Source organism: Bacillus cereus group sp. MYBK139-1 (assembly GCF_051916915.1).
In the GTDB taxonomy this organism is placed as follows: Bacteria; Bacillota; Bacilli; order Bacillales; family Bacillaceae_G; genus Bacillus_A; species Bacillus_A pacificus.
Genome location: NZ_JBQAHO010000012.1, coordinates 1 through 48,598, shown reverse-complemented (window position 1 = coordinate 48,598; position 48,598 = coordinate 1). Strand labels below are relative to the sequence as shown.

Below are 48,598 nucleotides of genomic sequence, written 5' to 3'. Positions count from 1 at the left end.
GGCAGAGAGGTCACACCCGTTCCCATACCGAACACGGAAGTTAAGCTCTCTAGCGCCGATGGTAGTTGGGACCTTGTCCCTGTGAGAGTAGGACGTCGCCAAGCAACTAAAAACACAAGTCTTTTGACTTGTGTTTTTTTGTGTTTTCGAACAGTATGCAAAAAGAAGTAATGGTAATACAAACACGTTGCCCAAGGATGAATCATATTATATAAGAAATCGATGTATATTTTTTTGTAAATTGTTAAGGAATAGAAGTATAAAATATGTCCATTTAAATAGGGAGGGAAAGATATGAAATCACAAAACGAAGTTTGTATTGTTTGTGAGACAGAAAGAAAAGAAGGGATATATGTTTATAATAATTTAATATGTTATGAATGTGAAAAGGACATGGTGAATACAGAAACAAATGATCCGAAGTATATATATTATTTAAAACAGCTTCGGAAATTAGAAGTATCATATTTTTAAATAGGCATATGCCTATTATTTTTTTTGTTCTGTATAATAGATAAAGAATGAAATAATAAGGAAGAGATATAGATGAATCAAAATCGCATACCTTTATATGAAGCATTAATAGAGTTTAAAGAAAGAAGGCCGTTATCCTTTCATGTTCCAGGTCATAAAAATGGTTTAAACTTCCCTCAGGGGGCAGTAGAGGAGTTTAAAGATATACTATCTATCGATGTAACTGAGTTATCAGGGTTAGATGATTTACATAGTCCGTTTGAATGTATAGAGGAGGCACAACAATTATTAGCTGATGTATATGAAGTGGAAAAAAGTTATTTTTTAATTAATGGTTCAACAGTCGGGAACTTAGCAATGATTTTGTCTTGCTGTAGGGAACATGATATTGTTCTTGTACAAAGAAATTGTCATAAATCAATTATTAATGGTTTAAAATTAGCAGGAGCAAATCCAATTTTTTTAGATCCATGGATTGATGAAGCTTATAACGTACCCGTGGGAATTCATGATGAGATTATTAAGGAAGCAATTGAAAAATATCCAAATGCGAAAGCACTTATTTTAACACATCCTAATTATTATGGTATGGGGATGGATTTAGAGGAAAGCATTGCTTATGCACATGCACATAAAATTCCTGTGTTAGTAGATGAAGCGCATGGAGCTCATTTTTGTTTAGGCGGGGCATTTCCAAAGTCAGCTTTAGCATATGGTGCAGATATTGTAGTTCATTCCGCACATAAAACATTACCTGCGATGACGATGGGATCCTATTTACATATAAATAGCCGCTTAGTGAAAGAAGAAAGAGTTTCTACTTATTTAAGTATGCTACAATCTAGTAGTCCATCGTATCCAATTATGGCTTCTCTTGATATTGCACGCTTTACGATAGCGCGCATAAAAGAAAAGGGACATGATGAAATTGTCGAGTTTTTACGGGAGTTTAAAGAAGAATTGTCTTCTATCCCACAAATAGCTATTTTACAATATCCATTACAAGACGAGCTAAAAGTTACCGTACAGACGCGTTGTCAGTTATCAGGATACGAATTACAGTCTGTATTAGAAAAGGTTGGTATATATACCGAAATGGCAGATCCATATAATGTCTTATTTATTTTGCCTTTGCAAGTAAATAAGACGTATATGAAGGCTGTAGAGATGATCCGGGCGGCATTGCAATCTTATGAGGTGAAAGACAAGACGGAATCTATTCGTTATACTTATAAAGGAGAAATTTCTCCTTTACCGTATACATATAAACAACTGGAAGGATATGAAACAAAAGTAGTATCTGTAGAAGAAGCAGTTGGGATGATAGCGGCGGAAATGGTAATTCCATATCCACCTGGTATTCCATTGATTATGTATGGGGAAAGAATTACTTCAGAACATAAAGAGCAAATTATGCATTTAGAGAAAGCAGGCGCTCGTTTTCAAGGTAGCACGAAATATATGAAAGTGTATGATATAGAAAGTAGGTTTTAGGATGAAGGGATTATTTGTAACAATTGAGGGGCCAGAAGGTTCGGGTAAAACAACGTTAATTCAAGGTTTATTGCCATACTTTGAACAAAAGGAACAAAAGGTAATGGCGACGAGAGAACCAGGTGGTATTGCAATTTCTGAGGATATTAGAACGATTTTACATAAGCAAGAATATACGATGATGGAAGCACGTACAGAGGCACTTCTATATGCCGCTGCACGTAGACAACATTTAGTGGAAAAAGTTATGCCGGCACTTAATGAGGATTACCTTGTATTATGTGATCGTTTTATAGATAGCTCTTTAGCTTATCAAGGCTATGCAAGAGGGTTAGGTATGGATAAAGTATTTGAAATCAATCGTTTCGCAACAGAAGACTGCATGCCTAGTTTAACAATTTACCTAGACATTGAACCCGAGGTTGGTTTAGCTCGAATTGCAAAAGATGCAGGACGTGAAGTGAATCGGTTAGATATGGAAGATATCACTTTCCATAAACGTGTGCGTGAAGGGTATTTACAAGTTGTAGAACGTTTCTCGGATCGTATTGTATTAGTAAATGCTGATCAACCAATGGAAAAACTTATAGAAGAAGTTATTCAAGTTATAGAAGATAAATTGTTATAATAGAAGGAAAGAATGAAATAAGTGAGGTATGCATTATGACGAAGACGTGGGAGCAGCTTTCTGCTATACAACCCATCGGTGTAAAAATGTTGATGAATAGCATCGCAAAAGAGCGTATATCCCACGCTTACTTGTTAGAGGGAGGGAAAGGGACAGGAAAGTTTGCGACAGCAATTCAAATGGCAAAGAGTTTCCTCTGTTCTCAGCGGAATGGGGTAGAGCCTTGTCATGTATGTACAAATTGTAAGCGAATTGATTCAGGTAACCACCCAAACTTACATATTGTAAAACCAGACGGATTATCTATTAAGAAGCAGCAAATTCATGATTTACAAGAAGAGTTTTCAAAAACAGGATTAGAAGCAAATAAAAAAGTATATGTTATTGAGCACGCAGATCGTATGACAGCAAATGCGGCGAATACACTTTTGAAATTTTTAGAAGAACCAAGTAGTGATACAACAGCTATTTTACTTACTGAACAAAGTCATCAAATTTTAAATACGATTTTATCTCGCTGTCAAGTTGTTACATTTAGACCGTTACCTACGGAATCTTTAATTAGAAGATTACAGGATGAAGGTGTTACGACATCTTTATCGACACTTGCTGCACAACTCACAAATAGTTTTGATGAAGCTTTAGCTTTATGTAGTGATGAATGGTTTGCACAAGCACGAGCTTTAGTGATAAAATTATGTGAAGCGCTCGAAAAAGACAAAGCCTCTATTTTTTTTGTACAAGAAAAATGGGGAAAACACTTTGGAGAGAAAGAACAATTACAGCAAGGTTTAGATATGTTACTCCTTATTTATAAGGATTTATTATATGTTCAACTTGGAGAAGAAGATCGTCTTGTTTTTCATGAGCAGAAAGAGATGTTTGAATCTTTCTCCTACGCTCAGAAGCGCATTGTATCAGCTCTCTTTAATATATTAGAGGCAAAAAATAGAATCAACGCTAATGTAAATGCGCAGCTTGTGTTCGAACAGTTAGTGTTGCGGTTGCAGGAGGGATGACCGTTTTGTATGATGTAGTAGGTGTTCGCTTTAAGAAGGCCGGAAAGGTGTATTACTTTGATCCGAATCAGTTCGATATCTCTGAAAATGAGTTTGTAATTGTAGAAACGGTAAGAGGTATTGAATACGGAAAAGTAGTTATTACCAAAAAGCAAGTTGATGAAAACGACGTTGTATTACCGCTAAAAAAGGTTATTCGTATTGCAAATGAAAACGATCGTACCATTGTTGAAGAGAACAAACATGCTGCAAAAGAAGCATATCAAGTTTGTCAGCAAAAGGTAGTAGAACATAATCTTGATATGAAACTTGTAGATGTAGAGTATACGTTCGATCGCAATAAAATTATTTTCTACTTTACTGCGGATGGTCGGATTGATTTTCGCGAACTAGTGAAGGACTTAGCAGCAATTTTTAGGACAAGAATTGAACTAAGACAAATCGGTGTTCGTGATGAAGCGAAGATGCTTGGTGGTATTGGTCCATGTGGTCGTATGCTTTGTTGTTCTACTTTTTTAGGGGATTTTGAACCTGTATCCATTAAGATGGCAAAGGATCAAAATTTATCATTAAATCCTGCAAAAATCTCTGGTTTATGTGGTCGCTTAATGTGTTGCTTAAAATATGAGAACGATGAATATGAGGCAGCAAAGGAACAACTTCCTGATTTAGATCAACGTATACAAACCCCGCATGGTACTGGCCGTGTTATCGGATTAAATATTTTAGAAAGATTAATTCAAGTGGAACTAGTAGACAAGGAACGGATAGTAGAATATACGTTAGATGAGTTAGTGAATAAAGGGGTCGTTTCGAGTCAAACCACAGATTAATGAGGTGGGTGCTTGTGGAGAAAAAAGATATTTTTGCATCGGTTTCTAGTATGGAAGAGCAAATTGGACATTTATACAAACAGTTGGGAGAATTAAAACAACATCTTGCAGAGTTACTGGAAGAAAACCAACATATAAAAATGGAAAATGAAAATTTGCGACACCGCTTTGAAGAAGTGCAGATTAAAGAAAAACAAAAAACTCAAAAACGTAAAGAAGTAAAGCCGAAGACAGATATTGGTGAAGGCTATGATAATTTAGCAAGACTATATCAAGAAGGTTTTCATATTTGTAATCTGCATTATGGAAGTGTACGTAAAGAGGGAGATTGTTTATTCTGCCTGTCATTTTTAAATAAAAAGTGAAATTACCTTTCCAATGATAATTGGAAAGGTAATTTTTTATACATGAGAGTAGAATGAAATATGTTTTTTATCCCGCTTTAATGGGCAGTAAGACCCCCACCTCAAAATTCAGCGAAAGCAAAGAAGTTAGGTGGGGGTCGGGCTGATAATCAGTGGGAGATGAAGAAAACCCCCACTGATTAAAGTTTCACTTTATTAGTTGAAGATGAAATAGGGTAGGCTAAGTGTAAGAAAAGGAGTAACATATGAATTTATATGAAGATGAACGTTTAGATTACTTATTAGCGCAAGATTTGAAGATTATACAAAGTCCATCGGTATTTAATTTCTCGTTAGATGCGGTTTTACTTGCAGATTTTGCCTGGGTACCAATTCAAAAAGGTAATTTACTTGATTTGTGTACAGGTAATGCAGTTGTGCCCCTTCTATTAAGTACAAGAACGAAAGGGAATATTACTGGTGTAGAAATTCAAGAACGCTTATATGATATGGGAATAAGAAGTGTCCAATACAATAAGTTGGAAGAAAGAATTCACTTAATACACGGAGATTTGAAAGATATGCCGGAGAAACTTGGGCGTCATCAATATGATGTTGTCACATGTAATCCGCCTTATTTCCAAACACCTGCAACTTCTGAAAAAAATATGAATGAACATTTAGCGATAGCTCGTCATGAAATTATGTGTACACTAGAGGATGTTGTATCTACAAGTAGTCAGCTAGTAAAGCAAGGCGGGAAAGTAGCATTTGTACATCGTCCAGGTCGTTTATTAGATATTGTTACATTAATGCGTAAATACAAAATTGAACCGAAGCGTGTACGATTTGTGTATCCTAAGGCAGGGAAAGAAGCGAATACATTGTTAATTGAAGGAATTAAGGATGGAAATGCCGATTTGAAAATATTGCCACCTCTTTTTGTATATGAAGAAAATAATGAATATACAAAGGAGATTCGTTCTATTTTATATGGAGAAGAATAAGCATTGTTTTTATGTAGTAGAGTGCTCTGACGGCAGTTATTATGCTGGATATACAAATCATATAGAAAAGCGAATTGAGACCCATAATAGCGGAAAAGGGGCCAAGTATACGCGTGCTAGACTTCCTGTTGTTTTAAAATACGTAGAATTTCATGAAGATAAGCGTACAGCTATGCAAGCAGAGTATTATTTTAAGCAATTAAATAGAAAACAAAAAGAAGAATATATGCAAAAAGGAGAACGCTATGTGGCAACAAAAAAGCTTTCAACAAAATGAAAAGGGAGTTTTATATTTAGTACCAACTCCTATTGGAAATTTAGAAGATATGACATTTCGTGCAATCCGAATTTTAAAAGAAGCTGATTTAATTGCTGCTGAAGATACGAGACAAACGAAAAAACTTTGTAATTATTTTGAAATTGAGACGCCTGTGATGAGTTACCACGAGCATAATAAGGAAGTAAGTGGTAAGAAAATATTAGAGAAGCTAGACGAGGGGAAAACTGTAGCACTTGTTAGTGATGCTGGTATGCCATGTATTTCCGATCCAGGTTACGATATTGTTGTAGAGGCTGTAACAGAACAGTATCATGTAATCCCGCTTCCTGGGGCAAATGCAGCCCTTACAGCATTAATTGCATCAGGTCTTGAAACAAAACAGTTTTATTTCTATGGATTTTTACAAAGAAATAAAAAAGAAAGAAAAATGGAGTTAGAGAAGCTTCGTTATGTACAAACTACAATGATGTTTTATGAAGCGCCTCACCGCTTGGATGATACTTTAATCTCGATGCAAGAAGTATTGGGAAATAGAGAAATTGTATTATGTCGAGAGTTAACGAAAAAATTCGAGGAATTTATTCGTGGAACAGTTGAAGAAGCAATTGAGTGGACGAAACAAAATGAAGTTCGTGGTGAGTTTTGTATTTTAGTAGCTGGTTCAACGGAAGAACCTGCTCCAGAGGAACAATGGTGGGAATCTATTTCGGTATATGACCATATTGAACATTATATAAACGAAAAAGGTATGAATTCAAAAGAGGCGATAAAAACAGTTGCTAAAGATCGAGATTTGTCGAAACGCGATGTATATCAAATCTATCATGTTGATAAAAAATAAGCTTCTCATAATTGAGAAGCTTATTTTGCTGTTTCGATATAATCTTGAAGCTCGTTTAAGATTTGCTCAGCGCCTTCTTTGCTTAAGATAATTTTACCTTCAGCTAAAGATAGGTTACCATCAGATACTTCACCAGTTACTTGGCAAGTCATGTTTGGCTTATATTTTTTTAAGATGATTTTCTCGTCATCAACATAGATTTCAAGAGCATCCTTTTCTGCAATACCTAAAGTACGGCGTAATTCGATTGGAATTACTACACGACCTAATTCATCAACTTTACGAACGATACCAGTAGATTTCATAATTCTTTTCCTCCTAAAGAAATAGTTTATAAGTTTCGAGTCTATTTTTAGATTCGTCATTTTTCGACAAAATACCCTATGGACATATGATACCAATCATTTACATTTCCGTCAATTCTTTAATTCTATATTTTTTAAAAAGATTTATAGATTTCTTACTTCTTATATATAATAGAATGGGAGTAATTTCTACTATTATTTCACTTTATTTTCAGAAAAGTTTTTAAATTATAAGTAGAGATTGTATATTTTCTTGAAATATGAGTAATAGATGATAAATATACTAATCATTAACTCGTTTTTATCACGTATTAACAAGCAATAAGATTCTAAATTTAAAGTTCGTCCGGAGCAAAGAAGTTAAGTGGGAGTCGGGCTGCTCGTAAAGGCCCAATTGGTACGGGCTAATAATCCGCGGGAGGGAACAAAACCCCGACAGATTAAAGTTTCACTTTATATATAAGTTTTTGATATACTATTTATAAATACATATGAGGTTATCCGGGAGGTCCAAAACAATGACAGAGGAAAACAAATCCTTTTATATTACTACCCCAATTTATTATCCAAGTGGAAAATTACACATTGGACATGCTTATACAACGGTAGCAGGAGATGCGATGGCACGATATAAGCGTATGCAAGGATATAATGTTCATTATTTAACAGGAACTGATGAGCATGGACAGAAGATCCAAAAGAAAGCAGAAGAATTAAATGTTACACCACAAGCATATGTGGATAACATCGTTGCAGGAATTAAAGAACTTTGGAAGAAGATGGATATCTCTTATGATGATTTTATTCGTACAACGGAAGATCGTCATAAAGATGTTGTTGAAAAAATCTTCAAGCAACTAGTAGATCAAGGCGATATTTACCTTGATGAATATGAAGGTTGGTATTCTGTACAAGATGAGACTTTCTATACGGAGCACCAATTAGTAGATCCAATTATGGAAGGTGACAAAGTAGTTGGAGGAAAAAGTCCAGATAGTGGTCATGATGTAGAGCTTGTTCGTGAAGAATCTTATTTCTTTAGAATGGGTAAATACGTAGACAGACTATTAAAATTCTATGAAGAGAATCCACATTTCATTCAGCCAGAGTCTCGTAAGAATGAAATGATTAATAACTTCATTAAACCAGGCTTAGAAGATTTAGCAGTTTCTCGTACTTCATTTGACTGGGGAGTTCGTGTTCCAGGTAACCCGAAACACGTTATTTACGTATGGGTTGACGCGTTATCTAACTATATTACAGCATTAGGTTATGGAACAGAAAATGAAGAGATGTATAAGAAATTCTGGCCAGCAGATGTGCATTTAGTTGGAAAAGAAATCGTTCGTTTCCATACAATTTATTGGCCAATCATTTTAATGGCATTAGATTTACCTCTTCCGAAAAAAGTATTTGCTCACGGTTGGATTCTAATGAAGGATGGAAAGATGAGTAAGTCAAAAGGTAACGTAGTAGATCCAGTTACATTAATCGATCGTTACGGATTAGATGCATTACGTTATTACTTACTTCGTGAAGTTCCGTTCGGATCTGATGGCGTATTCACACCAGAAGGATTTGTGGAGCGTATTAATTTCGATTTAGCAAATGACTTAGGTAACTTATTAAATCGTACAGTAGCTATGATTGATAAATACTTTAACGGAGAAATCCCTGCATTTAAAGCAAATGTAACGGAATTTGATGGAACGTTAGTAACGTTTGCACAGGATACATTGAAAAAAGTAGAAGAAGCAATGGAGAATATGGAATTCTCTGTAGCTCTAAGCTCAATTTGGCAATTGGTTAGCCGTACGAATAAATATATTGATGAAACACAACCGTGGGTATTAGCAAAAGATGAGAATGATCGTGAAAAGTTAGCTTCTGTAATGGCTCATTTAGCAGAAGTACTTCGTCAAACAGGTATTATGCTTATGCCATTCTTAACAGTAGCACCAAGCAAGATGTTTGCTCAGCTTGGCCTTACTGAAGAAGCACATACATCTTGGGAAAGCCTGTCTACAATTGGATGCATTCCAGCTGGAACAAAAGTAGAAAAAGGAAACCCAATTTTCCCTCGTTTAGAAATGGAAGTAGAGGTAGAGTACATTAAAGAACAAATGAAAGCCTCTGCTCCTAAAGTAGAAGAGAAAAAAGAAGAAGAACCGAAGGCAGAAGAAATTACAATTGATGATTTCTTTAAAGTAGAACTACGCGTAGCTGAAGTACTATCTGCTGAACCTGTAAAAAAAGCAGACAAGTTGTTAAAAATTCAACTAGACTTAGGCACAGAAAAGCGTCAAGTTGTTTCTGGAATTGCAAAATTCTATTCGCCAGATGATCTAAAAGGTAAAAAGGTTATTTGTGTAACAAACTTAAAACCTGTAAAATTACGCGGTGAATTATCACAAGGTATGATTTTAGCGGGTGAAGAGAATGGCGTATTGTCATTAGCATCAATCGACCAAAATCTACCAAACGGTACAAAAATTAAGTAATTAAGACAAGAAAAGAGATGTTTCACGTGTAACATGTGTGAAGCGTCTTTTTTCTTTTTACACTCTCAATTTTTGCATTAAGATTGTAGTATTGTTATCGTTAAGTTATAAAAGAGCTTATTTGCGTAGAATAAATTTGATTTCAATATAAAAGGAGTTATGTATGATGTTGTTTGATACACATTCACATTTGAATGCAGAGCAATTTGAAGAAGACTTGCAAGAAGTAATTGCCCGAATGAAAGAAGCGGGGGTTACTTATACAGTTGTTGTTGGTTTTGATGAAGTAACGATAAAAAAGGCGATTGAATTAGCTGAAGCCTATGATTTTATTTATGCCGCGGTTGGATGGCACCCAGTTGATGCAATCGACATGACAGAAGAGCATTTAGCTTGGTTAGAAGAACTTGCTTCTCATCCTAAAGTCGTTGCACTTGGAGAAATGGGCTTAGATTATCACTGGGATAAGTCTCCAAAAGAAATACAGAAAGAAGTATTCCGTAAACAAATTGCATTAGCGAAAAAAGTAAAATTGCCGATTATTATACATAACCGCGATGCAACTCAAGATATTGTTGATATTTTAGAAGAAGAGAATGCAGCTGAAGTAGGAGGCATTATGCATTGCTTTAGCGGCAGCGTAGAGGTAGCAGAGCGATGTGTTGATATGAACTTTTTAATTTCGTTAGGTGGACCAGTTACATTTAAAAATGCTAAGAAACCGAAAGAAGTTGCTACGGAGATTCCATTAGAGAAATTATTAATAGAGACGGATTGTCCGTATTTAACACCACATCCATTTCGTGGAAAACGAAATGAACCAAGTTATGTAAAACTCGTAGCAGAAGAAATTGCGAACTTAAAAGGAATTTCTTATGAGGAAGTAGCAGAAATGACAACGAAAAATGCAAAAGCTTTATTTGGTGTTGAATAAAAGAGTGGGAGAACCCATTCTTTTTTTATTTTTGTGAAAAAATAGCAGGAGTGACAGAGAAGATAAGGACGAATGAGTAAGTGGTACAATAAGGAGAGAGAACAAAGTTTTGGACATTCTATTTTTTAAAATGTAAGAATGGGGAAAATAATAATGGAAAAGTCGTCATTTTTTTGTTTTACTAAGTAGAGACGAAACGAGTGTGGAGGCAAGCATGAAAATTAAAGAGATTATCGTTGTAGAAGGTAAAGATGATACAGTTGCGATTAAGCGTGCTGTTGATGCGGATACAATTGAAACGAACGGTTCAGCAATCGGTGATCATGTTATTGAACAAGTTAAATTGGCGCTGCAAAAACGAGGCGTTATTATTTTTACAGATCCGGATTATCCTGGAGAGCGTATTCGAAAAATTATTTCTGATAAGGTGCCGGGATGTAAACATGCGTTTTTACCGAAGGAAGAAGCACTTGCTAAGAGGAAAAAAGGTGTCGGAATTGAACATGCTTCTAATGAATCAATTCGCCGTGCTTTAGAGAATATACATGAAGAAATGGAAGCTTACACAAGTGAAATCAGTTGGAGCGATCTAGTCGATGCAGGTTTAGTGGGCGGAGAAATGGCAAAGAGTCGCAGAGAAAGAATGGGTAAGCTATTAAAGATTGGTTATACAAACGCAAAACAGTTACATAAACGTTTACAAATGTTTCAAGTTTCAAAAGAATCATTTGCAGAAGCTTATAAGCAAGTCATACAGGAGGAAAGAAAATGAAGGATATCGCAACGCCAAATCGTACGAAAGACATTGTTGAGAAGTATGGATTTTCATTCAAAAAAAGTTTAGGGCAAAATTTTTTAATTGATACGAATGTATTAAACCGTATCGTTGATCACGCTGAAATTGGTTCAGAAAGTGGTGCAATTGAAATTGGACCAGGTATCGGTGCATTAACAGAACAATTAGCGAAGCGTGCTAAAAAAGTAGTGGCTTTTGAAATTGATCAAAGGTTATTACCGATTTTAGATGAGACGTTAGCTCCATATGGAAACGTTACTGTTATCAATAAAGATGTACTAAAGGCAGATGTACATGAGGTGTTTAGTGAGCAATTTGAGGAAGGGCAAGATGTAATGGTAGTAGCTAACTTACCATACTATATTACGACGCCAATTTTATTTAAATTGCTGGAAGAGAAATTACCGGTTCGTGGATTCGTTGTTATGATGCAAAAAGAAGTTGGGGATCGTTTAGCGGCTAAACCTGGAACGAAAGAGTATGGTTCTTTATCCATTGCTATTCAGTATTATACAGAGGTAGAAACAGTTATGACTGTACCGCGTACAGTGTTTGTGCCACAACCAAATGTTGATTCTGCAATTATCCGCCTCCTAAAGCGTCCGAAACCAGTGGTAGAAGTAACAGATGAGACATTTTTCTTTGAAGTAGTACGAGCAAGTTTTGCACAGCGTCGTAAAACTTTAATGAATAATTTATCAAATAATTTAAATGGTTTCCCGAAAGATAAAGAGCTGTTGGATCGAATTTTAACAGAAGTAGGAATTGATCCGAAACGAAGAGGTGAGACGCTATCTATCGAGGAGTTTGCAACATTAAGTAATGCATTAGTTCTTCATAAGTTATCATAAGAGTACAAAAGGGACAGTTCAATTTGAACTGTCTCTTTTGTCACCTTTCCCCTCCTACATTCATATTTTAAAAACAGGTAAGATGGCCTAACGAGTTTGGAGGTAGGAGAATGGTTTTACATGTTGGAGAATTAGTGGAACGATATTCTCATAATAGGGATATCCTTTTTCGTATTATAGAAATAAAAGGCGAGATAGCTATATTGTTTGGAGAGGAAATTAGATTAGTGGCAGATGCGCCACTTGAAGATTTAATTAGTATAGATCAACGAGAACATAAAAAGAGAGCGAAGCGTGAGAAAGAAACAATGGAGCGCACGTATCGTTTGTTTCAACAAGATTACGTATTAATGAAACAAAGGCATGAACACACTTCAACTGGTGGATATACAAGTGAAGTGAATTATTTTCAAATGCCAGGGCGTGTCTTGCACATAGATGGAGACCCGTTATATTTGCGTAAGTGCCTAGATTTATACAATAAAATTGGTGTTCCTGTACAAGGTATTCATTGTAAAGAAACAGAGATGCATGAAAAGGTAGTAGATTTAATAGATCATTTTCGTCCGGACATTTTAGTTATTACAGGGCACGATGCGTATACAAAATCAAAAGGGGTAAAGGGAGATTTAGCAGCATATAGGCATTCAAGGCATTTTGTACAGGCTGTTCGAGAAGTGCGAAAAAAATATCCATCATTGGATCAACTCGTTATTTTTGCTGGGGCATGTCAATCACACTTTGAAGCATTAATTCGAGCAGGCGCTAATTTTGCTAGTTCCCCATCTAGAATTAATATTCATGCACTAGACCCTGTATATGTGGTTGGTAAAATTAGTTTTACGTCATTTATGGAAAGGGTTAATGTATGGGATGTTGTACGTAATACGATTACTGGTGAAAAGGGGCTTGGCGGGATTGAGACGAGAGGGATTTTACGAACTGGATTACCCTTTCAACATTACGAAGAATAAGCAAGGTACATATGTATCTTGCTTTTTTGTATGGAGAGGATTTAAATCAGTTTGGATAAAAAGAGACAAGAACGCACAGACTACATAATGATACTTTTACAATATAGTATTTCTTCTATCTATTCGAACGCATGATGCTTTTATAATGATATTGTCTGTGAGTTGCGGTTAATAATTGGGATAGATATATCGTGTTTTAAGTGTTCAATCTAAATTACAGCGAGGTGTAACGAAGTATATGTCAAAACGTTTAGATGAAATTAAAAGCGAATTAGATCACCATCTTGGACAGAGACTGATGTTAAAGGCGAACAGTGGGAGAAGAAAAACTGTAGAACAATCAGGTGTACTCGCAGAAACGTACCGTTCTGTTTTTGTTGTACAACTGGATCAACAAGAAGATGCGTTACAACGTGTATCGTATAGCTATGCGGATGTTTTAACAGAGACAGTAGAGTTAACATTTTATGGTGAACCTCATAATGAAGTGATTTTATAATTCATGTATCGTTACATATATTCCCACAAATGAAAAGCTATATTATTTTGCATACTAATTATACCGTAGCAAAATAAGGAGGGACTCTGCATTGAGTAGACGAAGAGGTGTCATGTCAAATCAATTTAAAGAAGAGCTTGCAAAAGAGCTAGGCTTTTATGATGTTGTTCAGAAAGAAGGATGGGGCGGAATTCGTGCGAAAGATGCTGGTAACATGGTGAAACGTGCTATAGAAATTGCAGAACAGCAATTAATGAAACAAAACCAGTAGTTGTAAGATACTTTCTATGCTACGGTAGCCGAGGAGTGATTCCTCGGCTTTTTGTACTATAAAAGGTGCCATCATTTTACATAAGTAGTTTCATTCTGAATGCTTTTCGTTATAATTAGGGAAGTGTCATCGTCTTACTATAAATTTATGGTAAAATAAACGATAAAAGATTGAGTACATAGAGTGGGTGAATAGATTGAAGCTACTAGTGAAAGCACCAGCAAAGATTAATCTGTCGTTAGATGTACTGGGAAAAAGACAAGACGGATATCATGAAGTGAAAATGATTATGACAACAATTGATTTAGCGGATCGTTTAGAACTAATGGAATTAGCAGAAGACCGTATTGAAATTTTATCCCATAATCGGTATGTCCCAGACGACCAAAGAAATCTGGCTTATCAAGCAGCGAAATTATTAAAAGAGAAGTTTAATGTGAAAAAAGGTGTATCTATTACTATTGAAAAAACGATTCCAGTAGCAGCTGGATTAGCGGGTGGAAGTAGTGATGCAGCAGCGACATTACGTGGTCTTAATAAATTATGGAATTTAGGGCTTACAATTGATCAATTAGCAGAGCTTGGCGCAGAAATTGGGTCAGACGTATCGTTTTGCGTATATGGTGGGACAGCAATTGCCACTGGAAGAGGAGAGCAGATTGAGCACATAAAAACTCCACCTTCTTGTTGGGTTATTTTAGCAAAACCCCATATTGGTGTATCTACTGCTGATGTGTATGGAAATTTAAAGTTAAATCGGGTTACACATCCAAATGTAGATAAAATGGTGGATGTCATAAATGCTGGTGACTACAAAGGGATTTGTGATACTGTTGGTAACGTTTTAGAAGATGTAACGTTTGCGATGCATCCTGAAGTTGCACGTATTAAGGCACAGATGAAGCGATTTGGAGCAGATGCCGTATTAATGAGTGGTAGTGGTCCAACTGTATTCGGTTTGGTGCACCATGATTCGCGAATGCATCGTATATATAACGGATTAAAAGGATTTTGTGAACAAGTATACGCAGTACGTTTATTAGGAGAGCGAGAAACGCTTGAATAAAGACGTATAATACGTTATGATTTGTTTAGAATATTCGTGATTTGAGGTGAGAGTATGAAAATTAGACGAAGTACAAGATTAGTCGATATGACTTATTACTTGTTACAAAACCCTCGTCAGCTAGTTTCTCTCACTTTTTTTGCTGAAAGGTATCAATCAGCTAAGTCTTCTATTAGTGAAGATTTAGTTATTATTAAGCAAACGTTTGAACAACAAGGGGTCGGCACATTGCAAACGATACCAGGAGCAGCAGGAGGAGTGAAATATATACCATATATAAGTGAAGAAGAGGCAGATCTAATTATTGGTGAGCTTTGTAGCTTATTCGAAAATCCAGATCGTATTTTGCCTGGTGGTTACTTATATATGACAGATCTTTTAAGTAATCCTCGTCATATTAATGGCGCAGGTCGTTTATTTGCTTCTGTTTTTGCTAGGCAACCAATTGATGCAGTTATGACGGTCGCAACGAAGGGTATTCCACTTGCATATGCAGTGGCGAACTACTTAGATGTACCGGTAGTGATTGCAAGAAAAGATAATAAGGTAACAGAAGGACCCACTGTTAGTATTAACTATGTATCAGGTTCTTCTAAGCGAATTCAAACAATGACGTTAGCAAAGCGTAGCCTTCCAGAAGGATCAAATGTTTTAATTATTGATGACTTTATGAAAGCTGGCGGGACAATTCAAGGTATGATGAGTATGTTAGAAGAGTTTAAGGCTAATGTTGTTGGTATTGGTGTATTAGTAGAATCCACGGATATTGAAGAAAGACTAATTAATAACTTTGTATCATTGATTCGTCTATCGGAAGTTGATGTGAAAGAAAAAGCGATTCAAGTGGAAAAGGGAAATTATTCACTGGCACCATTTGATGAAGGGCTTGTAGAGGCTGAGTAAAAAGGTAAAGCAAATAGCTTTATCTTTTTTTATTCTATTTATAAGTTATAAAATAGATGGACAAACTGCTTTTCGTGCACTATTTTTAAAGAGTAAAAATAAATAATAAAAGGGTGAAAAGTATGAAAGTTGTTCAAACAAAAAATGCACCACAAGCAATTGGACCATATTCACAAGGGATTATTGTAAATAATATGTTTTACAGTTCAGGACAAATTCCGTTAACTGCAAATGGAGAGCTTGTAGCAGGAGACGTAACAGTACAAACAGAGCAAGTATTTCAAAATTTACAAGCAGTATTAGAAGAAGCAGGTGCTTCATTTGATACGGTAGTAAAAACAACAGTATTCTTAAAAGATATGGATGATTTTAATGCTGTTAATGAAGTATATGGATCTTATTTCTCTGCTCATAAGCCAGCTCGTTCTTGTGTACAAGTAGCAAAATTACCGAAAGATGTTTCAGTTGAAATTGAAGTAATTGCCCTAGTTAAGTAATTCTTTGTAAGCGATAACCTCTACTAATCTCTATATTCAATTACATTAAAAATTTTTATCTTAAAAATTTTTAAAAAATTAAAGGGAAAATAGAAATTTTGTGGAATTTATACAAATATATCGCTTATTTAGAAAAGGGTGGTGAACACAAGATGGAAGTGACTGACGTAAGATTACGCCGCGTAAACACAGAAGGCCGCATGAGAGCAATTGCCTCTATTACTCTAGACCATGAATTTGTTGTTCATGATATTCGTGTAATTGATGGTAATAATGGATTATTTGTAGCAATGCCAAGTAAACGTACTCCAGATGGAGAATTCCGTGACATTGCACATCCAATTAATTCTGGTACACGCTCTAAAATTCAAGATGCGGTTTTAACAGAGTATCATCGTTTAGGCGAGTTAGAAGAGGTTGAGTTTGAAGAAGCGGGTGCTTCGTAAAATTCGAATGAAAAGGGCTTTTTAGAGAAGCCCTATAATTTTCCAACAAACTCCTGTAAGCATTTACAGGGGTTTGTTTTTTGTGTTTATACATATATCTTGTTCGGAAAATTATAAATTAATAAAAAGAAAGGGGGAACTTCTAATTTTTTCAAAATCATTTTAAATAGTATAGCTTATTTCTTAAAAAAGATACTAAAGAGTAAAACATCTTATAAGAATTATGGTAAAATTTAATAGTTAAAATGTGTTTCTTGAAATATATGATGATTTAGGATAATATCGTTAATGGATAAATAGGTTGCGATGGAGGGTCTATATGTCAAACAGATTTGCAGTGATTCTAGCGGCAGGTAAAGGCACACGTATGAAGTCTAAGCTATACAAAGTGCTTCATCCTGTATGTGGAAAACCTATGGTACAACATGTTGTCGATCAAGTATCTCAATTAGGATTGCAGAAACTTGTAACAGTCGTAGGACATGGTGCTGAAATGGTACAAGAACAGCTAGGAAACGTAAGTGAGTTTGCATTACAAGCAGAACAACTTGGTACAGCACATGCTGTAGATCAAGCTGCAAGTGTACTTGCAAACGAAGAAGGAACAACTTTAGTTATTTGTGGTGATACGCCGCTGATAACTGCTGAAACGATGGAAGCATTACTTCAGCAACATAAAGAAGCAGGGGCAATGGCAACGGTATTAACAGCTTACATAGAAGAACCTGCTGGATATGGTCGTATCGTTCGTAATGAGAATGGTCATGTTGAAAAGATTGTTGAGCATAAGGATGCAAATGAGAAAGAATTAGCTATTAAAGAAATCAATACAGGTACGTATTGTTTTGATAATAAAGCTTTATTCGCTTCACTTTCTAAAGTTTCAAATGATAACGTACAAGGTGAATATTACCTGCCAGATGTTATTGAAATTTTAAAAAATGAAGGTCATATTGTATCAGCTTATCAAACAGAGCACTTCGATGAAACGTTAGGTGTTAACGACAGAGTCGCTCTATCGCAAGCGGAAATTATTATGAAAAACCGTATCAACCGAAAGAACATGGTAAATGGTGTTACTATTATTGATCCAAGTAACACGTATATTTCTGCTGATGCAATTATCGGTAGTGATACAGTTCTTCATCCAGGAACAATTATTGAGGGGAACACTGTAATTGGTTCTGATTGTGAGATTGGACCGCATACAGTAATTCGCGATAGTGAAATTGGAGATCGTACGACAATTCGTCAATCTACTGTACATGATAGTAAGCTTGGTACAGAAGTATCGGTTGGCCCATTTGCACATATTCGCCCAGATTCAGTTATTGGAGATGAAGTACGCGTTGGAAACTTCGTGGAAATCAAAAAAACTGTTTTTGGTAATAGAAGTAAAGCTTCACACTTAAGTTATATCGGGGATGCACAAGTTGGAGAAGACGTGAATCTTGGTTGTGGTTCAATTACGGTGAACTATGACGGTAAGAATAAATTCAAAACTGTGATTGGTAACGGGGTATTTATTGGATGTAATTCAAACCTTGTTGCTCCTGTAACAGTTGAAGACGGTGCTTATGTGGCAGCAGGCTCTACAATTACAGAGAATGTTCCATCAAAAGCATTGTCTGTAGCACGTGCACGTCAAGTTAATAAAGAAGACTATGTTGATCAATTGCTGAATAAGAAAAAATCATAATGTGGAGGGTTAATCTAGATGTCGACTCAATATCTAAATTCTAATTTGAAAGTATTCTCTTTAAACTCTAATAAGGAACTTGCTGAGCAAATTGCAAAGCACATTGGAGTAGGACTAGGAAAATGTTCTGTTGATCGTTTTAGTGATGGAGAAGTTCAAATTAACATTGAAGAAAGTATCCGTGGTTGCGATGTATTCATTATTCAATCTACAAGCTTCCCAGTAAACGAACATATCATGGAATTACTTATTATGATCGATGCATTAAAGCGTGCATCTGCAAAAACAATTAATATTGTTATTCCTTACTATGGTTATGCGCGTCAAGACCGTAAAGCGCGTTCTCGTGAACCAATTACATCGAAACTTGTAGCAAACTTGCTTGAAACAGCAGGTGCAACTCGTGTAATCACTCTAGATTTACATGCTCCACAAATTCAAGGGTTCTTTGATATCCCAATCGACCACCTAATGGGTGTACCGATTCTTTCAGATTACTTTGAAACAAAAGGTCTTAAAGATATCGTAATCGTGTCACCTGACCACGGTGGAGTAACTCGTGCTAGAAAAATGGCAGATCGCCTAAAAGCACCAATCGCTATTATTGATAAGCGTCGTCCTCGTCCGAACGTATCTGAGGTAATGAACATTATCGGTAATATTGAAGGTAAAACAGCAATTTTAATTGATGACATCATTGATACAGCTGGTACAATTACATTAGCAGCAAACGCTCTTGTTGAGAACGGTGCTTCTGAAGTATATGCTTGCTGTACACACCCAGTATTATCTGGTCCAGCAATTGAGCGTATCCAAAACTCAAATATTAAAGAGTTAGTTGTAACGAACTCTATCGTATTACCAGAAGAGAAGAAAATCGACAAAGTACATGAACTTTCAGTTGCTCCACTAATCGGAGAAGCAATCATTCGTGTATACGAAGAAGAATCTGTAAGTGTATTATTCAATTAATTGGATAGAATGAGACGTAACCAAGATTGGTTACGTCTTTTCGTATCGAAAAAAGAAAGTAGTGGTACAAGAATGAAATTGATAGTAGGACTTGGGAACCCAGGTAGAGAATATGAATTAACAAGGCATAATATTGGATTTATGGCGATTGATGAACTTGCGAAGCGTTGGAATATTGCTTTGAACGAACAAAAGTTTAAAGGAGTATTTGGTGCAGGATTTGTTAATGGAGAAAAAGTAATCTTATTAAAGCCACTTACATATATGAATTTATCTGGGGAAAGCATTCGTCCGCTAATGGATTACTATAAAATTGATGTAGAGGACTTCGTTGTTCTGTACGATGATTTAGACATCCCTGTAGGTAAATTACGCCTTCGTATGAAAGGCAGTGCGGGTGGACATAATGGTGTGAAATCAACAATTTCACATTTAGGAACACAAGAGTTTCAACGTATCCGCATGGGAATCGATCGTCCGAAAAATGGAATGAAGGTAGTAGATTACGTATTAGGACGTTTTACATCAGAAGAGATTCCTGATGTAAATCATTCTATTGAAAAAGCAGCAGATGCATGTGAAGAGTGGTTAAATAAACCTTTTCTTCAAATTATGAATACTTTCAATAGTTAAGGGTACAATTGGGAATATTTTATTTTATTTTTACCCATACTAGCAGTAATTGAATTTTTAGGAGGCTAGTATGGAAGGTTATTATTATTGCAGACATTGCGGGAGTAATGTAGGCTCCGTTACCGCAGAAAAAGTATATAGCGACGTTTTATTTCAACTAACAGAGCAAGAAGTAGTGGAGATGATTCATTTTCATGAGAATGGAAATATATATATAAAAACGATTTGTGAATTGTGTCAAGAAACGCTCGCATCTTATCCTGAGTATTATGAATATGAAAAATTTCTGCAATAAAATGTTGTCGCTTTGGCATGTCCAAAGCATTTTTCTGTTTTCTTTTTCCGAAATATTTGCATAAAATATAGTGGCTTGCTCTTTTATGTTGAGAGGGGTTTTGAAAATGATAGGTTTATTAGAGCAATTTTATAAAAATGAAGAGATCCAATCGGTCATTAATGGATTAGAAGATGGGTTAAAAGAGCAACTTGTATCAGGTATGGCAACCTCTTCTCGTTCGTTATTAATGGCGGCCTTATATAAAAAAACAAAAAAATCACAACTTATTGTGACGCATAATTTATATCAAGCACAAAAAGTACATGAAGACTTAGTGGCGTTACTTGGTGAAAAGGATGTATGGCTATATCCAGTAAATGAATTGATAGCATCAGAACTTGGTGTTGCAAGCCCAGAATTGAAGGCGCAACGTATTGAAGTGTTAAATCGCTTAGCTGCAGGAGAGCATGGGATTATTGTAGCACCAGTTGCAGGACTACGCAGATTTTTACCAATGAAAGAGTTGTGGAAGCAAAGGCAAATCGAAATCAGTCTAGGGCAAGAGATTGATTTAGATACATTTTTGCATACTTTACATCATATTGGCTATGAGCGTAAGTCTATGGTAGAAGCTCCTGGAGAATTTAGTTTGCGTGGGGGAATATTAGATATATATCCACTAACTGAAGAGTTACCATTTCGTATTGAATTTTTCGATACAGAAGTCGATTCTATTCGATTATTTGATGTGGATGAACAGCGCTCTCAAGATAAAAAAGAAAGTGTTAGATTTGGTCCAGCAACAGAGTTTTTATTTTCGCAGGAAGAATTGAAATCAGGAATTAAGCATCTTGAAGAAGGTCTGACTAAGACGATGCAAAAACTTTCTGATGATAAGTTGAAGACTACAGTACTTGAGACGGTAAGTCATGAAATTGAGATGTTGAAAAACGGGCAAAGTATAGAACAGATGTTTAAATATTTATCTATTTTCTATAACGAACCTGCTAGTCTGATAGATTATTTACCAGAAGATGGTGTTGTGATTTTAGATGAGATTTCACGTATTCAAGAAACAGCATCACATCTTGAAACAGAAGAGGCGGAATGGTATATATCCCTTCTTGGTGAGGGAACAATCATTCAAGATTTATCTTTCTCTCATTCGTTTGAAGAATTTCTTCATCATAAAAAAAGAAGTTTTGTATATTTAACGTTATTCTTACGCCACATAGCACATACACATCCGCAAAACATTGTGAATGTGACATGTAAAACAATGCAAGATTTCCATGGGCAGATGCAGTTGTTGAAAACTGAAATTGATAGATGGAACGAAGGGCATTTTACGACTGTGGTGCTAGGTACAGATGATGAACGTGTGAAAAAACTACAACATATTTTAAGTGATTATGATATTGAGGCAGATATTGTAGAGGGTACAGATATATTATTGTCTGGAAGGTTACAAATTGCTGTAGGTGATTTACATGCAGGATTTGAAATGCCGATGCAAAAGCTTGTTGTCATTACTGAAAAAGAGCTTTTTCATAAGAAAGTTAAAAAATCACAACGTAAGCAAAAGTTATCGAATGCTGAACGTATTAAAAGTTATTCGGAATTAAAAGTTGGGGATTATGTAGTTCATGTAAATCATGGTATAGGTAAATTCTTAGGTATTGAGACATTAGAGATTAACGGTGTTCATAAAGATTATTTGAATATTAAATATCAAGGTAATGATAAGTTATACGTTCCAATTGAACAAATTGACCAAGTGCAAAAATATGTAGGATCTGAGGGTAAGGATCCGAAAGTTTATAAACTGGGCGGAAATGATTGGAAGAAGGTCAAAACGAAAGTTGAAAAATCTGTACAAGACATTGCGGATGACCTAATTAAACTATATGCTGAGCGCGAAGCTTCAAAGGGTTATGCATATACACCGGATACGGCAGAACAACAAGAATTCGAGTCCTCTTTCCCGTATCAAGAGACAGAGGATCAATTACGTTCTATTGAAGAGATTAAAAAGGATATGGAACGCGGACGTCCTATGGATAGGCTTCTTTGTGGTGATGTAGGATATGGAAAGACGGAAGTAGCTATTCGTGCGGCGTTTAAAGCAATTATGGATGAAAAACAAGTTGCAATTTTAGTGCCGACAACAATCCTTGCACAACAACACTATGAAACAATTCGAGAGCGTTTTCAAGATTATCCAATCAATATAGGATTATTAAGTAGATTCCGTACGAGAAAGCAGCAAAATGAAACAATTAAAGGTTTAAAAGATGGCACAGTAGATATTGTAATCGGAACGCATCGTATTTTATCTAAAGATGTTACTTATAAAGATTTGGGTCTTCTTATTATTGATGAAGAACAAAGATTTGGCGTAACGCATAAAGAAAAAATTAAACAATTAAAAGCAAATGTTGACGTATTAACATTAACGGCAACTCCGATTCCGCGTACGCTTCATATGTCTATGCTTGGTGTGCGTGATTTATCTGTTATTGAGACGCCGCCGGAAAATCGTTTCCCAGTTCAAACATATGTAGTAGAGTATAATCCAGCGTTAATGCGAGAAGCGATAGAACGCGAACTTGCAAGAGGTGGTCAAGTTTACTTCCTGTATAATCGTGTGGAGGATATCGAACGAAAAGCAGATGAAATTTCGATGTTAGTTCCAGATGCGCGTGTAACTTATGCACATGGGAAAATGAATGAGAGTGAATTAGAGTCTGTTATGCTATCGTTTTTAGAAGGACAGCATGATGTTCTTGTAAGTACAACGATTATTGAGACGGGTGTAGATATTCCAAATGTAAATACATTAATTGTATTTGATGCAGATCGTATGGGATTATCGCAGTTGTATCAGCTACGTGGGCGTGTTGGACGTTCTAATCGTGTTGCATATGCTTACTTTGCATACAAACGGGATAAAGTGTTATCAGAAGTTGCGGAGAAGCGTCTGCAAGCCATTAAGGAGTTCACAGAGCTTGGATCTGGTTTCAAAATTGCGATGCGAGATTTATCAATTCGTGGTGCTGGTAACTTGTTAGGAGCCGAACAACATGGATTTATTGATTCTGTCGGCTTTGATTTATATTCTCAAATGTTAAAAGATGCAATTGAACAGCGTAGAGGAACAGACGGAGTTGAAAATACAGTTAATGTTGAAATTGATTTAGAAGTAGATGCATATTTACCGGATGCTTATATTTCAGATAGTAAACAAAAAATCATGATGTATAAACAGTTTAGAGGTGTTTCTGCGATTGAGGATATCGAAGAGTTGCAGGAAGAGATGATAGATAGATTTGGTGATTACCCGCAAGAAGTTGGTTACTTATTACAAATCGCAAATATTAAAGTGTTGGCAATGAAAGAACAAATTGAGTTAATTAAACAAAATAAATTTGAAGTAACAATTCTGTTCTCAGAACAAGCGAGTCAAAACATTGATGGCGGAAAATTATTCATGCTCGGAAATAGTTTTGGACGTATGATTGGTTTAGGAATGGAAGGATCACAATTGAAAATCGTCATGAAAACAAATGGCTTAGAGACATCGAAGTGGTTAACAATTGCTGAAAATTTATTAAAAGGCTTGCCAGATGTAAAAAAAGAAGTCATAAATGCCTAATATTAGATAAAAAAATGCAATTCGACGTGCATAGAAGAACTAATGTGTAAAATACTATGTCTAACAGTTGGTGATTTTTACATGAACAGGTAAATTCACCACTTTGATCATCAGTAGAAAGTGAGGCAGCATTAGAATGAAAGCAACTGGAATCGTACGTCGAATTGATGATTTAGGTAGGGTAGTAATCCCGAAGGAAATTCGTAGAACTTTACGTATTCGAGAAGGGGACCCACTAGAAATATTTGTAGATCGCGATGGAGAAGTAATTTTAAAGAAATATTCTCCAATTAGCGAGCTAGGTGATTTTGCAAAAGAATATGCAGATGCTTTATATGATAGCTTAGGACATAATGTGCTTGTGTGTGATCGAGATTCTGTTATCGCAGTATCAGGTGTATCAAAAAAAGAATACTTAAATAAAAGCGTTGGCGATCTAATTGAAAAAACGATGGAAGAAAGAAAGTCTGTTATTATGACGGACGAAAGTGATATTTCCATTATTGATGGTGTAACAGAAAAGGTTCATTCTTATACAGTTGGACCGATTGTTGCAAATGGAGACCCAATTGGAGCTGTCATTATTTTTTCAAAAGAAGCGATTATAAGCGAAATAGAGCACAAGGCGGTCAATACTGCTGCCAGTTTCTTAGCGAAACAAATGGAACAGTAAAGGTGTATAATTTTAGAAGTAGCAATCTTTCCTAATTATGATATTTCTTTTTGAGAAATCAATTATTTGGAGATATATGTATATTGAATGAAGGTAGCGTTTTGCTACCTTTTTTCATTGAATATTTCTAGCGTTACACGAATGTATTGTTACTGGTGTAGGTAAGGAAGCTTGTCCTTTTCTTTATGATATAATACGAGGGGTGAGAATAGAAAAAGGAGTTTTCTTGCATGGAATCGAAGAAGTATCAAGCCTTTTGGCGTGGGGCTATTATATTAACAATCGCAAGTTTTGTTACAAAGGTATTAAGCGCCTTTTACCGTATTCCATATCAAAATATAGCGGGTGACGTTGGTTTTTATATTTACCAACAAATTTATCCGTTTTATGGATTTTGTTTAATTTTAGCTACTTATGGGTTCCCCATTATAATTTCAAAAATGGTTGCGGAACGATTAGAGCGAGGGAAAAAACAAGAAGCAGAAGAAATTATTTGTGTATCTTTTTGGTTTTTATTAGGGATTGGTTTCATAGGATTTTTTACATTGTTCTTTGGTGCCGAAGCAATTGCGATAGCTATGGGCGATATACACTTAGATAAGCTATTACGCGTTATTTCCTTTTCATTCATATTGATGCCGTTTTTATCTGTAGCAAGAGGATATTTCCAGGGGTTCAATAATATGATGCCAACAGCTGTTTCGCAAGTGATAGAACAAACGATTCGTGTTTCTATTATTGTATTTTTATCTCTATTCCTAATTGCTCACGAATTTGATTTATATACAGTTGGTGCAGGTGCTATGCTCGGTTCAATCGCAGGTGGATTGATTGGGATTATCGTACTTATACTTTATATGCGTCATGACTTTCGTTCTATATTCTTCAAAAGTGTAAAGAGGATTAAAGGGAAAAAGAAGATTATAAAAATCCTGTTTTGGCAGGGGTTAGCAATTTGTGTTAGTAACTTAGTGCTTATTTTTATACAGATGGCTGATTCTATTTCTTTCTATTCTTTACTTATTGGAGCAGGAGAGCCAGCTGAAAGTGCAAAGGTGTTAAAAGGTGTTTATGACAGAAGTATCCCGCTTATGCAATTAGGTACTGTCGTGACAACTTCCTTCTCGTTGTCGCTTATTCCAATTATTACAGCAGCGAAGGAAAGAGGAGATCTTACCTTTATTCGAGAAAAGGTAAGGCTAGCGATGAAAATAACATTTGTTATCGGATTTGCAGCAGCCATTGGATTAACTTGTATTATCCAGCCTACGAATATTATGTTGTTTGAAAATAGTGATGGGTCAGATGTTTTATCTATTTTATCTTTATCTATTTTATTTAGTTCATTGTCGATTACAACTGCTTCTATTTTGCAAGGGTTAGGACAAACATTAAAACCAGCAATATTCGTTATATTTGGCGGTTGTTTAAAGTTAGCTTTAAATTATATATTAATGCCGTATTTTAGTGTGAAGGGAGCTGCAATTGCAACGCTAGTTGCGTTAATTGTAATTTCTATACTAAATAGTGTATTACTTATGCGAGCTGTATCCGAATCGCTTATCGACAAACGGAATATGTTAGGTGTAGTTATTAGTGGTATCGGTATGGGATTTGTACTAATAATGTTTATGCGTGTATTGCAAATGTCTGGATTAGTAATGGATACAAGTCATAGAGGTGTTGCAACACTTGAGGCGTTGTTAGGTGTAGCCATCGGCGGATTGGCATATATGTTTTTAATTTTAAAATTACGTGTATTTACAAAAGCGGAAATAGGAACCGTTATGAAAAAAGAGAAAAAAGAAGGTTCATTGAAGAAGAGTGGATAGAGGTGGCAGGTTGTGAGTGGAATCATTACTATTTTAGGATTAGGTGCTGGTGAATTAGATCAGTTAACGATGGGTGTATATCGAAAAATAAAAGAAGCAGATCACATGTTTGTTAGGACGAAGGAACATCCCGTTATAGAAGAGTTGGAGAAAGAAGGTATACAATATACTGCCTTTGACAATGTATATGAAGCGCATGATACATTTGAAATTGTATATGAAACAATTGCGAATACATTGTTAGAACAAGCTGAAGGTACAGAAATCATCTATGCTGTTCCAGGGCATCCGCTTGTAGCGGAAAGAACGGTTCAACTACTGTTGGAAAAAGGCGAGATAGCGAATGTTGAAGTGCGAATTGAAGGTGGGCAAAGTTTCCTTGATCCTATGTTTGCAAGTCTTAAGATTGATCCGATTGAAGGGTTCCAATTAATTGACGCCACATCATTTGAAAGAGGACAATTAGAATTACGTCAACACTTAATCTTTTGCCAAGTATATGACGCATTCGTTGCATCAGATGTGAAATTAACATTAATGGAGATGCTGCCAGATGATTATGAAGTGTATATCGTAACAGCTGCAGGGACTTCATTTGAGCAAGTGAAAAAGGTGCCGTTGTACATGTTAGATCATGAAACGGAGTTGAATAACTTAACGAGTGTATATGTACCACCAGTTCAGGAACGTGAGTCCTTATATCAACAGTTTGATGTACTTCGAGAAATTATTGCAGACCTTCGTGGTCCAAATGGTTGCCCGTGGGATAAAAAGCAAACACATCAATCTTTAAAGAAGTATTTAATTGAGGAAGCGTATGAAGTGTTAGAAGCAATTGATGAAGAGGATGATGATCACTTAGTAGAAGAACTAGGTGATGTATTATTACAAGTTATGCTTCATGCCCAAATCGGAGAGGACGAAGGTTGGTTCTCTATAGATGATATTATTCGAACTTTATCTGAGAAAATGGTTCGTCGTCATCCGCATGTATTTGGGAATACGGATGTAAATAATGCCGATGAAGTAATTGCCAATTGGGAAGAAATTAAAAAACAAGAAAAAGGGTTTGTAAAAGAATCTGTTTTAAATGGAGTTCCAAAAAGTTTGCCGCAGTTACTACGCGCTTATGAAATCCAGAAAAAAGCTGGTAAGGTTGGTTTCGATTGGGTGGATGTACAGCCGATGATAGAGAAAGCCTTAGAAGAATGGCAAGAGTTCCAACAAGAAGTCGCAAATATGGATGAGGCGAAGATGTTAAGTGAATTTGGCGATTTACTATTTGCGTTTGTTAATATAGCTCGTCATTATAAAATAGATCCAGAAGAAGCGTTACGTTCAACAAATGAGAAATTCGTCAGTCGTTTTTTATACATGGAAGCAAAGGTAGCTGAAATGAATAAAGAGATGCAAGATTTATCATTAGAGCAGTTAGATGTTTTCTGGGAAGAGGCAAAACAAACAGAGCGTTAATAGGGGGATTTAATATGCGTCTAGATAAGTTTTTAAAAGTATCACGTTTAATTAAAAGAAGAACATTGGCGAAAGAAGTAGCTGATCAAGGAAGAATATCCATTAACGGTCAAGTGGCAAAAGCAAGTTCGGATGTGAAAGTAGCTGATGAATTAACAATTCGTTTTGGTCAAAAAATAGTAACTGTAAAAATAAATGAATTGAAAGAAACGACTAAAAAAGAAGATGCAGCAAATATGTATAGCTTAGTTCGTGAAGAAAAAGTAAAGGCCGAAGAAGGCTTGTTCTAAAATCGATTATCCCTTCATACATTACTATTAGCTAGTATAAATGTATGGGGGGATTTACGTGAATAATGGTTACTCACCTATGTCTTCTAATCAACAAAATGTTTCTGTAGAGCATGATATTATTATGCGTGGCAGACGTGTAATTGATATTACCGGTGTAAAGCAGGTAGAGAGTTTTGATAGCGAAGAGTTTTTACTTGAGACTGTAATGGGCTTTTTAACAATTCGTGGTCAAAATTTGCAAATGAAAAATTTAGATGTAGAAAAAGGTGTTGTATCGATTAAAGGGAAAGTTCATGAGATGCTGTATATTGATGAGAATCAAGGGGAGAAAACTAAAGGCTTCTTTAGTAAGTTGTTTAAATGAGTCTAACAATTCAGTTGTATACGATGCTCTCAATGATCGGAATGGGTGCTTGGATTGGAGCGTCTTTAGATACATACCAACGATTTTTAAAACGTCAAGAACGTAAGCGTTGGATTGTATTTATACATGATATACTATTTTGGATTGTCCAAGCATTATTCGTTTTTTACGTATTGCTTCTTGTAAATGAAGCTGAACTACGTATATATGTATTTTTAGCATTATTATGTGGTTTTGCGGCATATCAAAGCATGTTGAAAGCAATATACATGAGACTGTTAAATTTTCTCATCTATATTTTTGTGCAAACAACACACTTTTTTGTTCAAATTATACAGCTACTCATGATAAAACCTGTTATTATTATAGCGCAGCTATTTATTGCATTTATATTATTCTTATTTCGTATACTGCTTTCAATTGGACATGTGTTATGGAAAATGGTGATTTGGATATTACTTTTCATATGGAAAGTTTTTTTCTGGCCTGTTCGATTTATTGCTTCGCTCATATGGAAACTTCTCCCTAATCGTGTTAAACTTTTTATAATGAAGCATGTAGGGTTCCTGCAATATATAGCAAAATTGAAGGGACATATCTTCCAATTATGGGAGCGTATAAAAAAGAAGTTAGGGGGACCTCGGAAATGAGGGAACTGAGACAAAGAACAATCGAAAAACAGAGTCCAAATCCTGTTAAAGAGCATATAATACAAACGGATGAGAACAGGAAGCGACTTTATCGCCGTTTAGCGGTTTTTCTTGTCTTTGCTTTTACAATTATTGCGAGTATTAGTGTAACGTTTTATCAACAAAACAGTTCCATTAAAGCAAAAGAAGCAAAAGTTAAGGACATGAAAAAAGAACTGGATTCATTAACGAACAAAGAAAAGAGTCTAAAAGACGAAGTTCAAAAGTTAAATGATGAAGAGTACGTATTAAAGATTGCTAGAAGGGATTATTTCTTCTCTGGAAAAGGGGAGATAATTTTTCCTGTTTCTAAGTAGAGTATGTCTTATTGACACTATATTTTAGGATTATATATAATAAAGTAAAATTTGACTTTTTAACCACTAAGGAGGAGCATTTTTTTTATGTCAATCGAGGTAGGCAGCAAGTTACAGGGTAAAGTAACAGGTATTACAAATTTTGGGGCTTTTGTGGAGCTGCCAGAAGGCTTAACGGGTCTTGTTCATATTAGTGAAGTTGCTGATAATTATGTGAAAGATATTAACGATCACTTAAAAGTGGGCGACCAAGTAGAAGTAAAAGTTATTAACGTTGAAAAAGATGGTAAGATCGGTCTATCTATTAAAAAAGCGAAAGAGCGTGAAAAAACAGAAGGAGATCGTCCACGTGGTGAATACCAACGCGGTGGTGATCAACAACGTTCTGGACGTCCACAACGTAATCGTTCTTTCAACAGAGATAACCGTGGTGGCGGTAACGACCGTGCTCCAAAAGAAACATTCGAGCAAAAGATGGCACGTTTCTTAAAGGATAGCGAAGATCGTTTAACTTCTTTAAAGCGTAACACTGAATCTAAACGTGGTGGCCGTGGCGCACGTCGCGGATAATAAGAACGTTTAATTCTTAGAATATAGAGAGGTGCCCAGGGCGATTGCTCAGGGTGCTTTTTTATATGTGAAAATATATTTTTAAAAAAGTTTTCAAGATGTGTTGACTTTAAATTATATCTGAGGTAAGATACTAATTGTCCGTTAAATAAGACGACATGGCGGTGTAGCTCAGCTGGCTAGAGCGTACGGTTCATACCCGTGAGGTCGGGGGTTCGATCCCCTCCGCCGCTATATTTAATTTAACGGCCCGTTGGTCAAGTGGTTAAGACACCGCCCTTTCACGGCGGTAACACGGGTTCGAATCCCGTACGGGTCATCTAAAAAGATCATGCAAATGCGCATGATCTTTTTTTGTTAAATAAATTAAGACATACAACACTTCTACAAAATCACCCTATATTTTCTGAATGTTCGATTAAAATATTAAAAATAAAATACATACTGTGTATATATGTAGAGTTATTTCGAATAAAAAGTCGAACGATTATAAAAGTGAAAACTGTTGTTTTGACAAAAATCCCAATAATCATCTTTTATAATGACAGTAATTAAACTATGCAGGTGGTGTTAAAAATATGCCTAAAGCAGGAAGGAATACTATGAATACAAGTACATTGGCAATGAATGAAGGTCAGCTTGGAGGAGTAAAGTGGACGAGTAAGTTGCGAATGAAGTTTGAGCAAGTTTTCTTTAGATGGGGATTTATTATTGTTGTTATTGGTTTTCTTTTGGGACGAGCATATATATTAACAAACATTTTACCGTTTGCACTGCCGTTTTTTGCTGCTGTTTATGTTATGAAGCGGGATAAAATGCCGCTCGCGTTCTTGGCCCTAATGGGGGGCGCACTTTCAGTTTCGATAGATAATTTATTCTTTACCTTTGCATCTATTTTTACTTTCTTCATTTATAATATCTTCTTTAGTCGGTTTACACGTAAAACTGTTGGACTTGTACCATTCCAAGTATTTATCTCCGCATTAACTGCACATTTAGTTGTCGTATATTTTGCACAACAAACTGTTACCATGTACGATTTACTCGTTAGTACGATTGAGGCAGGGCTTAGCTTCGTATTAACTATGATATTTTTACAAAGTGTCCCGCTTTTAGTAGAAAGAAAAGGGAAACAACAAGCGTTAGAGACAGAAGAAATTGTTTGTTTAATTATATTACTAGCATCTGTTTTAACTGGTACAACAGATTGGTTCATATATGATGCTTCTATTCAACATATTTTTACTAGGTATTTAGTGCTTGTGTTTGCGTTTATCGCAGGAGCGGCTACAGGATCTACAGTAGGGGTCGTCACTGGGTTAATATTAAGTTTAGCAAATGTCTCTAGTTTGTCCCAACTTAGTCTGCTTGCTTTTTCTGGATTGCTCGGTGGTTTGTTAAAAGAAGGGAAACGCTTAGGTGTTAGTTTAGGTTTATTAATTGGGACAAGCTTGATTACGCTATATGTAGACAAGCAAACAAACATTGTGACAACTTTAATTGAATCTGGTGTGGCGATTGCTTTCTTTTTATTAACACCGAAACTTGTTATGGATCGTATTGCTAAATTTATGCCAGGCACACAGGAGCATTCGCAAGATCAACAACAGTATTTAAGAAGGATGCGTGATGTTACAGCGAATAAAATCAATCAATTTGCCAATGTATTTGCTGCTTTATCTAATAGCTTTTCTGTATATGGATATGTGGAGGCGGAAGATAAAGAGACGGAGGCAGATTTGTTTTTAAGTACAATTACTGCAAAAACATGTCAAACATGTTTTAAAAAGGACCAATGCTGGGTAGTTAATTTCGATAAAACGTACGATTATATGAAACAAATAATGAGCGAAACAGAAGAAGGAACTCTGCAGCATAATCGGAAGTTAGTTCGTGAATGGGACAAGCATTGTGTGAGAGGAAAGAAAGTGACGGATTTAGTAGCAGGTGAATTAGATCATTTCTATGAGGGACAAAAATTACGAAAACAAATGAAAGAAAATCGTAGAATAGTAGCGGAGCAATTGTTAGGTGTATCAAAAGTTATGGAGGATTTTGCCAAGGAGATACAAAGAGAAAGAGAAAATCATCAAGTACAGGAAGAGCAGATTCTGCAAGCATTTCGTGATTTTGGTGTAGAAATAGAGCATGTTGATATTTATTGTTTAGATAGAGGAAGTATTGATATTGAAATGTTGATTCCAGTTGCATCTAATGAACATGGAGAGTGTGAAAAATTAGTTGCACCAATGCTTTCTGATATCCTGAAGGAAAACATAGTTGTGAAACATGAAGAAAAATCTTCTTATCCGAACGGCCACAGTTTAATATCATTTGGTTCAGCAAAAACGTATTCCCTTGATACCGGCTTGGCCACAGCCGCGAAAGGCGGTGGGTTTGTTTCGGGTGATTCTTATGCAATGATGGATTTAAGTGTTGGGAAATATGCCCTTGCAATTAGTGATGGCATGGGAAATGGGCAAAGAGCTCATATGGAGAGTAAAGAAACAGTGAAATTATTACAAAAAATACTTCAGTCAGGCATTGATGAGGAGATAGCGATTAAATCTATTAACTCTATTCTTTCTTTAAGAACAACAGAAGAGATGTTTACGACATTAGACTTAGCTATGGTAGATTTGCGGGATGCGAGTGCGAAGTTTTTAAAGATTGGATCGACGCCGAGTTTTGTTAAACGTGCAAATAATATTTTGAAAATCGAAGCAAGTAATTTACCAATGGGAATTATTGAGGATGTTGAAGTTGATGTAGTGGGTGAGCAATTAAAAACAGGTGATATTCTTATTATGATGAGTGATGGGATTTTTGAGGGCGCGCAGCATGTGGAGAATCATGAATTATGGATGAAGCGGAAAATTAAAGAGTTACAAACTGAAGATCCGCAAGAAATTGCTGATATCATTATGGAAGAGGTGATTCGATCTGGCGATGGTTATATAAATGATGATATGACTATTGTAGTAGCGAAAGTGAAGAAAAATATGCCGAAGTGGGCTACCATTCCAATTGTAGGAATGCAAGCGCAATAAAGTGAAACTTGAAATATGATGTTTCTTTCTAAAAACCTAGGTGGATGCCTAGGTTTTTTTGCTTTAAAAGATAATATTATTATTTTTGTGAATATGTACGAATGATGTAAGATAAAAATGTAATTTTTGTATATCTTTTTTTTGCACAATGTTTGTAAAAGTTGTACCATTATAAACAAGGTAACTAACGTTGCTGTTCTTGTTTAATGAAAGGTGATTACGAAGTTGAAAGATACATTTGTTGAAAAGGTAGATGACTTTGTAAAGCAGCATGATGTATTAAAGGAACGCTCAACAATTGTTGTAGGTGTTTCTGGTGGTCCTGACTCTGTGGCTCTTCTATATTATTTGTTAGAAAAAAGAGCAGCAAAACAGTTTGAGATTGTAGTGGCGCATGTGGATCATATGTTTCGAGGTGATGAATCTCATGAGGACCTACAGTTTGTGCAAGACCTTTGTAAAGAGCTAGGAGTTATTTGCGAAACGATAAGGATTAATGTGTCGCAATATCAACAGCAATACGGGATGAATGCACAAGTTGCTGCTAGAGAATGCAGATATGCATTTTTGGAAAGAATAATGAAGAAATATGATGCGAGGTATGTAGCTCTTGGACATCATGGTGATGATCAAGTAGAGACAATTTTAATGCGCCTTGTACGAGGGAGTACTCCGAAAGGATATGCCGGCATTGCAGTGAAGCGTCCTTTTCATAATGGGTATTTAATTAGGCCGTTACTTGGAGTAACGAAGGAAGAGATTGTTGATTACTGTCATAAGTTAAAAATAATTCCTCGTATAGATCCAAGTAATAAAAAGGAAGTATATACAAGGAATCGATTACGTAAATATGTTCTTCCTCATTTGAAAGAAGAAAATCCACAAGTGCATGAGAAGTTCCAAAAATTTAGCATGCAGATGCAAGAGGATGAGGCGTATTTGCAGGAATTAGCTTTTGAGAAAATGAATAAAGTAATTACAAAAAAAAGTGATAAACAAATTAGCTTATCAATTCCTGCCTTTGAATCCATGTCTATGCCTTTACAAAGAAGAGGGATTCAACTAATATTAAACTATCTTTATGAATATAAGATTCCATCTTCTCTTTCCTCTATACATATTGACAAAGTGATTGAGTTTTTTAAGCGGACACAACCTTCGGGTTCACTTGATTTCCCAGGTGATTTAAAAATTGTTCGCGCATACGAGGAGTGCAGCTTTGGATTTAAACAAGAAATTGTTTCCCCTTTTTTACAAGATTTATCAGTGCCCGGGACAATTACGCTATCGAACGGGGATAAGCTTGTAACAGAGGTGAGCGAAGATATACCAAGTAACATGAATGAAACAGTTTTTGTTGCTAAGTATAATGATATATCATATCCACTTCGTATTCGTTCTAGAGAAAATGGAGATCGCATGTCAATACAAGGTATGAATGGCACCAAAAAGATAAAAGCTATTTTTATCGAAGCGAAAGTACCAAGAGAAAAAAGAGAAGAATGGCCGGTCGTTTGTGATGCAAGTGGGAACATTATTTGGATACCCTTGTTGAAACGATCTGCATTTGCTATCTCGAAAGAGGTAACAAAGAAAGATAAATATATGATTATTCACTACAAAAGCAAGGAGTCTTCCGGGAGGATAATGAAATGATGAATCAAGATATCGAAAAAGTATTAATTTCTGAAGAACAAATACAAGAAAAGGTGCTCGAGTTAGGTGCAATTATTGCAGAGGATTATAAAAATACAGTACCTCTTGCGATTGGTGTACTAAAGGGTGCAATGCCATTCATGGCAGATTTATTAAAGAGAACAGATACATATCTTGAAATGGATTTTATGGCTGTATCTAGTTACGGTCACTCAACTGTTTCAACAGGCGAAGTGAAAATTTTAAAAGACCTTGATACTTCTGTAGAAGGTCGCGATATTTTAATCGTTGAAGATATTATTGATAGTGGTCTTACGCTAAGCTACTTAGTAGACCTATTTAAATATCGTAAAGCGAAGTCTGTAAAAATTGTTACGTTATTAGATAAACCAACAGGCCGTAAGGTGGATTTGAAAGCGGATTATGTTGGATTTACTGTACCGCATGAATTTGTTGTAGGGTATGGATTAGATTATAAAGAGCAGTACCGTAATCTTCCTTATGTAGGAGTATTAAAACCAAGCGTTTACTCAAATTAATTAAATACAGGCGTCACAATTGTATAGGAAAGTTTTTCTATGTTACGATTTACTATAGTGTTTATGCCGTGAGAGGAGGTTAGGAATGAATCGTATCTTCCGTAATACCATCTTTTATTTACTGATATTCCTAGTAGTAATTGGAATCGTGAGCTATTTTAATGGTTCGACACAAAAAACGACATCAGTTAGCTACGATAAATTCATTACTAAACTAGAAAAAGGTGAAGTTCGTAATGTGCAACTTCAACCGAAAAATGGTGTGTTTGAGGTAAAAGGACAATTTAACAACTCTAGCCAAGGAGAACAATTTGTTACTTACGCACCAAATACTGAGGAATTACAAAAGAAAATTAATGACAAAGCGCAAGGTGCTGAAGTTAAGTATCAACCAGCAGAAGAAACAAGTGCTTGGGTAACATTCTTTACTTCTATCATTCCGTTTGTTATTATCTTCATTTTATTCTTCTTCTTGTTAAACCAAGCTCAGGGCGGCGGTAGCCGTGTTATGAACTTCGGGAAAAGTAAGGCGAAGTTATATAATGACGAAAAGAAAAAGGTTCGTTTCAGAGATGTTGCTGGGGCGGATGAAGAGAAACAAGAGCTTGTTGAGGTAGTTGAATTCTTGAAAGATCCTCGTAAGTTCGCTGAAGTTGGTGCCCGTATTCCGAAGGGTGTTCTATTAGTTGGACCTCCAGGTACAGGTAAAACTTTATTAGCACGTGCTGTTGCAGGTGAGGCAGGCGTTCCGTTCTTCTCTATCAGTGGTTCTGACTTCGTAGAGATGTTCGTCGGTGTCGGTGCATCACGTGTACGTGATTTATTCGAAAATGCAAAGAAAAATGCTCCTTGTATCATTTTCATTGATGAAATTGATGCAGTAGGACGTCAACGTGGTGCAGGTCTTGGTGGTGGCCATGATGAGCGCGAGCAAACGTTGAACCAATTACTTGTTGAAATGGATGGCTTCGGTGCAAACGAAGGTATTATTATCATCGCTGCGACAAACCGTCCTGATATTCTTGACCCAGCATTATTACGTCCAGGTCGTTTTGACCGTCAAATTACAGTAGATCGTCCAGATGTAAATGGCCGTGAAGCTGTACTGAAAGTACATGCTCGTAATAAACCGCTTGATGAGAATATCAACTTAAGAGCAATTGCAACTCGTACACCGGGATTCTCTGGTGCCGATCTTGAAAACTTATTAAACGAAGCTGCGTTAGTAGCTGCGCGTCAAGATAAGAAGAAAATTGATATGAGTGACATTGATGAAGCAACGGATCGTGTTATTGCAGGTCCGGCTAAGAAAAGTCGTGTTATCTCTGAAAAAGAACGTAATATCGTTGCTTTCCATGAAGCAGGCCATACTGTAATTGGTGTTGTTCTTGATGAAGCAGATGTCGTTCATAAAGTAACAATTGTCCCTCGTGGTCAAGCTGGTGGATATGCAGTAATGCTTCCGAAAGAAGATCGTTACTTCATGACAAAGCCAGAGTTACTTGATAAAATTACTGGTTTACTTGGTGGTCGAGTAGCCGAGGAGATTGTATTTGGTGAAGTGAGTACAGGTGCTCACAACGACTTCCAACGTGCGACTGGCATTGCAAGACGTATGGTAACGGAATTTGGTATGAGTGATAAGCTTGGACCAATGCAATTTGGTAGCTCACAAGGTGGTCAAGTGTTCTTAGGAAGAGACTTCCATTCAGAACAAAACTACAGTGATGCAATTGCACACGACATCGATGTGGAAATGCAAACGATTATGAAAGAATGTTATGCTCGTGCAAAAGACATTCTTACTGAAAATCGTGATAAGTTAGATCTTATTGCAAAAACGTTACTTGAAGTAGAAACGTTAGATGCTGAGCAAATCAATCATTTATGTGATTATGGCAGATTGCCAGAACGTCCAACATCTTCAGCTGATGTGAAAGTAAACATCAACATGAAGAAGGATGATGAAGAATCAGAAGATAAGTAAGAAATGAAGGAGTGACGGTGGTCACTCCTTTTTTTTATTTGTGTAACGAAATGAAGTAGAAAAAGAATTTAAATAAATCTGGTATTAAAAATTGAAATAGGGAGTAATCTTTTTGTAAAATGATGAGGACAGAAAAGCTGATTATATAAGTATGTGTGATATGATGTTTTTATAAGTTTTATACATACTGCACAAATATAGATTAAATAAGATAAGTGGTGAGAATATGATTTTTGTATTGGATGTAGGGAACACAAATGCTGTACTGGGCGTGTTTGAAGAGGGGGAACTTCGTCAACATTGGCGCATGGAAACAGATCGTCATAAGACAGAAGATGAATATGGAATGCTTGTAAAACAGTTGCTTGAGCATGAGGGTCTTTCGTTTGAAGATGTAAAAGGTATTATCGTGTCTTCAGTCGTACCACCAATTATGTTTGCTTTAGAGCGCATGTGTGAAAAGTATTTTAAAATTAAGCCGCTTGTAGTAGGTCCTGGAATAAAAACAGGGCTAAATATTAAATATGAAAATCCACGTGAAGTAGGTGCGGATCGAATCGTAAATGCAGTAGCAGGAATTCACTTATATGGAAGTCCGCTTATTATTGTCGATTTTGGTACGGCTACTACATATTGTTATATTAACGAAGAAAAGCATTATATGGGTGGCGTTATTACACCGGGAATTATGATTTCAGCAGAGGCTTTATATAGTAGAGCGGCAAAACTTCCTCGTATTGAAATTACAAAACCAAGCAGTGTTGTTGGGAAGAATACGGTAAGTGCGATGCAATCTGGTATTCTTTATGGTTATGTTGGACAAGTGGAAGGTATTGTTAAGCGCATGAAAGAGGAAGCTAAACAAGAACCAAAAGTTATTGCAACAGGTGGATTAGCGAAATTAATTTCAGAAGAATCGAATGTAATTGATGTTGTAGATCCATTCTTAACATTAAAAGGTTTGTATATGTTATACGAGCGTAATGCAAATTTACAGCATGAGAAAGGTGAATAAATAAGTATGAAAGATTATTTAGTAAAAGCGTTAGCGTTTGATGGTGAAGTGCGTGCGTATAGTGTACGTACTACAAATACGGTAAGTGAGGCGCAAAGACGTCATGATACATGGAGAACAGCTTCAGCGGCACTTGGTCGTTCTTTAACTGCAGGTACAATGATGGGTGCAATGTTAAAAGGTGACCAAAAGCTAACGATTAAGGTAGAAGGTAATGGTCCAATTGGTCCTATCTTAGTAGATGCTCATGCAAATGGGGATGTGCGTGGTTATGTAACGAATCCACATGTTGACTTTGAAGGAACAGAACAAGGGAAATTACGTGTATATCAGGCGGTAGGTACTGAAGGATTTGTAACGGTAATTAAAGATATTGGTATGCGTGAGCCGTTTATTGGTCAATCTCCAATTGTTTCAGGAGAATTAGGAGAAGACTTCACATATTATTTTGCAGTTTCTGAGCAGACGCCTTCTTCTGTAGGTGTTGGTGTCCTTGTAAATGGAGATGATAGCATATTAGCAGCGGGTGGATTTATTCTTCAAATTATGCCAGGTGCACAGGAAGAAACAATTTCATTCATTGAAGAGCGTTTACAGAAGATCCCTCCTGTATCAACATTGATCGAACAAGGGCTTTCTCCAGAAGAGTTACTGTATGCAGTCCTTGGAGAAGATAAGGTAAAAGTATTAGAAACGATGGATGTTCAATTTAATTGCACATGCTCTCGCGAACGTATCGAGAGTGTGTTAATTAGTTTAGGTAAAACGGAGTTAGAGCAAGTTCGTGAAGAAGAAGAAGAAACAGAAGTTCATTGTCATTTCTGTAATGAGCGATACAAGTTCTCTAAAGAAGATATTACAAATTTAATTGAGAATTTGTAATAAGGCAATTCCCCCTCTAAATACATTGACAAACAGGGAATTTTCTGACAAAATCTAAATATAGATAAAACCAATAAAAATACTCGGTGTTAGGAGTGACAGGAATGCGAGTGGCACAATCAGTTTCAGAATTAATCGGGAAAACGCCGATCGTTAAGTTGAACCGCATCGTAGAATCAGACAGCGCAGATATATACTTAAAATTAGAATTTATGAATCCAGGGAGCAGTGTTAAAGATCGTATTGCATTAGCTATGATTGAAGATGCTGAGAAAAAAGGATTATTAAAAGAAGGCGATACAATCATTGAACCGACAAGTGGTAACACAGGAATTGGTTTAGCGATGGTAGCAGCTGCTAAAGGATATAAGGCAATTTTAGTAATGCCAGAAACAATGAGTATTGAACGTCGTAATTTATTACGTGCTTATGGTGCGGAATTAGTATTGACTCCAGGTCCTGAAGGAATGGGTGGAGCAATTCGTAAAGCGACTGAATTAGCAAAAGAGAATGGTTACTTTATACCACAACAGTTCAAAAACCAATCGAATCCAGAAATTCACCGTTTAACAACAGGTCCAGAAATTGTTGAACAAATGGGCGACCAATTAGATGCGTTTATTGCAGGTATTGGTACGGGTGGAACGATTACTGGTGCTGGTGAAGTGCTGAAGGAAGCGTATAAAGATATTAAAATTTATGCAGTAGAACCTGCGGATTCACCAGTATTATCTGGTGGGAAACCAGGTCCACATAAAATCCAAGGAATTGGGGCTGGATTTATCCCAGAGACATTGGATGTAGAAGTATATGATGAAATTGTTCAAGTGAAAACGGAGCAAGCGTTTGAATATGCAAGAAGAGTGGCGAAAGAGGAGGGTATTCTAGTTGGTATCTCTTCTGGAGCAGTTATTTATGCAGCAACAGAAATTGCGAAAAAGTTAGGCAAAGGGAAAAAGGTACTTGTTATTATCCCAAGTAACGGTGAACGTTATTTAAGTACACCACTTTATCAATTTGAGTCTTAATTATATGTGATTGAAAAAGCATCCTTGAAAAAGGATGCTTTTTCTTTTTGGATTGGAAATAGGAAAAGAGTGAATGACTAGAAAACTTCATGTAAAATAAGAGGTAGTATAATTAATTTATTTTCACTAGCCCTCGAGGATAATCATTCTCCATATACATAACACATGTAGTTTGAAATGATTAATCTAAAAGGGTGGGATAAAAGAAGACGGGGTGTTGATATGCAACGAAGAAAATCTTTAGCGCTTTCTATTCCATATCAGTTAGATTTCTTTAAGCAATATAAATTTCTTTCTAAGGATAAACCGCAACATATTTTGTTAGAGAGTGGGCGTGGCGGTCGTTATAACATTGTGGGGTTAAACCCGGTAGCGGTAATCCGAGGGAAGGGTGAAACGTTACATATAAGTGAAAGTGGTAAGGAAACAATAAAGCAAGGAAACCCATTAGATTTAATGCAGGAATATATGGAGCGATGGAAAACGGATTATAATCCGGAATACCCGCCTTTTCAAGGTGGTGCAATTGGTTATTTTAGTTATGATTGCATCCGTTATATTGAAAAGCTTCCTTCTCTTGCGGAGGATGATATTAATATACCTGATATATTCTTTTTATTATTTGATGATGTATTTGTGTATGATCAAGAAGAAAAATTATTATGGATTATTACACATTATGTAGATAAGCATGAAGAGGCAAAAGAACGATTAAATGAATGGAAGGTTCTTTGGACGACAGAAGCGCCAGAAGTGACTATGCCGTTTGCGTGCCCTGAAAAGAAAAGTGAAGCAGTTGCTTTTACTGAAGAAGGTTTTATGAAGGCAGTTGAATGTATTCAAGAATATATTGGGGCTGGTGATGTGTTCCAAGTAAACTTGTCAACAAGACAAGAAAGAACGTTACAAACACATCCACTAGAAATTTATACAAGTCTTCGCGAAATTAATCCATCTCCATATATGGGTTACTTGGAGCTTGGGGATTTTCAAATTGTTAGTGGATCGCCGGAGTTGTTAATTAAGAAACAAGGAACTGAAGTAAGTACAAGACCGATTGCTGGAACGAGATCTAGAGGAGCGAATGAGCAAGAGGATGAAGAGTTGGCAAGAGAATTAATTGAGAATGAAAAAGAAAGAGCAGAACACGTTATGCTTGTGGATTTAGAACGAAATGATTTAGGGCGTGTTTGTAAATATGGCACTGTAGAAGTAGATGAATTTATGGTAATTGAGAAATACTCACACGTTATGCATATTGTTTCTAATGTGCGTGGTGAGGTGGAAAAAGATAAAGATGCTTTTGATTTAGTGAAGGCTGTGTTCCCTGGGGGGACAATTACTGGAGCCCCGAAAATACGTACGATGGAAATTATTGAAGAATTAGAACCTGTTCGCAGAGGGATTTATACAGGTTCAATCGGTTGGATTGGTTATTCTGGAGATACAGAATTGAATATCGTGATTAGGACACTTCTTGCTAAAGATGGAAAAGCGCATGTACAAGCAGGAGCGGGAATTGTAATTGATTCAAATCCGGAAAATGAATATAAAGAGTCGTTAAAAAAGGCGATTGCTTTATGGCGTGCAAAAGAACGTAGCGAAGAAACGGTTAGGTGAGAGAAATGATATTAATGATTGATAATTATGATTCTTTTACATTTAATTTAGTACAGTTTCTTGGAGAACTTGGACAAGATCTTGTTGTTAAACGTAACGATGAAGTGACTATTTCAGATATTGAGAATATGAAACCAGACTTTTTAATGATTTCGCCAGGTCCATGTAGTCCGAATGAGGCAGGGATTAGTATGGAGGTTATTCGATACTTTGCTGGAAAAATTCCGATTTTTGGGGTTTGTCTTGGGCATCAATCTATTGCGCAAGTGTTTGGTGGAGAGGTTGTCCGTGCAGAGCGATTAATGCATGGGAAAACATCGCTTATGCATCATGATGAGAAGACGATTTTTTCGGATATCCCTAATCCGTTTACCGCGACGCGCTATCATTCCCTTATTGTTAAGAAAGAGACGTTACCTGATTGTTTAGAGGTAACGTCTTGGACAGAAAAAGGGGAAATTATGGCGCTTCGTCATACAACATTACCGATTGAAGGTGTACAGTTCCATCCGGAATCTATTATGACTTCTCATGGGAAAGAGCTGTTGCAGAACTTCATTCGTAAATATAGTTCAAGTGTGACATCATGTTAATTTACGTAAATGGTCAGTATGTAGAAGCGGGTGAAGCGAGAATTTCGCCATATGACCACGGTTATTTATATGGACTTGGAGTTTTTGAGACGTTTCGTATTTATAACGGTCATCCTTTCTTATTGGATGATCATTATGACCGTTTAATAAATGCGCTGGATACGTTGCAAATTAAATGGTCGATGACGAAAGATGAAGTAATGCTTATTTTGAAGAATTTACTCGTTAAGAATAAATTAGAGCATGCGTATGTCCGTTTTAATGTATCGGCGGGTATAGATGAAATTGGATTGCAAACAGAAATGTATGAAGAGCCGTCTATTATTGTTTTTATAAAACCTTTAGCGGCCCCGGGAGATGTAGTGGAAAAAGAAGGGGTTGTCTTAAATCAAGTGAGAAATACACCAGAGGGTGCATCTCGCTTGAAGTCTCACCATTATTTAAATAACATTTTGGGGAAACGCGAAATAGGCAATGTTGTGAATAAGGAAGGTATTTTCCTTACTGAAACAGGTTATGTTGCAGAGGGAATTGTTTCGAATCTCTTTTTTGTAAAAGGTGATATTTTATATACACCTTCTTTAAAAACGGGGATTTTAAATGGTATCACTCGTGCGTTTATTATAAAGGTTGCTGAAAAGATGGGTATAGAAGTAAAGGAAGGTCTCTTTACAAAAAATGAATTACTTTCAGCCGATGAAGTCTTCGTAACAAACTCGATTCAAGAAATTGTTCCGCTTAATCGTATAGAGGGGCGAGATTTCCCGGGTAAAGTAGGTTTGGTTACAAAAAGGTTTATGAATCTTTATGAAATGCAGAGAGAGAAATTGTGGAGCAGAAATGAATTACGAAGAGGAGATGTGTAGTTTGGAGTGGGATTATGATTTGCGCTGCGGCGAATATACATTGAACTTAAATGAAAAAACGTTAATTATGGGGATTTTAAATGTAACACCAGATTCGTTTTCTGATGGTGGGAGTTACAACGAGGTAGATGCTGCAGTACGCCACGCGAAAGAAATGCGAGATGAAGGTGCTCATATTATTGATATTGGTGGCGAATCTACTCGTCCGGGCTTTGCTAAAGTATCGGTGGAAGAAGAAATAAAACGAGTTGTTCCAATGATTCAGGCTGTTTCAAAAGAGGTGAAATTGCCTATTTCTATCGACACGTATAAAGCGGAAGTTGCAAAGCAAGCAATTGAAGCTGGTGCTCATATTATTAATGATATTTGGGGAGCGAAGGCGGAACCAAAAATCGCTGAAGTTGCAGCTCATTACGATGTACCTATTATCTTAATGCATAATCGCGATAATATGAATTATCGTAATTTAATGGCTGATATGATTGCTGACTTATATGACAGTATTAAAATTGCTAAAGATGCTGGCGTGCGAGATGAGAATATCATTTTAGACCCAGGTATCGGTTTTGCTAAAACGCCTGAACAAAATTTAGAAGCGATGCGTAATTTAGAACAGTTAAACGTACTAGGTTATCCAGTTCTCTTAGGTACTTCGAGAAAGTCCTTTATTGGGCATGTGCTAGATTTACCGGTAGAAGAACGTCTTGAGGGGACGGGAGCTACCGTTTGTCTTGGTATTGAAAAGGGTTGTGAGTTTGTTCGTGTTCATGATGTGAAGGAAATGGCGCGTATGGCTAAGATGATGGATGCGATGATTGGTAAGGGGGTAAAGTAATTGGATAAAATTTATATTCATGATATGGAGTTTTACGGTTATCATGGTGTATTCCCAGAGGAAAATAAATTGGGCCAGAGATTTAAAGTGGACTTAACGGTGGAATTGGACTTGAAGCGAGCGGGAGAAAGTGATGACTTAGAGCAGTCTGTTAATTATGGAGAACTTTTCGAGTTATGTAGGAAAGTTGTAGAAGATAGAACATATAAGCTTGTAGAGAGTATTGCTGAAAATATTGCTACAGATATATTGAAACAATATGAGAGTATTTCAAGATGTACGATAAAGGTAATTAAACCAGATCCGCCGATACCGGGACATTATCGTGCTGTAGCGGTAGAAATTACGAGAGAACGTCCATGAATAATATAGCTTACATTGCATTAGGTTCAAATATTGGAGAACGTTATACGTATTTAACTGAAGCGATTCAGTTTCTGAATAAAAATCCTTATATCAAAGTTGAGGATGTTTCGTCTGTATATGAGACGGAACCGGTTGGCTATACTGACCAAAGTTGCTTTTTAAATTTAGTTATAAAAATTTCTACCAATTTATCACCGCAAGAATTATTGAAAGTAACGCAAAAAGTAGAAAATGATCTAGGAAGAAAAAGGGAAATTAGGTGGGGACCTAGGACTATCGACCTTGACATTTTACTATATAATCAAGAAAATATTGAAGCAGAGAATCTTATTGTTCCGCATCCGCGGATGTTCGAAAGAGCTTTTGTTATCGTTCCGTTGTTAGAGATTAATCAAGATATAAAACAAAACATTTCACGTTCACAAGTAGAAGAAATGAAAAGGCGAGAGGGAGTAACGGTATGGAAGCAGAAAAATGGGGAAGACGCATTCGTGCTTTTCGAAAACTAAAAGGTTACACGCAAGAAGGTTTTGCAAAAGAATTAGGGGTATCTGTATCTGTTTTAGGTGAAGTTGAGCGAGGGAATCGATCGCCTTCCCAAGACTTTGTAGTGGAAGTTGCTAAAGCATTAAAGGTCTCGATAGATGAGCTAATGCCAAAGTGACCATGAAGGAAGGAGTAAATCGAGTGTTAAAAATCGCAAATATTGAGATGAAAAATCCGGTTGTATTAGCACCGATGGCGGGAGTGTGTAACTCTGCATTCCGTTTGACAGTAAAAGAATTCGGTGCAGGCCTAGTTTGTGCTGAAATGGTAAGTGATAAGGCGATACTACTGAACAATAAAAGAACATTAGATATGCTATATATTGATGAGAGAGAAAAGCCATTAAGTTTACAAATTTTTGGTGGCGAGAAAGAAACTCTTGTAGATGCTGCGAAATACGTAGATCAATATACGACAGCAGACATCATTGATATTAATATGGGGTGCCCAGTACCAAAAATCGTTAAGTGTGATGCAGGAGCAAAGTGGCTTTTAGACCCAAATAAAATATATGAAATGGTAGCGGCAGTTGTAGATGCTGTAGAAAAACCAGTTACAGTTAAAATGCGTATTGGTTGGGATGAGGATCATATTTTCGCAATCGAGAATGCGAAGGCTGTTGAGCGTGCTGGTGGACAAGCGGTAGCAGTTCATGGGCGCACACGAGTACAAATGTATGAAGGAAAAGCGGATTGGGATATTATTAAACAAGTAAAGCAAGCTGTAAATATCCCGGTTATCGGAAATGGTGATGTCGCAACGCCACAAGATGCAAAGCGTATGCTTGATGAAATCGGTGTAGATGGTGTTATGATTGGCCGCGCTGCCCTTGGAGATCCATGGATGATTTATCGTACGGTAAAGTATTTAGAGACGGGTGAATTAATGCCAGAACCGACAGTACGTGAGAAAATTGACGTATGTATGTTGCATCTAGATCGTCTGATCGATTTAAAGAATGAAACTGTCGCTGTAAGAGAGATGAGAAAGCACGCAGCTTGGTATTTAAAGGGCATTCGTGGTAATGCAACTGTACGTAATGGTATCAATGCTTGTAATACGCGTGAAGACCTTGCGAATGTATTAGGTACATTTGTAGAAGAAGTAGAAGCGAAACAACAAACAATTCACGTTAGTTAATAATAGGAAGGGAAGATTGACATTCTTCTATACACTTCCTATAATTACGTGAAAGAAAGAAGAACTGCCAGTTAGTTGCTGGCAGTTTTTCTAGTTGAGTAGAAAATGCTATACTGTATATATTGTAAAAATTAATAGAGCTGGAGTGATATCAATACCATGGATAACATGAACCACGAAGAATTAAACGACCAATTGCTTGTTCGTCGTGAAAAGCTACATAATTTACGTGAGCAAGGGATCGATCCGTTCGGTAAACGTTTTGAACGTACAAATGCAACAAATGAATTGTTAAGCCTATATGGAGAGTTCTCTAAAGAAGAATTAGAGGAGAAAGAAATCTCTGTTTCTATTGCTGGTCGTATTATGACAAAACGCGGTAAAGGAAAAGCTGGATTTGCACATATTCAAGATTTACATGGACAAGTTCAAATTTACGTTCGTAAAGATGCTGTTGGAGATGAAGAGTACGAATTATTTAAAACAGCAGATTTAGGTGACTTAGTAGGTATTGAAGGTAAAATTTTCAAAACGAACGTTGGAGAACTTTCGGTGAAAGCAACGAGCTTTACGCTATTAACGAAATCTCTTCGTCCATTACCGGATAAATATCATGGGTTAAAAGATGTTGAACAACGCTACCGTCAACGTTACTTAGACTTAATTACAAGTATGGAAAGCCGTGAAACATTTGTTACTCGCAGTAAAATCATCCGTGAAATGAGAAGATACTTAGATGACAATGGTTATCTTGAAGTGGAAACACCTATGATGCACGCAATTGCAGGTGGAGCTTCTGCGCGTCCTTTCATCACGCACCATAATGCGTTAGATATGGAATTATATATGCGTATCGCAATTGAACTTCATTTAAAACGCCTTATTGTGGGTGGATTAGAAAAAGTTTATGAAATTGGCCGTGTATTCCGTAACGAGGGTGTATCAACTCGTCATAATCCCGAGTTTACGATGATTGAATTATATGAAGCGTATGCTGATTATAAAGATATTATGAAACTAACAGAAAATATGGTTGCTCATATCGCGAAGCAAGTACTAGGTACAACAACAATCCAGTATGGTGATTATGAAATTAATCTAGAACCAGAATGGACACGTCTTCATATGGTAGATGCAATTAAAGAACATTCTGGAGCAGATTTCTGGAATCCGATGAGTGTAGAAGAAGCGCGTGAACTTGCAAAAGAACATAATGTAGAAATTAAGGATACAATGGAAGTTGGTCATATTATTAATGAATTCTTCGAGCAAAAAGTAGAAGATAAATTAATCCAACCAACATTTATTTACGGTCATCCGGTAGAAATTTCGCCACTTGCGAAAAAGAATGACGAAGATCCACGATTCACAGATCGTTTCGAATTATTTATTGTTGCACGTGAACATGCAAATGCATTCACTGAATTAAATGATCCAATCGATCAGAAAGAACGTTTTGAAGCACAATTAAAAGAACGCGAACAAGGTAATGATGAAGCTCACATGATGGATGATGATTATATTGAAGCTCTTGAGTATGGTATGCCTCCTACAGGTGGACTAGGAATTGGTATTGATCGTCTTGTTATGTTATTAACGAATGCACCATCTATTCGTGACGTACTATTATTCCCTGCTATGCGTCATAAACAAGACTAAGCTTTGGAGATTTCTCCAAAGCTTTTTTTATTTGAGTATGAACGCGGGGCATTAGATGTCGATGTTGGGAGAAATTATATTTATATAGAAGAAAAGTGCTGTTTTTATACTTTTTTACTAAGTTAAAAATTTTATTAGAAAAACTATTGCATTTTAATAATCAAACTGGTATATTTATATTCGTTGCCACGAAAGGTAACAAGCAAAACAAACGAAAAACAACTTATTGAAAAAAGTTGTTGACGAAAATATAACGAAATGTTATATTAATAAAGTCGCTTCTGAGCGACGAAGCAGTTCTTTGAAAACTGAACGAAACAAACAACGTGAAACGTCAATTTTTATTTTATGATGCTAGACAAACTAACTTTATTGGAGAGTTTGATCCTGGCTCAGGATGAACGCT

Annotated in this window: 50 protein-coding genes, 2 tRNA genes and 1 rRNA gene; 52 read left to right on the top strand and 1 reads right to left on the bottom strand. The window is 36.2% G+C overall.

Annotated features, from left to right (window positions below):
- From rrf to rsmI, 10 genes are all read left to right on the top strand, one after another.
- A 5S ribosomal RNA gene (gene rrf / locus ACTFRS_RS28145) occupies nucleotides 1-104 on the top strand; the annotation flags it as partial.
- Between the two features lie 190 nt (nucleotides 105-294).
- Nucleotides 295-474, top strand: a complete 180-nt coding sequence (locus ACTFRS_RS28140; protein WP_000842028.1) for a sigma factor G inhibitor Gin — start codon at nucleotides 295-297, stop codon at nucleotides 472-474.
- A 72-nt stretch (nucleotides 475-546) separates the two neighbouring features.
- Nucleotides 547-1,968 (top strand): aminotransferase class I/II-fold pyridoxal phosphate-dependent enzyme, encoded by a 1,422-nt coding sequence (locus ACTFRS_RS28135; protein WP_139869779.1) that lies wholly within the window; start codon nucleotides 547-549, stop codon nucleotides 1,966-1,968.
- Nucleotide 1,969: 1 nt separating this feature from the next.
- Nucleotides 1,970-2,596 carry a dTMP kinase gene (tmk, locus tag ACTFRS_RS28130; RefSeq protein ID WP_000677230.1) on the top strand — a complete coding sequence of 209 codons (627 nt, stop codon included), beginning with the start codon at nucleotides 1,970-1,972 and terminating at the stop codon, nucleotides 2,594-2,596.
- Between the two features lie 35 nt (nucleotides 2,597-2,631).
- Nucleotides 2,632-3,615 (top strand): DNA polymerase III subunit delta', encoded by a 984-nt coding sequence (gene holB, locus ACTFRS_RS28125; protein WP_000169574.1) that lies wholly within the window; start codon nucleotides 2,632-2,634, stop codon nucleotides 3,613-3,615.
- A gap of 5 nt (nucleotides 3,616-3,620) precedes the next feature.
- Nucleotides 3,621-4,448 carry a PSP1 domain-containing protein gene (locus tag ACTFRS_RS28120; protein ID WP_000272429.1) on the top strand — a complete coding sequence of 276 codons (828 nt, stop codon included), beginning with the start codon at nucleotides 3,621-3,623 and terminating at the stop codon, nucleotides 4,446-4,448.
- 14 nt (nucleotides 4,449-4,462) lie between these two features.
- Complete coding sequence (yabA, locus tag ACTFRS_RS28115; RefSeq protein ID WP_000412056.1) at nucleotides 4,463-4,813, top strand: DNA replication initiation control protein YabA; 351 nt, start codon at nucleotides 4,463-4,465, stop codon at nucleotides 4,811-4,813.
- Nucleotides 4,814-5,058: 245 nt separating this feature from the next.
- On the top strand, nucleotides 5,059-5,799 hold the full coding sequence (locus tag ACTFRS_RS28110) for a tRNA1(Val) (adenine(37)-N6)-methyltransferase (protein WP_242294364.1): 741 nt from the start codon (nucleotides 5,059-5,061) through the stop codon (nucleotides 5,797-5,799).
- Nucleotides 5,786-6,076 carry a GIY-YIG nuclease family protein gene (locus ACTFRS_RS28105; protein WP_139869781.1) on the top strand — a complete coding sequence of 97 codons (291 nt, stop codon included), beginning with the start codon at nucleotides 5,786-5,788 and terminating at the stop codon, nucleotides 6,074-6,076. The genes ACTFRS_RS28110 and ACTFRS_RS28105 overlap by 14 nt, the downstream gene beginning before the upstream one ends.
- Nucleotides 6,045-6,920, top strand: a complete 876-nt coding sequence (gene rsmI, locus ACTFRS_RS28100) for a 16S rRNA (cytidine(1402)-2'-O)-methyltransferase (protein WP_048552623.1) — start codon at nucleotides 6,045-6,047, stop codon at nucleotides 6,918-6,920. Before ACTFRS_RS28105 ends, rsmI begins: the two co-directional genes overlap by 32 nt.
- A gap of 20 nt (nucleotides 6,921-6,940) precedes the next feature.
- Here rsmI and ACTFRS_RS28095 read toward each other — a convergent pair whose 3' ends face one another.
- Entirely contained in the window at nucleotides 6,941-7,225 is a 285-nt protein-coding gene (locus ACTFRS_RS28095; protein ID WP_000843036.1) for an AbrB/MazE/SpoVT family DNA-binding domain-containing protein, read from the bottom strand.
- Nucleotides 7,226-7,743: 518 nt separating this feature from the next.
- On the opposite strand from ACTFRS_RS28095, the gene metG reads away from it, so the two are divergent.
- The 42 genes from metG to lysS all read left to right on the top strand — a co-directional run bounded on the left by metG (nucleotide 7,744) and on the right by lysS (nucleotide 48,192).
- Nucleotides 7,744-9,726 carry a methionine--tRNA ligase gene (gene metG / locus ACTFRS_RS28090; protein WP_139869782.1) on the top strand — a complete coding sequence of 661 codons (1,983 nt, stop codon included), beginning with the start codon at nucleotides 7,744-7,746 and terminating at the stop codon, nucleotides 9,724-9,726.
- Between the two features lie 166 nt (nucleotides 9,727-9,892).
- Entirely contained in the window at nucleotides 9,893-10,660 is a 768-nt protein-coding gene (locus ACTFRS_RS28085; protein ID WP_087951390.1) for a TatD family hydrolase, read from the top strand.
- Between the two features lie 214 nt (nucleotides 10,661-10,874).
- Nucleotides 10,875-11,432, top strand: a complete 558-nt coding sequence (rnmV, locus tag ACTFRS_RS28080) for a ribonuclease M5 (protein WP_000692830.1) — start codon at nucleotides 10,875-10,877, stop codon at nucleotides 11,430-11,432.
- Complete coding sequence (rsmA, locus tag ACTFRS_RS28075; RefSeq protein ID WP_000651552.1) at nucleotides 11,429-12,307, top strand: 16S rRNA (adenine(1518)-N(6)/adenine(1519)-N(6))-dimethyltransferase RsmA; 879 nt, start codon at nucleotides 11,429-11,431, stop codon at nucleotides 12,305-12,307. Before rnmV ends, rsmA begins: the two co-directional genes overlap by 4 nt.
- Nucleotides 12,308-12,417: 110 nt before the next feature.
- Complete coding sequence (gene yabG, locus ACTFRS_RS28070; protein WP_000242870.1) at nucleotides 12,418-13,281, top strand: sporulation peptidase YabG; 864 nt, start codon at nucleotides 12,418-12,420, stop codon at nucleotides 13,279-13,281.
- Nucleotides 13,282-13,519: 238 nt separating this feature from the next.
- A complete protein-coding gene (gene veg, locus ACTFRS_RS28065; protein ID WP_000044349.1) occupies nucleotides 13,520-13,780 on the top strand; it encodes a biofilm formation stimulator Veg in 261 nt (86 codons plus the stop codon).
- Nucleotides 13,781-13,871: 91 nt separating this feature from the next.
- The gene (gene sspF, locus ACTFRS_RS28060) at nucleotides 13,872-14,051 is read left to right on the top strand and encodes an acid-soluble spore protein SspF (RefSeq protein ID WP_001985066.1); all 180 of its coding nucleotides are present in this window, start codon (nucleotides 13,872-13,874) and stop codon (nucleotides 14,049-14,051) included.
- Between the two features lie 196 nt (nucleotides 14,052-14,247).
- Complete coding sequence (gene ispE / locus ACTFRS_RS28055; RefSeq protein WP_000772094.1) at nucleotides 14,248-15,117, top strand: 4-(cytidine 5'-diphospho)-2-C-methyl-D-erythritol kinase; 870 nt, start codon at nucleotides 14,248-14,250, stop codon at nucleotides 15,115-15,117.
- Between the two features lie 54 nt (nucleotides 15,118-15,171).
- The gene (purR, locus tag ACTFRS_RS28050) at nucleotides 15,172-16,020 is read left to right on the top strand and encodes a pur operon repressor (protein ID WP_000702473.1); all 849 of its coding nucleotides are present in this window, start codon (nucleotides 15,172-15,174) and stop codon (nucleotides 16,018-16,020) included.
- Nucleotides 16,021-16,142: 122 nt separating this feature from the next.
- Entirely contained in the window at nucleotides 16,143-16,517 is a 375-nt protein-coding gene (locus tag ACTFRS_RS28045) for a RidA family protein (RefSeq protein ID WP_139869783.1), read from the top strand.
- 152 nt (nucleotides 16,518-16,669) lie between these two features.
- Nucleotides 16,670-16,963, top strand: coding sequence for a septation regulator SpoVG (spoVG, locus tag ACTFRS_RS28040; RefSeq protein ID WP_000454041.1), 294 nt, complete (start codon nucleotides 16,670-16,672; stop codon nucleotides 16,961-16,963).
- 319 nt (nucleotides 16,964-17,282) lie between these two features.
- A complete protein-coding gene (gene glmU, locus ACTFRS_RS28035) occupies nucleotides 17,283-18,662 on the top strand; it encodes a bifunctional UDP-N-acetylglucosamine diphosphorylase/glucosamine-1-phosphate N-acetyltransferase GlmU (protein WP_000071036.1) in 1,380 nt (459 codons plus the stop codon).
- 18 nt (nucleotides 18,663-18,680) lie between these two features.
- A complete protein-coding gene (locus ACTFRS_RS28030; protein ID WP_000107420.1) occupies nucleotides 18,681-19,634 on the top strand; it encodes a ribose-phosphate diphosphokinase in 954 nt (317 codons plus the stop codon).
- A gap of 72 nt (nucleotides 19,635-19,706) precedes the next feature.
- Complete coding sequence (gene pth, locus ACTFRS_RS28025; RefSeq protein ID WP_277933113.1) at nucleotides 19,707-20,267, top strand: aminoacyl-tRNA hydrolase; 561 nt, start codon at nucleotides 19,707-19,709, stop codon at nucleotides 20,265-20,267.
- A gap of 70 nt (nucleotides 20,268-20,337) precedes the next feature.
- A complete protein-coding gene (locus tag ACTFRS_RS28020) occupies nucleotides 20,338-20,562 on the top strand; it encodes an anti-sigma-F factor Fin (RefSeq protein ID WP_000399440.1) in 225 nt (74 codons plus the stop codon).
- A 106-nt stretch (nucleotides 20,563-20,668) separates the two neighbouring features.
- A complete protein-coding gene (gene mfd / locus ACTFRS_RS28015; protein WP_440025857.1) occupies nucleotides 20,669-24,199 on the top strand; it encodes a transcription-repair coupling factor in 3,531 nt (1,176 codons plus the stop codon).
- A 136-nt stretch (nucleotides 24,200-24,335) separates the two neighbouring features.
- On the top strand, nucleotides 24,336-24,872 hold the full coding sequence (gene spoVT, locus ACTFRS_RS28010) for a stage V sporulation protein T (RefSeq protein WP_139869785.1): 537 nt from the start codon (nucleotides 24,336-24,338) through the stop codon (nucleotides 24,870-24,872).
- A gap of 230 nt (nucleotides 24,873-25,102) precedes the next feature.
- Complete coding sequence (locus ACTFRS_RS28005) at nucleotides 25,103-26,704, top strand: putative polysaccharide biosynthesis protein (protein ID WP_139869786.1); 1,602 nt, start codon at nucleotides 25,103-25,105, stop codon at nucleotides 26,702-26,704.
- A 12-nt stretch (nucleotides 26,705-26,716) separates the two neighbouring features.
- Nucleotides 26,717-28,177 (top strand): nucleoside triphosphate pyrophosphohydrolase, encoded by a 1,461-nt coding sequence (mazG, locus tag ACTFRS_RS28000; protein WP_139869787.1) that lies wholly within the window; start codon nucleotides 26,717-26,719, stop codon nucleotides 28,175-28,177.
- A gap of 14 nt (nucleotides 28,178-28,191) precedes the next feature.
- Nucleotides 28,192-28,467 (top strand): RNA-binding S4 domain-containing protein, encoded by a 276-nt coding sequence (locus ACTFRS_RS27995; protein ID WP_001234876.1) that lies wholly within the window; start codon nucleotides 28,192-28,194, stop codon nucleotides 28,465-28,467.
- A 58-nt stretch (nucleotides 28,468-28,525) separates the two neighbouring features.
- Entirely contained in the window at nucleotides 28,526-28,834 is a 309-nt protein-coding gene (yabP, locus tag ACTFRS_RS27990) for a sporulation protein YabP (protein WP_001059101.1), read from the top strand.
- Nucleotides 28,831-29,484: a spore cortex biosynthesis protein YabQ gene (gene yabQ / locus ACTFRS_RS27985; protein ID WP_000059762.1), complete on the top strand. Its 654-nt coding sequence runs from the start codon at nucleotides 28,831-28,833 to the stop codon at nucleotides 29,482-29,484. The genes yabP and yabQ overlap by 4 nt, the downstream gene beginning before the upstream one ends.
- Nucleotides 29,481-29,840 carry a cell division protein DivIC gene (divIC, locus tag ACTFRS_RS27980; protein ID WP_001208736.1) on the top strand — a complete coding sequence of 120 codons (360 nt, stop codon included), beginning with the start codon at nucleotides 29,481-29,483 and terminating at the stop codon, nucleotides 29,838-29,840. Before yabQ ends, divIC begins: the two co-directional genes overlap by 4 nt.
- Nucleotides 29,841-29,927: 87 nt before the next feature.
- Entirely contained in the window at nucleotides 29,928-30,410 is a 483-nt protein-coding gene (locus ACTFRS_RS27975) for a S1 domain-containing RNA-binding protein (protein ID WP_000021452.1), read from the top strand.
- 160 nt (nucleotides 30,411-30,570) lie between these two features.
- A tRNA-Met gene (locus tag ACTFRS_RS27970) sits at nucleotides 30,571-30,644 on the top strand.
- Between the two features lie 13 nt (nucleotides 30,645-30,657).
- Nucleotides 30,658-30,729 (top strand) — tRNA-Glu (locus tag ACTFRS_RS27965).
- Nucleotides 30,730-30,988: 259 nt separating this feature from the next.
- Nucleotides 30,989-33,460, top strand: coding sequence for a stage II sporulation protein E (spoIIE, locus tag ACTFRS_RS27960; protein WP_139869788.1), 2,472 nt, complete (start codon nucleotides 30,989-30,991; stop codon nucleotides 33,458-33,460).
- A 225-nt stretch (nucleotides 33,461-33,685) separates the two neighbouring features.
- Entirely contained in the window at nucleotides 33,686-35,116 is a 1,431-nt protein-coding gene (gene tilS, locus ACTFRS_RS27955; protein WP_139869789.1) for a tRNA lysidine(34) synthetase TilS, read from the top strand.
- Nucleotides 35,113-35,655 carry a hypoxanthine phosphoribosyltransferase gene (gene hpt, locus ACTFRS_RS27950; protein WP_000981838.1) on the top strand — a complete coding sequence of 181 codons (543 nt, stop codon included), beginning with the start codon at nucleotides 35,113-35,115 and terminating at the stop codon, nucleotides 35,653-35,655. Before tilS ends, hpt begins: the two co-directional genes overlap by 4 nt.
- Nucleotides 35,656-35,740: 85 nt before the next feature.
- Nucleotides 35,741-37,642 (top strand): ATP-dependent zinc metalloprotease FtsH, encoded by a 1,902-nt coding sequence (gene ftsH, locus ACTFRS_RS27945; protein WP_001079658.1) that lies wholly within the window; start codon nucleotides 35,741-35,743, stop codon nucleotides 37,640-37,642.
- Nucleotides 37,643-37,868: 226 nt separating this feature from the next.
- Nucleotides 37,869-38,657 carry a type III pantothenate kinase gene (locus ACTFRS_RS27940; protein ID WP_000578367.1) on the top strand — a complete coding sequence of 263 codons (789 nt, stop codon included), beginning with the start codon at nucleotides 37,869-37,871 and terminating at the stop codon, nucleotides 38,655-38,657.
- Nucleotides 38,658-38,663: 6 nt separating this feature from the next.
- Nucleotides 38,664-39,539 carry a redox-regulated molecular chaperone HslO gene (gene hslO, locus ACTFRS_RS27935; RefSeq protein ID WP_000656366.1) on the top strand — a complete coding sequence of 292 codons (876 nt, stop codon included), beginning with the start codon at nucleotides 38,664-38,666 and terminating at the stop codon, nucleotides 39,537-39,539.
- Between the two features lie 104 nt (nucleotides 39,540-39,643).
- Nucleotides 39,644-40,567 carry a cysteine synthase A gene (cysK, locus tag ACTFRS_RS27930; protein WP_001261701.1) on the top strand — a complete coding sequence of 308 codons (924 nt, stop codon included), beginning with the start codon at nucleotides 39,644-39,646 and terminating at the stop codon, nucleotides 40,565-40,567.
- 222 nt (nucleotides 40,568-40,789) lie between these two features.
- Nucleotides 40,790-42,187, top strand: coding sequence for an aminodeoxychorismate synthase component I (gene pabB, locus ACTFRS_RS27925; RefSeq protein ID WP_139869790.1), 1,398 nt, complete (start codon nucleotides 40,790-40,792; stop codon nucleotides 42,185-42,187).
- A gap of 5 nt (nucleotides 42,188-42,192) precedes the next feature.
- Nucleotides 42,193-42,780, top strand: coding sequence for an aminodeoxychorismate/anthranilate synthase component II (gene pabA, locus ACTFRS_RS27920; protein ID WP_440025859.1), 588 nt, complete (start codon nucleotides 42,193-42,195; stop codon nucleotides 42,778-42,780).
- Nucleotides 42,774-43,646: an aminodeoxychorismate lyase gene (gene pabC / locus ACTFRS_RS27915; RefSeq protein ID WP_139869791.1), complete on the top strand. Its 873-nt coding sequence runs from the start codon at nucleotides 42,774-42,776 to the stop codon at nucleotides 43,644-43,646. The genes pabA and pabC overlap by 7 nt, the downstream gene beginning before the upstream one ends.
- Nucleotides 43,621-44,481, top strand: coding sequence for a dihydropteroate synthase (gene folP, locus ACTFRS_RS27910; RefSeq protein ID WP_139869792.1), 861 nt, complete (start codon nucleotides 43,621-43,623; stop codon nucleotides 44,479-44,481). Before pabC ends, folP begins: the two co-directional genes overlap by 26 nt.
- Complete coding sequence (folB, locus tag ACTFRS_RS27905; RefSeq protein ID WP_139869793.1) at nucleotides 44,482-44,844, top strand: dihydroneopterin aldolase; 363 nt, start codon at nucleotides 44,482-44,484, stop codon at nucleotides 44,842-44,844.
- Nucleotides 44,841-45,356: a 2-amino-4-hydroxy-6-hydroxymethyldihydropteridine diphosphokinase gene (gene folK / locus ACTFRS_RS27900; protein WP_001059445.1), complete on the top strand. Its 516-nt coding sequence runs from the start codon at nucleotides 44,841-44,843 to the stop codon at nucleotides 45,354-45,356. Before folB ends, folK begins: the two co-directional genes overlap by 4 nt.
- A complete protein-coding gene (locus ACTFRS_RS27895; protein ID WP_000387027.1) occupies nucleotides 45,308-45,511 on the top strand; it encodes a helix-turn-helix domain-containing protein in 204 nt (67 codons plus the stop codon). Before folK ends, ACTFRS_RS27895 begins: the two co-directional genes overlap by 49 nt.
- A 23-nt stretch (nucleotides 45,512-45,534) precedes the next feature.
- Nucleotides 45,535-46,533, top strand: coding sequence for a tRNA dihydrouridine synthase DusB (gene dusB, locus ACTFRS_RS27890; protein WP_139869794.1), 999 nt, complete (start codon nucleotides 45,535-45,537; stop codon nucleotides 46,531-46,533).
- 159 nt (nucleotides 46,534-46,692) lie between these two features.
- The gene (gene lysS, locus ACTFRS_RS27885) at nucleotides 46,693-48,192 is read left to right on the top strand and encodes a lysine--tRNA ligase (RefSeq protein ID WP_016716244.1); all 1,500 of its coding nucleotides are present in this window, start codon (nucleotides 46,693-46,695) and stop codon (nucleotides 48,190-48,192) included.
- Nucleotides 48,193-48,598: the final 406 nt, after the last annotated feature.

Coding starts and splice junctions, on each gene's coding strand:
- folK (WP_001059445.1), top strand. CDS start 44,841: ATGAATAATATAGCTTACATTGCATTAGGTTCAAATATTGGAGAACGT.
- yabG (WP_000242870.1), top strand. CDS start 12,418: ATGGTTTTACATGTTGGAGAATTAGTGGAACGATATTCTCATAATAGG.
- ftsH (WP_001079658.1), top strand. CDS start 35,741: ATGAATCGTATCTTCCGTAATACCATCTTTTATTTACTGATATTCCTA.
- ACTFRS_RS27895 (WP_000387027.1), top strand. CDS start 45,308: ATGGAAGCAGAAAAATGGGGAAGACGCATTCGTGCTTTTCGAAAACTA.
- hslO (WP_000656366.1), top strand. CDS start 38,664: ATGAAAGATTATTTAGTAAAAGCGTTAGCGTTTGATGGTGAAGTGCGT.
- ACTFRS_RS27995 (WP_001234876.1), top strand. CDS start 28,192: ATGCGTCTAGATAAGTTTTTAAAAGTATCACGTTTAATTAAAAGAAGA.
- ACTFRS_RS27975 (WP_000021452.1), top strand. CDS start 29,928: ATGTCAATCGAGGTAGGCAGCAAGTTACAGGGTAAAGTAACAGGTATT.
- mfd (WP_440025857.1), top strand. CDS start 20,669: ATGATAGGTTTATTAGAGCAATTTTATAAAAATGAAGAGATCCAATCG.
- spoVT (WP_139869785.1), top strand. CDS start 24,336: ATGAAAGCAACTGGAATCGTACGTCGAATTGATGATTTAGGTAGGGTA.
- spoIIE (WP_139869788.1), top strand. CDS start 30,989: ATGCCTAAAGCAGGAAGGAATACTATGAATACAAGTACATTGGCAATG.
- divIC (WP_001208736.1), top strand. CDS start 29,481: ATGAGGGAACTGAGACAAAGAACAATCGAAAAACAGAGTCCAAATCCT.
- ACTFRS_RS28135 (WP_139869779.1), top strand. CDS start 547: ATGAATCAAAATCGCATACCTTTATATGAAGCATTAATAGAGTTTAAA.
- ACTFRS_RS28045 (WP_139869783.1), top strand. CDS start 16,143: ATGAAAGTTGTTCAAACAAAAAATGCACCACAAGCAATTGGACCATAT.
- rnmV (WP_000692830.1), top strand. CDS start 10,875: ATGAAAATTAAAGAGATTATCGTTGTAGAAGGTAAAGATGATACAGTT.
- rsmA (WP_000651552.1), top strand. CDS start 11,429: ATGAAGGATATCGCAACGCCAAATCGTACGAAAGACATTGTTGAGAAG.
- folP (WP_139869792.1), top strand. CDS start 43,621: ATGAATTACGAAGAGGAGATGTGTAGTTTGGAGTGGGATTATGATTTG.
- pabA (WP_440025859.1), top strand. CDS start 42,193: ATGATATTAATGATTGATAATTATGATTCTTTTACATTTAATTTAGTA.
- ACTFRS_RS28105 (WP_139869781.1), top strand. CDS start 5,786: ATGGAGAAGAATAAGCATTGTTTTTATGTAGTAGAGTGCTCTGACGGC.
- rsmI (WP_048552623.1), top strand. CDS start 6,045: ATGTGGCAACAAAAAAGCTTTCAACAAAATGAAAAGGGAGTTTTATAT.
- ACTFRS_RS28140 (WP_000842028.1), top strand. CDS start 295: ATGAAATCACAAAACGAAGTTTGTATTGTTTGTGAGACAGAAAGAAAA.
- yabQ (WP_000059762.1), top strand. CDS start 28,831: ATGAGTCTAACAATTCAGTTGTATACGATGCTCTCAATGATCGGAATG.
- metG (WP_139869782.1), top strand. CDS start 7,744: ATGACAGAGGAAAACAAATCCTTTTATATTACTACCCCAATTTATTAT.
- ACTFRS_RS28020 (WP_000399440.1), top strand. CDS start 20,338: ATGGAAGGTTATTATTATTGCAGACATTGCGGGAGTAATGTAGGCTCC.
- veg (WP_000044349.1), top strand. CDS start 13,520: ATGTCAAAACGTTTAGATGAAATTAAAAGCGAATTAGATCACCATCTT.
- pth (WP_277933113.1), top strand. CDS start 19,707: ATGAAATTGATAGTAGGACTTGGGAACCCAGGTAGAGAATATGAATTA.
- ACTFRS_RS28005 (WP_139869786.1), top strand. CDS start 25,103: ATGGAATCGAAGAAGTATCAAGCCTTTTGGCGTGGGGCTATTATATTA.
- purR (WP_000702473.1), top strand. CDS start 15,172: ATGAAAATTAGACGAAGTACAAGATTAGTCGATATGACTTATTACTTG.
- holB (WP_000169574.1), top strand. CDS start 2,632: ATGACGAAGACGTGGGAGCAGCTTTCTGCTATACAACCCATCGGTGTA.
- tmk (WP_000677230.1), top strand. CDS start 1,970: ATGAAGGGATTATTTGTAACAATTGAGGGGCCAGAAGGTTCGGGTAAA.
- lysS (WP_016716244.1), top strand. CDS start 46,693: ATGGATAACATGAACCACGAAGAATTAAACGACCAATTGCTTGTTCGT.
- ACTFRS_RS28085 (WP_087951390.1), top strand. CDS start 9,893: ATGTTGTTTGATACACATTCACATTTGAATGCAGAGCAATTTGAAGAA.
- cysK (WP_001261701.1), top strand. CDS start 39,644: ATGCGAGTGGCACAATCAGTTTCAGAATTAATCGGGAAAACGCCGATC.
- spoVG (WP_000454041.1), top strand. CDS start 16,670: ATGGAAGTGACTGACGTAAGATTACGCCGCGTAAACACAGAAGGCCGC.
- ACTFRS_RS28095 (WP_000843036.1), bottom strand. CDS start 7,225: ATGAAATCTACTGGTATCGTTCGTAAAGTTGATGAATTAGGTCGTGTA.
- pabB (WP_139869790.1), top strand. CDS start 40,790: ATGCAACGAAGAAAATCTTTAGCGCTTTCTATTCCATATCAGTTAGAT.
- glmU (WP_000071036.1), top strand. CDS start 17,283: ATGTCAAACAGATTTGCAGTGATTCTAGCGGCAGGTAAAGGCACACGT.
- hpt (WP_000981838.1), top strand. CDS start 35,113: ATGATGAATCAAGATATCGAAAAAGTATTAATTTCTGAAGAACAAATA.
- ACTFRS_RS28110 (WP_242294364.1), top strand. CDS start 5,059: ATGAATTTATATGAAGATGAACGTTTAGATTACTTATTAGCGCAAGAT.
- ACTFRS_RS28030 (WP_000107420.1), top strand. CDS start 18,681: ATGTCGACTCAATATCTAAATTCTAATTTGAAAGTATTCTCTTTAAAC.
- pabC (WP_139869791.1), top strand. CDS start 42,774: ATGTTAATTTACGTAAATGGTCAGTATGTAGAAGCGGGTGAAGCGAGA.
- ACTFRS_RS27940 (WP_000578367.1), top strand. CDS start 37,869: ATGATTTTTGTATTGGATGTAGGGAACACAAATGCTGTACTGGGCGTG.